Annotated in this window: 55 protein-coding genes, 1 tRNA gene, 1 pseudogene and 1 riboswitch (1 of these 58 cut by a window edge); of the genes and pseudogenes, 32 read left to right on the forward strand and 25 right to left on the reverse strand. The window is 70.2% G+C overall.

The genetic code is table 11. The features are described from left to right. Both E1292_RS00005 and E1292_RS00010 read left to right on the forward strand, forming a co-directional pair. The coding region (locus tag E1292_RS00005; RefSeq protein WP_132590649.1) for a serine/threonine-protein kinase at positions 1 to 1,593 on the forward strand (1,593 nt) is incomplete at its 5' end. 73 nt (positions 1,594 to 1,666) lie between these two features. After that, a complete protein-coding gene (locus tag E1292_RS00010; RefSeq protein WP_132590651.1) occupies positions 1,667 to 2,101 on the forward strand; it encodes a protein-tyrosine phosphatase family protein in 435 nt (144 codons plus the stop codon). Here E1292_RS00010 and E1292_RS00015 read toward each other — a convergent pair. Together E1292_RS00015 and E1292_RS00020 are read right to left on the reverse strand one after the other, a co-directional pair. Beyond that, positions 2,098 to 3,438, reverse strand: coding sequence for a hypothetical protein (locus E1292_RS00015; RefSeq protein WP_132590653.1), 1,341 nt, complete (start codon positions 3,436 to 3,438; stop codon positions 2,098 to 2,100). The two genes, E1292_RS00010 and E1292_RS00015, sit on opposite strands and share 4 nt — an antisense overlap. A gap of 49 nt (positions 3,439 to 3,487) precedes the next feature. After that, positions 3,488 to 4,066, reverse strand: coding sequence for a hypothetical protein (locus tag E1292_RS00020; protein ID WP_132590655.1), 579 nt, complete (start codon positions 4,064 to 4,066; stop codon positions 3,488 to 3,490). A gap of 180 nt (positions 4,067 to 4,246) precedes the next feature. Here E1292_RS00020 and E1292_RS00025 point away from each other — a divergent pair, with 180 nt between their 5' ends. The 4 genes from E1292_RS00025 (at position 4,247) to E1292_RS53300 (ending at position 8,449) form a co-directional block, all read left to right on the forward strand. After that, positions 4,247 to 6,064 carry a flavin-containing monooxygenase gene (locus E1292_RS00025; protein ID WP_132590657.1) on the forward strand — a complete coding sequence of 606 codons (1,818 nt, stop codon included), beginning with the start codon at positions 4,247 to 4,249 and terminating at the stop codon, positions 6,062 to 6,064. Positions 6,065 to 6,078: 14 nt separating this feature from the next. Next, positions 6,079 to 6,510, forward strand: coding sequence for a hypothetical protein (locus E1292_RS00030; protein ID WP_132590659.1), 432 nt, complete (start codon positions 6,079 to 6,081; stop codon positions 6,508 to 6,510). A 149-nt stretch (positions 6,511 to 6,659) separates the two neighbouring features. Then, positions 6,660 to 7,817, forward strand: coding sequence for a sensor histidine kinase (locus E1292_RS53295; RefSeq protein ID WP_132590661.1), 1,158 nt, complete (start codon positions 6,660 to 6,662; stop codon positions 7,815 to 7,817). Next, the gene (locus tag E1292_RS53300; RefSeq protein ID WP_246089802.1) at positions 7,808 to 8,449 is read left to right on the forward strand and encodes a response regulator; all 642 of its coding nucleotides are present in this window, start codon (positions 7,808 to 7,810) and stop codon (positions 8,447 to 8,449) included. Before E1292_RS53295 ends, E1292_RS53300 begins: the two co-directional genes overlap by 10 nt. Positions 8,450 to 8,477: 28 nt before the next feature. Here E1292_RS53300 and E1292_RS00045 read toward each other — a convergent pair whose 3' ends face one another. Beyond that, a complete protein-coding gene (locus tag E1292_RS00045; RefSeq protein ID WP_132590663.1) occupies positions 8,478 to 8,909 on the reverse strand; it encodes a VOC family protein in 432 nt (143 codons plus the stop codon). Positions 8,910 to 8,940: 31 nt separating this feature from the next. Here E1292_RS00045 and E1292_RS00050 point away from each other — a divergent pair, with 31 nt between their 5' ends. The 5 genes from E1292_RS00050 (at position 8,941) to E1292_RS00070 (ending at position 12,177) form a co-directional block, all read left to right on the forward strand. Further along, complete coding sequence (locus E1292_RS00050; RefSeq protein ID WP_165974289.1) at positions 8,941 to 9,738, forward strand: MBL fold metallo-hydrolase; 798 nt, start codon at positions 8,941 to 8,943, stop codon at positions 9,736 to 9,738. A gap of 68 nt (positions 9,739 to 9,806) precedes the next feature. Then, positions 9,807 to 10,379, forward strand: coding sequence for a PadR family transcriptional regulator (locus tag E1292_RS00055; RefSeq protein ID WP_132590667.1), 573 nt, complete (start codon positions 9,807 to 9,809; stop codon positions 10,377 to 10,379). Between the two features lie 110 nt (positions 10,380 to 10,489). Beyond that, positions 10,490 to 10,864, forward strand: a complete 375-nt coding sequence (locus E1292_RS00060) for an SgcJ/EcaC family oxidoreductase (protein ID WP_132590669.1) — start codon at positions 10,490 to 10,492, stop codon at positions 10,862 to 10,864. Further along, entirely contained in the window at positions 10,861 to 11,208 is a 348-nt protein-coding gene (locus E1292_RS00065) for a hypothetical protein (RefSeq protein WP_220446583.1), read from the forward strand. The genes E1292_RS00060 and E1292_RS00065 overlap by 4 nt, the downstream gene beginning before the upstream one ends. Before the next feature lie 9 nt (positions 11,209 to 11,217). Next, positions 11,218 to 12,177, forward strand: a complete 960-nt coding sequence (locus E1292_RS00070) for a GNAT family N-acetyltransferase (RefSeq protein WP_132590672.1) — start codon at positions 11,218 to 11,220, stop codon at positions 12,175 to 12,177. Between the two features lie 16 nt (positions 12,178 to 12,193). Here the strand turns inward: E1292_RS00070 and E1292_RS00075 are convergent, their stop codons facing one another. Next, entirely contained in the window at positions 12,194 to 13,573 is a 1,380-nt protein-coding gene (locus E1292_RS00075; protein WP_132590674.1) for a sensor histidine kinase, read from the reverse strand. After that, positions 13,570 to 14,241: a response regulator transcription factor gene (locus E1292_RS00080; protein ID WP_132590676.1), complete on the reverse strand. Its 672-nt coding sequence runs from the start codon at positions 14,239 to 14,241 to the stop codon at positions 13,570 to 13,572. Before E1292_RS00080 ends, E1292_RS00075 begins: the two co-directional genes overlap by 4 nt. Positions 14,242 to 14,365: 124 nt before the next feature. On the opposite strand from E1292_RS00080, the gene E1292_RS00085 reads away from it, so the two are divergent. Beyond that, positions 14,366 to 14,827 carry a hypothetical protein gene (locus tag E1292_RS00085; RefSeq protein WP_132590678.1) on the forward strand — a complete coding sequence of 154 codons (462 nt, stop codon included), beginning with the start codon at positions 14,366 to 14,368 and terminating at the stop codon, positions 14,825 to 14,827. Between the two features lie 100 nt (positions 14,828 to 14,927). Here E1292_RS00085 and E1292_RS00090 read toward each other — a convergent pair whose 3' ends face one another. Beyond that, the gene (locus E1292_RS00090) at positions 14,928 to 16,679 is read right to left on the reverse strand and encodes an outer membrane protein assembly factor BamB family protein (RefSeq protein WP_132590680.1); all 1,752 of its coding nucleotides are present in this window, start codon (positions 16,677 to 16,679) and stop codon (positions 14,928 to 14,930) included. A gap of 411 nt (positions 16,680 to 17,090) precedes the next feature. Further along, complete coding sequence (locus E1292_RS00095) at positions 17,091 to 17,564, reverse strand: YtxH domain-containing protein (protein WP_132590682.1); 474 nt, start codon at positions 17,562 to 17,564, stop codon at positions 17,091 to 17,093. Between the two features lie 185 nt (positions 17,565 to 17,749). On the opposite strand from E1292_RS00095, the gene E1292_RS00100 reads away from it, so the two are divergent. Together E1292_RS00100 and E1292_RS00105 are read left to right on the forward strand one after the other, a co-directional pair. Beyond that, on the forward strand, positions 17,750 to 18,289 hold the full coding sequence (locus E1292_RS00100) for a peptidylprolyl isomerase (protein ID WP_132590684.1): 540 nt from the start codon (positions 17,750 to 17,752) through the stop codon (positions 18,287 to 18,289). 212 nt (positions 18,290 to 18,501) lie between these two features. Continuing rightward, positions 18,502 to 19,365 (forward strand): rhomboid family intramembrane serine protease, encoded by an 864-nt coding sequence (locus E1292_RS00105; protein ID WP_165974290.1) that lies wholly within the window; start codon positions 18,502 to 18,504, stop codon positions 19,363 to 19,365. 35 nt (positions 19,366 to 19,400) lie between these two features. Here E1292_RS00105 and E1292_RS00110 read toward each other — a convergent pair whose 3' ends face one another. Beyond that, positions 19,401 to 19,646, reverse strand: coding sequence for a cell division protein CrgA (locus tag E1292_RS00110; protein WP_132590961.1), 246 nt, complete (start codon positions 19,644 to 19,646; stop codon positions 19,401 to 19,403). 157 nt (positions 19,647 to 19,803) lie between these two features. Between E1292_RS00110 and E1292_RS00115 the strand changes: the two genes are divergently transcribed. From E1292_RS00115 to E1292_RS00120, 3 genes are read left to right on the forward strand one after another with little or no spacing between them, the layout of a single operon-like run. Continuing rightward, positions 19,804 to 20,421, forward strand: a complete 618-nt coding sequence (locus tag E1292_RS00115) for a class E sortase (protein ID WP_132590686.1) — start codon at positions 19,804 to 19,806, stop codon at positions 20,419 to 20,421. 1 nt (position 20,422) lies between these two features. Then, the gene (locus tag E1292_RS50730; protein ID WP_165974291.1) at positions 20,423 to 20,581 is read left to right on the forward strand and encodes a hypothetical protein; all 159 of its coding nucleotides are present in this window, start codon (positions 20,423 to 20,425) and stop codon (positions 20,579 to 20,581) included. Then, entirely contained in the window at positions 20,578 to 21,150 is a 573-nt protein-coding gene (locus E1292_RS00120; protein ID WP_132590688.1) for an anthranilate synthase component II, read from the forward strand. The genes E1292_RS50730 and E1292_RS00120 overlap by 4 nt, the downstream gene beginning before the upstream one ends. A gap of 141 nt (positions 21,151 to 21,291) precedes the next feature. On the opposite strand, the gene pknB is transcribed toward E1292_RS00120, so the two are convergent. The 7 genes from pknB to E1292_RS00155 form a co-directional block, all read right to left on the reverse strand. Next, positions 21,292 to 23,163: a Stk1 family PASTA domain-containing Ser/Thr kinase gene (gene pknB / locus E1292_RS00125; RefSeq protein ID WP_132590690.1), complete on the reverse strand. Its 1,872-nt coding sequence runs from the start codon at positions 23,161 to 23,163 to the stop codon at positions 21,292 to 21,294. A gap of 83 nt (positions 23,164 to 23,246) precedes the next feature. Beyond that, positions 23,247 to 24,605 carry a serine/threonine-protein kinase gene (locus E1292_RS00130; protein ID WP_132590692.1) on the reverse strand — a complete coding sequence of 453 codons (1,359 nt, stop codon included), beginning with the start codon at positions 24,603 to 24,605 and terminating at the stop codon, positions 23,247 to 23,249. A gap of 21 nt (positions 24,606 to 24,626) precedes the next feature. Continuing rightward, positions 24,627 to 26,087: a peptidoglycan D,D-transpeptidase FtsI family protein gene (locus tag E1292_RS00135; RefSeq protein ID WP_132590694.1), complete on the reverse strand. Its 1,461-nt coding sequence runs from the start codon at positions 26,085 to 26,087 to the stop codon at positions 24,627 to 24,629. Further along, positions 26,084 to 27,478 carry an FtsW/RodA/SpoVE family cell cycle protein gene (locus E1292_RS00140; RefSeq protein WP_132590696.1) on the reverse strand — a complete coding sequence of 465 codons (1,395 nt, stop codon included), beginning with the start codon at positions 27,476 to 27,478 and terminating at the stop codon, positions 26,084 to 26,086. The genes E1292_RS00135 and E1292_RS00140 overlap by 4 nt, the downstream gene beginning before the upstream one ends. Further along, positions 27,479 to 28,777: a Stp1/IreP family PP2C-type Ser/Thr phosphatase gene (locus E1292_RS00145; protein ID WP_132590698.1), complete on the reverse strand. Its 1,299-nt coding sequence runs from the start codon at positions 28,775 to 28,777 to the stop codon at positions 27,479 to 27,481. Beyond that, a complete protein-coding gene (locus tag E1292_RS00150; protein ID WP_132590700.1) occupies positions 28,774 to 29,244 on the reverse strand; it encodes an FHA domain-containing protein FhaB/FipA in 471 nt (156 codons plus the stop codon). Before E1292_RS00150 ends, E1292_RS00145 begins: the two co-directional genes overlap by 4 nt. A 17-nt stretch (positions 29,245 to 29,261) precedes the next feature. Further along, positions 29,262 to 30,002 carry an FHA domain-containing protein gene (locus tag E1292_RS00155; protein ID WP_132328459.1) on the reverse strand — a complete coding sequence of 247 codons (741 nt, stop codon included), beginning with the start codon at positions 30,000 to 30,002 and terminating at the stop codon, positions 29,262 to 29,264. A gap of 199 nt (positions 30,003 to 30,201) precedes the next feature. Between E1292_RS00155 and E1292_RS00160 the strand changes: the two genes are divergently transcribed. Next, a tRNA-Leu gene (locus tag E1292_RS00160) sits at positions 30,202 to 30,284 on the forward strand. A 520-nt stretch (positions 30,285 to 30,804) separates the two neighbouring features. Here the strand turns inward: E1292_RS00160 and E1292_RS00165 are convergent. Then, complete coding sequence (locus tag E1292_RS00165) at positions 30,805 to 31,821, reverse strand: hemolysin family protein (RefSeq protein WP_132590702.1); 1,017 nt, start codon at positions 31,819 to 31,821, stop codon at positions 30,805 to 30,807. After that, entirely contained in the window at positions 31,818 to 33,164 is a 1,347-nt protein-coding gene (locus E1292_RS00170) for a hemolysin family protein (protein ID WP_132590704.1), read from the reverse strand. The genes E1292_RS00165 and E1292_RS00170 overlap by 4 nt, the downstream gene beginning before the upstream one ends. Before the next feature lie 292 nt (positions 33,165 to 33,456). Between E1292_RS00170 and E1292_RS00175 the strand changes: the two genes are divergently transcribed. Beyond that, positions 33,457 to 34,722: an LCP family protein gene (locus E1292_RS00175; protein WP_246089804.1), complete on the forward strand. Its 1,266-nt coding sequence runs from the start codon at positions 33,457 to 33,459 to the stop codon at positions 34,720 to 34,722. 11 nt (positions 34,723 to 34,733) lie between these two features. Here E1292_RS00175 and E1292_RS00180 read toward each other — a convergent pair whose 3' ends face one another. Then, positions 34,734 to 35,393: a GOLPH3/VPS74 family protein gene (locus E1292_RS00180; RefSeq protein ID WP_132590706.1), complete on the reverse strand. Its 660-nt coding sequence runs from the start codon at positions 35,391 to 35,393 to the stop codon at positions 34,734 to 34,736. Between the two features lie 24 nt (positions 35,394 to 35,417). On the opposite strand from E1292_RS00180, the gene E1292_RS00185 reads away from it, so the two are divergent. Both E1292_RS00185 and E1292_RS00190 read left to right on the forward strand, forming a co-directional pair. Next, a complete protein-coding gene (locus tag E1292_RS00185) occupies positions 35,418 to 36,023 on the forward strand; it encodes a TenA family protein (RefSeq protein WP_132590708.1) in 606 nt (201 codons plus the stop codon). Between the two features lie 46 nt (positions 36,024 to 36,069). After that, a complete protein-coding gene (locus tag E1292_RS00190; protein WP_132590710.1) occupies positions 36,070 to 36,948 on the forward strand; it encodes an Fpg/Nei family DNA glycosylase in 879 nt (292 codons plus the stop codon). A 168-nt stretch (positions 36,949 to 37,116) separates the two neighbouring features. On the opposite strand, the gene E1292_RS00195 is transcribed toward E1292_RS00190, so the two are convergent. After that, positions 37,117 to 38,541: an MFS transporter gene (locus E1292_RS00195; RefSeq protein WP_132590712.1), complete on the reverse strand. Its 1,425-nt coding sequence runs from the start codon at positions 38,539 to 38,541 to the stop codon at positions 37,117 to 37,119. Positions 38,542 to 38,617: 76 nt separating this feature from the next. On the opposite strand from E1292_RS00195, the gene E1292_RS00200 reads away from it, so the two are divergent. The 3 genes from E1292_RS00200 (at position 38,618) to E1292_RS00210 (ending at position 41,076) form a co-directional block, all read left to right on the forward strand. Continuing rightward, on the forward strand, positions 38,618 to 39,052 hold the full coding sequence (locus E1292_RS00200; protein WP_132590714.1) for a winged helix-turn-helix transcriptional regulator: 435 nt from the start codon (positions 38,618 to 38,620) through the stop codon (positions 39,050 to 39,052). A gap of 203 nt (positions 39,053 to 39,255) precedes the next feature. Beyond that, positions 39,256 to 39,579 (forward strand): rhodanese-like domain-containing protein, encoded by a 324-nt coding sequence (locus E1292_RS00205; RefSeq protein ID WP_132590716.1) that lies wholly within the window; start codon positions 39,256 to 39,258, stop codon positions 39,577 to 39,579. 58 nt (positions 39,580 to 39,637) lie between these two features. Continuing rightward, positions 39,638 to 39,751: riboswitch (TPP riboswitch) on the forward strand. Continuing rightward, the gene (locus E1292_RS00210; protein WP_132590718.1) at positions 39,742 to 41,076 is read left to right on the forward strand and encodes a purine-cytosine permease family protein; all 1,335 of its coding nucleotides are present in this window, start codon (positions 39,742 to 39,744) and stop codon (positions 41,074 to 41,076) included. Its footprint overlaps the riboswitch before it by 10 nt. Here the strand turns inward: E1292_RS00210 and E1292_RS00215 are convergent. Then, positions 41,039 to 41,614: a methylated-DNA--[protein]-cysteine S-methyltransferase gene (locus E1292_RS00215; RefSeq protein WP_132590720.1), complete on the reverse strand. Its 576-nt coding sequence runs from the start codon at positions 41,612 to 41,614 to the stop codon at positions 41,039 to 41,041. The genes E1292_RS00210 and E1292_RS00215 overlap by 38 nt on opposite strands. Before the next feature lie 97 nt (positions 41,615 to 41,711). Between E1292_RS00215 and E1292_RS00220 the strand changes: the two genes are divergently transcribed. Together E1292_RS00220 and E1292_RS00225 are read left to right on the forward strand one after the other, a co-directional pair. Next, positions 41,712 to 43,592 (forward strand): sensor histidine kinase, encoded by a 1,881-nt coding sequence (locus E1292_RS00220; RefSeq protein ID WP_246089806.1) that lies wholly within the window; start codon positions 41,712 to 41,714, stop codon positions 43,590 to 43,592. A gap of 119 nt (positions 43,593 to 43,711) precedes the next feature. Further along, on the forward strand, positions 43,712 to 44,149 hold the full coding sequence (locus E1292_RS00225) for an ATP-binding protein (protein WP_246089807.1): 438 nt from the start codon (positions 43,712 to 43,714) through the stop codon (positions 44,147 to 44,149). On the opposite strand, the gene E1292_RS00230 is transcribed toward E1292_RS00225, so the two are convergent. The 3 genes from E1292_RS00230 to E1292_RS50735 form a co-directional block, all read right to left on the reverse strand. Then, positions 44,133 to 44,774, reverse strand: a complete 642-nt coding sequence (locus tag E1292_RS00230) for a YidC/Oxa1 family membrane protein insertase (RefSeq protein WP_132590726.1) — start codon at positions 44,772 to 44,774, stop codon at positions 44,133 to 44,135. The genes E1292_RS00225 and E1292_RS00230 overlap by 17 nt on opposite strands. A gap of 81 nt (positions 44,775 to 44,855) precedes the next feature. Next, positions 44,856 to 45,056 carry a DUF6412 domain-containing protein gene (locus tag E1292_RS00235; RefSeq protein WP_132505839.1) on the reverse strand — a complete coding sequence of 67 codons (201 nt, stop codon included), beginning with the start codon at positions 45,054 to 45,056 and terminating at the stop codon, positions 44,856 to 44,858. 18 nt (positions 45,057 to 45,074) lie between these two features. Next, positions 45,075 to 45,248, reverse strand: a complete 174-nt coding sequence (locus E1292_RS50735; protein WP_161714338.1) for a hypothetical protein — start codon at positions 45,246 to 45,248, stop codon at positions 45,075 to 45,077. A gap of 94 nt (positions 45,249 to 45,342) precedes the next feature. Here E1292_RS50735 and E1292_RS00240 point away from each other — a divergent pair, with 94 nt between their 5' ends. Beyond that, the gene (locus E1292_RS00240) at positions 45,343 to 46,041 is read left to right on the forward strand and encodes a response regulator transcription factor (protein ID WP_132590728.1); all 699 of its coding nucleotides are present in this window, start codon (positions 45,343 to 45,345) and stop codon (positions 46,039 to 46,041) included. Next, positions 46,041 to 47,174 carry a sensor histidine kinase gene (locus E1292_RS00245; RefSeq protein ID WP_132590730.1) on the forward strand — a complete coding sequence of 378 codons (1,134 nt, stop codon included), beginning with the start codon at positions 46,041 to 46,043 and terminating at the stop codon, positions 47,172 to 47,174. Before E1292_RS00240 ends, E1292_RS00245 begins: the two co-directional genes overlap by 1 nt. Positions 47,175 to 47,186: 12 nt before the next feature. Here E1292_RS00245 and E1292_RS00250 read toward each other — a convergent pair whose 3' ends face one another. Continuing rightward, positions 47,187 to 47,591 (reverse strand): hypothetical protein, encoded by a 405-nt coding sequence (locus E1292_RS00250; protein ID WP_132505830.1) that lies wholly within the window; start codon positions 47,589 to 47,591, stop codon positions 47,187 to 47,189. 189 nt (positions 47,592 to 47,780) lie between these two features. On the opposite strand from E1292_RS00250, the gene E1292_RS00255 reads away from it, so the two are divergent. The 3 genes and pseudogenes from E1292_RS00255 to mptB all read left to right on the forward strand — a co-directional run. Then, the gene (locus E1292_RS00255) at positions 47,781 to 48,128 is read left to right on the forward strand and encodes an STAS domain-containing protein (RefSeq protein WP_132328427.1); all 348 of its coding nucleotides are present in this window, start codon (positions 47,781 to 47,783) and stop codon (positions 48,126 to 48,128) included. 30 nt (positions 48,129 to 48,158) lie between these two features. After that, positions 48,159 to 48,887 (forward strand): glycosyltransferase family 2 protein, encoded by a 729-nt coding sequence (locus E1292_RS00260; protein ID WP_132590732.1) that lies wholly within the window; start codon positions 48,159 to 48,161, stop codon positions 48,885 to 48,887. 802 nt (positions 48,888 to 49,689) lie between these two features. Beyond that, a pseudogene (gene mptB, locus E1292_RS00265) lies at positions 49,690 to 50,616 on the forward strand (polyprenol phosphomannose-dependent alpha 1,6 mannosyltransferase MptB); the annotation flags it as partial. A gap of 526 nt (positions 50,617 to 51,142) precedes the next feature. Here mptB and E1292_RS53305 read toward each other — a convergent pair. Next, a complete protein-coding gene (locus E1292_RS53305; RefSeq protein WP_246089808.1) occupies positions 51,143 to 53,602 on the reverse strand; it encodes a hypothetical protein in 2,460 nt (819 codons plus the stop codon). Positions 53,603 to 54,366: 764 nt separating this feature from the next. Between E1292_RS53305 and E1292_RS00275 the strand changes: the two genes are divergently transcribed. After that, on the forward strand, positions 54,367 to 55,489 hold the 5' portion of the coding sequence (locus tag E1292_RS00275) for a glycosyltransferase 87 family protein (protein WP_132590734.1). It continues 68 nt past the right edge of the window; only the first 1,123 of its 1,191 coding nucleotides appear in the window; its start codon is at positions 54,367 to 54,369; its stop codon lies off the right edge, out of view.

Genomic DNA, 55,489 nt, shown 5'->3' on the forward strand with positions numbered 1-55,489 from the left:
GGCATCGTGTACCTCGCCCGCGATCGCGAGTCGCAGCTGGTCGCGCTCAAGACACTCCGCCCCGGCCTGGGCGCCGACGCGGACTTCAGGCGCCGGTTCACCAGGGAGATCGAGGCGGCGCGGAGCGTGGCCCGCTTCTGTACGGCGCCCGTGCTGGACGCGGGCATCGACGGCGACGTCCCCTACCTCGTCACCGACTACGTCGACGGCCCCGACCTGGCCGACGAGATCAGGAGGAAGGGGCCGATGGCGGGGGCCGACCTGGAGGCGCTGGCCGTGGGCGTGGCGACCGCGCTCGCCGCCATCCACCAGGCCGGGGTCGTGCACCGCGATCTCAAACCCGCCAACATCCTGCTCAGCTCCGTGGGGCCGCGCGTGATCGACTTCGGCATCGCCCAGCTGGTGGAGCCGGACGCGACCCGGTCCATGTCGATCGTGGGGACTCCCGCGTACATGTCGCCGGAGCAGGCCACCGGCGGGCAGGTCACGGCGGCCGGCGACGTGTTCGCCTGGGGCGGCGTGGTGGCGTACGCGGCCACCGGGCGGGCGCCGTTCGGCACGGACGGTGCGCCGGTGGTGCTGTTCAGGGTGGTCCACTACGCACCCGACCTGCACGGCATGGACGAGCGGCTGCGGCCGCTGGTGGAGCAGGCGCTGGCCAAGGAGCCGGAGCGGCGGCCTACGGCCCAGCAGCTCCTCGACCGCCTGCTCGGCCGCGAGGCGATCACGGCGGCCGCGGCGACACACCGGGTGAGCGACTCATGGTCGGCCCGCCTGCTCGACGCCCCTGACCCCTCATCCGGACAGCCCGGTGGCTCGGACTCGTCGTCCGGGCTGCCCGGAGGCTCGGACGGCTCGCGCGGCGACGGGGACCCGGTGTCGGATCTGAGCCGGTCCGGTGCGGAGTCCTCGCGCCGATTATGGCCGGCAGTCTCGCGCCGGCTCCGGTCTGGCCTTCCCCTCCCGTTCCTGCAGGGCTGGGAGCGGCTGTCGCGCGGGTGGTGGGGCCGGCCGGCGGCGGCGATCGGCGCCGTGCTGCTGGCCTCGGCGGGTACGACAGCCGTACTGTGGCAGGCGTCGCGGAGCGGCCCACCCCCGGAGAACCAGGTGACCGCCGGGGGCTCCCGGCAGGTCGCCGCCACCGTCACACCGTCGGTCACGAGCCCGCCCCGTGATCCGGACGCCCTCGCACAACGCGAGGCGTCGATGACGAACGCGTCAGGGGAGCGGGTGCCGCTTTCCGTCACGATTCAATCGCTCCACCGGATGGGCGACGAGATCCGGTTCGAAGGGACGCTGACGAACCTCAGCCCCACGGGCGCGACCGCTGACTTCTACTCGATGCTGGGCAGGCCGGCGTGGAACCTCCAGGACGTCACCCTGACCCCGGCAGGCGCGACCGAGAGGTTCTTCCCCCGCGTGGAGGACGAGGTCTGCTCGTGCACGTCGTGGTGGAGTCACGCCAACAAGATCGATCCGAACGAGTCCGTCTCCCTCCATGCGATCTTTCCCGGCGTGCCGGAGAAGGCCGGGAAGGCCGACCTCGAGCTGCTGGATCTGGGCACCTTCAAGGACCTCCCCATCGACGAGTGAACCCCGGGACATCCTGATCAGCTGGAAGCTGAACGCCGTCACCGGGCCCGCTCGTACGGCTACGCTCGCCGTGATGACCGGCACCTGGGATCCCGCGGCGACGGGTGTCATGCGACTGCCTTCTGGGCGTCTGGTGCGCGGCCGGGGGCTCAGGCATCCGCTGCCCGAAGGTCCTCAGCCCGCCTTCGCCCTCTATCTCCTGGGCCGCCGCCCGCCGGAGGTCGGCTGGCAGCACCGGTGGCTGCGCTGGCCCGATTTCTGGCTGCCGTCCGACCGGCACGCGACCGCGGAGGCCCTGCGCGAGGCGCTGCGACGTGCCGGGTCGGAGCGGGTCGAGATCGCCTGTGGCGGCGGCCGGGGCCGCACCGGCACGGCTCTGGCCTGCCTGGCCGTGCTCGACGGCGTGCCCGGCGACCAGGCGGTCGCCTACGTACGCGAGCACTATGTCAAGGGCGCCGTCGAGACCCCGTGGCAGCGCCGCTTCGTCCGCGGCTTCCCCCAGGTCTAAGCGTGACCGGCGGCCTCGCGTTCGGCGACGGCCGGCTCCTGACGCGACGGTGAGCGGGCGCCGAGGGTCAGCCCGACGGCCAGGCACACCAGCGGGATCGCCGGGATCACATATCTGACGTCGTATGCGGCCAGGAAGGGCGGGGAGGCGACCAGTGCGAGCGCCGCGACCCCGGGCAGGAGCGCGTCCCACCGCCGCCGCACCAGCGCCGCGACCAGCGCCCCGCCGAGGGCCAGCATGAGCAGCGGGAAGGGCACGTAACCGAACCGCTGGTACGCGCGCAGCCATCCCGCGACCGGCTCCACCACCCGCGTCGCGGCCGGCCCCGCCTCGTACGACTCCGCCACGCCGCGCACCGACTCGTTGATCGGCCGCTCCGACTCGGGGAGCTTGTAGGGGGTCTTCTCGTCCACGGCCGTGCGCTCCCAGCGCAGCAGCTGCGCGAGGTCGGTCGCCGCCGCGGCCAGATAGTCGCCGGGCTGGGCCAGGATCGCCATCCTGGCGAACTCGCCGGCGAGCTGGTTGCGGTTGGCCTTGCCCGGCACCTTGAGCAGCGGCGAGAAGTCCTCCCAGAGCCAGTGCGGCGGGTAGGGTCGCTGCTCCACCGGCATGTCGGGGCAGAGCACGGCCAGCCGTTCCGGAGGCTTGATCACGCCGCAGTCGGCGAAGCTCATGGTCCGCGACCACAGGAAGTTGCCGTCGGCCTCGGTCAGCCCGAACGTGCCCTTCTCCACCTTCGTCCACGTCGCGTACGCGCCCAGCGGGATCGCGCCGGCGACCAGCAGCGCCACCAGCGGGCGCCAGCCGTACCGGCGGATCAGCAGGTAGGCGGCGACCAGGATGAGCAGCGGCAGCCCGACGGTCCTGGTGATGCCGGCCAGGCCGAGCAGCAGCCCGCCGACGGCGGCGGTGGCCGGGCTGACGCGCCAGACGATGAGGACGACCGCGGCGGTGACCAGCACGATGAAGATCGCGTCCGCCATGATCATGTGCTCGAGGAGCAGCATGAACTCGTCGTACAGCAGCGGCGTGACCAGGAGCGCGGCCCCCCAGCCCGGCAGGCCGCGCCGCCGCAGCAGCGCGTAGATCGCCACGGCGAGCCCCAGCACCAGCAGGTGCTGCAGCACCGTCACCAGGGTCAGGCTGTGTGCGGGGCGAAGCAGCGCCAGGAGCAGCGAATATCCGGACGGCCGTGTGGTGCCCGGCGCCAGCTCCTCGCGCAGGAACGCGAACGAGTCACCGTAGAAGAGCAGCGCCGGCGGGAACCCGAGCATGGCGAGCACGCGGAGCCCGATCGCGGGCAGCATGGCGATGACCAGTGCGCGATGAGCCAACATGAATCCGCTTCCTCGTGAGTCGGGGCCCCCACAATAGTGGGTGTTCCGGTCACCGAGCGGGTGCCTGGATCACTCCGATCTGCCGCCACAGGGGCACGAGGGCCAGCAGGTAGCCGAGGGCGGCGAGCGGGATCAGGTCGAGCGTCACGATCGGCAGCAGGCTGCTGACCAGTACGACGGCCGCGCTCCACCAGGGCAGCCGGCGGGCGTACGCCAGGAGCGCGGTGGTCGCGATCATCCCGGCGTACAGCAGCTGCGGTCCCACCTGGTAGAAGGCGAGGTCGACGCCGGGCAGGGAATGGAACTCCTGGCTGAGTTCGCGCATGCCCGCCTTGTCGGCCGCGCGCAGCCCGACCACGATGTCCACCACGAACTGCACGATCGACGTGGCGGCGCCGACGAGCGTGAGGGCGATCACGGTCTCCCTGATCCAGCCGGGGTCGAGGAGACGGCGCAGGCCGGACACCAGGAAGACGAAGAGCACCAGGCCCGCCAGGTTCGCCATGTGGGCGGCCTGCCAGTCGAGGCCGGGCCCGTACACACCGTCCTGCCGGCCGAACCATCGGATGACCCCGTAGGCGAGCATGAGCAGTGGTGCGGCGACGGCCGCGAAACCGGCGGTTCTCATGCGTAGATGGTGATCGTCGCGGGGCCGCGTGGCATCGGGGTTAGCCCTTACTCCGGCCCTGAGCGGGCCCTGGTTCGCGCGCGATCGGGAACTCGGCTTGCCGGAGGGTTTTCCCGAATGTCATTCTGAAATTGGCGCCCGGCGTTCAGCGTCCCGGCCACCCGTCGCCGCGGAGGATGCATGACCAATCACCCGATCATCGACAAAGAGGCGCTTCGCCTGAAATATCGGGAAGAGCGTGACAAGCGGCTGCGTCCGGACGGCAACGACCAGTACCTCCGCCTCACCGGCCGCTTCGCGCACTACCTCGACGACCCCTACACCCCGGTCACCGAGCGCCCGCCGAAGACCGATCACGTGACGGTCGCCGTCATCGGCGGCGGCTTCGCCGGGCTCGTCACCGGCGCGCGGCTGAAGGAAGCCGGCGTCGAGGACGTGCGCGTCGTCGAGAAGGGCGGCGACTTCGGCGGCACGTGGTACTGGAACCGCTACCCGGGCGCGCAGTGCGACACGGCCTCGTACGTGTACATGCCGCTGCTCGAGGAGACCGGGCACATGCCGACGGAGAAGTACGCGCACGCGCCCGAGATCCTCGAACACTGCCGCCGCATCGGCAAACACTTCGGCCTGTACGACAACGCCCTCCTCCACACCGAGGTCCAGAGCCTCGAATGGGACGCGGCCCGCTCCAGCTGGCACATCACCACGAACCGGGGCGACCACTTCACCGCGCAGTTCGTCACCATGGGCATCGGCCCGCTGCACGTGCCCAAACTTCCCGGCATCCCGGGCATCCAGACGTTCCGCGGGCATGCGTTCCACACGAGCCGCTGGGACTACGCCTACACCGGCGGCGACCCGTCGGGCGCGCCCCTGGACCGGCTGGCCGGCAGGCGCGTGGCCGTCATCGGCACGGGCGCGACGGCCGTCCAGTGCGTGCCGCACCTGGCGCGGGCCTCCGAGGAGCTGTACGTCTTCCAGCGCACGCCCTCGTCGGTCGACGTGCGGGACAACCGGCCGACCGACCCGGAGTGGTTCGCCCAGGTCGCGACCCCCGGATGGCAGCAGCGCTGGCTGGAGAACTTCACCGCCAACCAGACCGGCGCGCTGGCCGGCGAGGACCTGGTCATGGACGGTTGGACCGATCTCGCCCGCCGCGTGCGCTCCCGCATCCAGGCGCTCCCGCCAGGAGAGCGTACGACGGAGCACATGCTGGCCGCCTTCGAGGACTCCGACTTCGAGAAGATGGAGGAGATCCGCGCCCGCGTCGACTCCATCGTCACCGACAGCGAGACCGCGCAGAAGCTCAAGGCGTGGTACCGCCAGCTCTGCAAGCGCCCCTGCTTCCACGACGAGTACCTGCAGGCCTTCAACGTCCCCGGCACCCACCTCGTCGACACCGACGGCAAGGGCGTGGAACGCATCACCGAGAAGGGGGTCGTGGCCGCGGGCAGGGAGTACGAGGTCGACTGCGTCATCTACGCCTCCGGTTTCGAGGTGGGCACCGACTACACCCGGCGCGCGGGCTACGAGGTGACGGGACGCGACGGGGTCAGGCTGTCGGACCACTGGGCGGAGGGCATGCGCACGCTGCACGGCATCCACGCGCACGGCTTCCCCAACGTCTTCCTCGTCCAGCCGACGCAGGGCGCGAACCTCATCTCCAACATCCCGCACAACCTCACGGAGGCGGGCAGGACCATCGCGCTCACCGTCCGGCACGCCCTCGACCACGGCTACGGCGAGATCGAGGTCACCAAGGAGGCCGAGGACGCCTGGATCGAGCTGCTGCTGTCGGGCGGCGGCGGGATCCTGGGCTCCCCCGACTGCACGCCGGGCTACTACAACAACGAGGGCCAGGACCTCGGCCTGCGCAGCTGGCTCAACGCCGGCTATCCGCACGGGGCCATGGCCTACTTCGGCTACATCGACCGGTGGCGTACGTCGGGCGCGTTCGAAGGGCTGGAATTCCGGTACGGGACTGCCCTCCGGGGCTAGTACCTTCGTCCGGCATGAGCTACGACCTCTATTTCGCCCGTCGCGCGCCCGGCCAGTCCTGGGAGGAGGCGCTGGAGGAGCCGCGGTCGCCCGACCTGGCGGCCTGGGAGCGCATCGTCGGGCGGGCCCGCGAGATCCTCGGCGAGGTGCGGATCGTCGAATATCCGCCCAACTGGGAGATGGATCACGAGGGCACCGGCATCTCCGTGAACCACTGGGAGGGCGGCTGGGAGATGAGCGCCCCCTACTGGACGCGCGGCGAGGACGCGCGGCGGACCGTCGACGTGCTCTACGAGGTGGCGCGGGTCGTCGAACGCGAGTCCGGTCTGGAGTGCTACGACCCGCAGGTCGGCCTGCCGCTCGCGGACATCACCGACACGGCGCGCGCGGTGGAGGCGTTCGACACGGTGGCCGACCGGTTCGGCCGTCGGACCGAGGCGACCTGACCGACCGGTTCGGCCGGCGGGGCCGAGGCGACCTGACCAACCCGGTTCGGTCGGCGGAGGAAGCGAGGCCGCCTGACCGTGGGTTACCGGCGCGAAAAGGTACACCCTGGACTACTGCCTGACCCTCCGGCCCTGGTTACCGTCATAAGGTGCTGAACAGGACCGCGCTGGAGGCGTTGACCCGTCGCCCGCTGCCCTTCCTGAAGTCGGCCTGGCCGTGGCGGAGTGTGGCGTACCTGCTGGCCAGCGCCGTCCCCGGCGCGGCCTTCCTGCTCGCCGCCATCCCCGCGACGCTCATCGGGCCGCCCCAGGGCTTCGTCGTGGGGGCGGCCGTCGTCGTGGGAGCCGTGCTGCCCGTCGCCTGGTTCGAGCCGCGGCGGCTGCGGCTCGTCGACGACGTTCCCGTACCCGAGACGCCGGACCGGCGCAGGCGTGAGCTGGGGCTCGCGGTCATGACGCTGCTCGCGATGTGGTGGATCGACCTGATCATGGTGCTCTTCACCGTCGTGGGCCCCGCGCTGCTCATCCTCACCCCGGCCGTCCAGCCGGACGTGGCGCCGTCTGTCGGGGTCGCGGCCGCCGTGATGGGCGTGCTGCTGCTGCCCGTCGCCGCGTACACGGCCACCGCATGGGGCGGCGCGCGCGGGGCCATGGCACGGGCGGTGCTCGCGCCGCAGGGGTCCGAGCTGAACGAGGTGCTGAGGTCGCGGGCGCGGCTGGTGGACGCGTTCGAGATGGAGCGCCGCAGGATCGAGCGGGACCTGCACGACGGCGCGCAGCAGCGGCTGGTGTCCCTGTCGATGACGCTCGGCCTCGCCAAGCTGGACCTGCCGGAGGACTCGCCCACCGGACGGCTGATCGGGCTGGCCCACGACGAGGCCAAGCAGGCGCTGGCCGAGCTGCGCGAGCTGATCAGGGGCGTGCACTCGCAGGTGCTCACCGACCGCGGGCTGGGCGCGGCCGTGCAGGACGTCGCGGGACGCTCGCCGGTGCCGGTGGACGTCGACGTCCGGCTGCCGGGACGGCTGCCCACCGCCGTGGAGGTCACCGCCTACTACGTGGTCAGCGAGGCCCTGGCGAACCTCGCCAAGCACGCCCGGGCGGCCAGGGGCGCCGTCACCGGCCGGCTGGAGCGCGGCACGCTGGTCGTGGAGGTGCGCGACGACGGCGTGGGCGGCGCCGACCCGGCCAGGGGAACGGGGCTGACCGGCCTGGCCGACCGGCTGGCCGTCGTGGGCGGGAGACTGTCCGTGTCCAGCCCGGCAGGGGGGCCGACCCTGGTACGAGTGGAGATTCCGTGCGCATAGTGATCGCCGAGGACGCCGTCCTGCTCAGGGAGGGCCTGGCCGGGCTGCTCGAACGGTTCGGCCACACCGTGGTCGCCTCGGTCGGCGACGCGCCCGCCCTGCTGTCCGCCGTCGCCGAGCACCGCCCCGAGGCCGTGGTGACCGACGTACGCATGCCGCCCGGCCTCTCCGACGAGGGCCTGCGGGCCGCCCTGCACCTGCGCCGCCTCCATCCCGACCTGGCCGTGCTGGTGCTCAGCCAGTACGTCGAGCAGACGTACGCCGCCGAGCTGCTCGAGTCCGGCGGCGGTGCGAGCGTCGGCTACCTGCTGAAGGACCGCATCGGCGACGTACGCGAGTTCGTCGACGCGCTGGACCGGGTGGCCGCGGGCGGCACGGTCGTCGACCCCGAGGTGGTGCGTCAGCTGCTGAGACGGCGGCGCGACCCGCTGGGCAGGCTCACCCCGCGCGAGCAGGAGGTGCTCGGCCTGATCGCCGAAGGGCGCTCCAACGCCTCGATCGCGAAGGAGCTGGTCGTCACCGACGCGGCCGTGGCCAAGCACATCGCCAACATCTTCGCCAAGCTCGACCTGCCGCCCGCCGCCGACGGGCACCGGAGGGTGCTGGCGGTGCTGGCGTACCTGCGGGGCTGATCAGGTGCTGGCGTGCCTGCGGAGCTGATCAGGTGATGCAGAGCTCGTTGCCCTCGGGGTCGGCGATGGTGATCCACCAGTTGGGCCCCTGGCGGCCGCGGTGCAGCACCTTCGCCCCCTTCGCGGTCAGCCGCTCGACCACCGGCTCGATGTTGTCGGCTCCCACGCGTACGTCGAGGTGCAGGCGGTTCTTGACCGTCTTGGGCTCGGCCACGAGCTGGAACAGCACGCGCGGTGCACGTTCGAGCCCGTCGGGGTGCCTGATGGCCGCGCCCGCCTTCCACACCAGCGCGCCGTTGTGCGTGGTGGTGTCGTCTTCGGTGGCGTGACCCTTCTCGATCATGCTGCGGATGAACGCCTCGTTCGAGGGCTCCACCTGCCAGCCGAGCGCGTCGGCCCACCAGTCGGCGAGTGGATGCGGGTCACCCGTGTCGATGACGACTTGGAAGTCATATGCCATGAGTCCAATGCTAAAAGTAGGGTTCGTGGGCATGAGTGAGCAGTGGCAGGAGGTCGGTGACCGGGTCTACGTCCGGCGCCACCGGTCGTTCGACATGAACGTGGGTCTGGTCGTGGGCGACGGGCACTGCCTGGTGCTCGACACGCGTACGTCGTACCGGGAGGCGGCGGACCTGATCGCGGCGATCAGGACGATCACCTCCGCTCCGTGGACGGTCGTCAACAGCCACTCCCACTTCGACCACTGCTTCGGCAACGCCCTCTTCCGCCCCGCCGAGATCTGGGGCCACGCCAGGTGCGCGGAGGAGCTCGAGCTGTACGGCGAGCGGCAGCGCGCCAGTGTCATCGACGGTTCGCCGGAACTGCGCGAGGACCTGGAGGAGCTCACCATCGTGCCCCCGGACCAGACGTTCAGCACCGCGGCCGGCCTCGACATCGGCGGCCGCATGGTGCACCTGCGGCATTTCGGGCTCGGGCACAGCAGCAACGACGTCGTCGTGCAGGTTCCCGACGCGGGGGTGGTGTTCGCCGGTGACCTGGTGGAGGAGGGCGCGCCGCCGGCGTTCAGCGACTCCTATCCGCTCGACTGGCCGGCGACCCTGGGGAAGATGCTGGAGGAGATGCCCGAGCCGGTGATCGTGCCGGGGCACGGCGCGGTGGTGGACCGGCCGTACGCGCTGGCGCAGCGCGAGGAGCTGGCCCTGGTGGCCGAGCTGGCCGAGCGGGCGCATGTGGCGGGCCTGCGCGACCTGATCAGGCTCTTCCCCTATCCGGAGGACGTGTCGAGGCAGGCGATCGACCGCGCCTTCATGCAGCTCGACGCGGCCTGAGTGGCCGGCGGTCGACACGACCGGTGTCGTCACGCTATATTGCATTTTGCACTATAGAAGGGGGCGGCATGGCGCGACGGCATGATCTGGTCGGCCTCACCGTGCTGGCCATGCTCACGGTGCGCGCCGCTCATCCGTACGAGCTGCACCGGTTCATCGTCGACACGCACAAGGACTTCATCACCGGCCTGCCGCGCAGCCTCTACCACGCCGTCGAGCGGCTGGCGAAGGACGAGCTGATCGTGCCCGCGGGCACCGACCGCGAGGGCCGCAGGCCGGAGCGCACGGTCTACGAGATCACCGACGAGGGCCGCGAGGAGCTGGCCACCCGGCTGCGCCGGCTGCTAGAGACGCCCGACCCCGACCGGCTCACGTTCGTCGCGGCCGTCTCCCTCATGGGCTGCCTCCCGCTGGCGGACGCGCAGCGCGCGCTGCGCACCCGCGGGGCCGCGATCGAGGGCATCCTGGCCGGCCTGGACGCCCACATGCGCGCGCTCGACGCCGGCGGCCTGCCGCGCATCCTCATGCTCGAGATCGAGTACGAGCAGGCGCTCTACACGGCCGAGCTCGACTGGATCACCGGGCTGCTCGACCGCCTCGACAAGGGGGAGCTCGACTGGGCCCCCACGATCGAGATGTGAAAGGCCGCCGGAGTGCGCCAACACCCCGGCGGCCGTAAATCCGAACAAGGCGCCTGCCCTGCCCGAACTCGCCATCACAGGATAGGCGCCGCGACCGAAGGAGCAGTGCCATGTCCGCAGAAGTCACCCACCTGCTCGCCCGCATGACGGAGACCTGGAACGCCGGGGACGCCAGCGCGTACGCCGGGTTGTTCACACCGGACGCCGAGTACATCACGTTCTTCGGCCTGCACCTGCGCGGCAGGCAGGCCATCGAGGACACCCACAGGGAGCTGTTCAAGACCTCGATCAAGCTCGAGTCCGACGGCGAGAAGCCGTTGATCAAGGCGCTGTCCGACGACGTCGCCCTGGTGATCTCGGGCGGCAGCTCCACGGTGGACGGCGAGCCCGACCCGAGCCGCACCTCCATCATCACCCTCACCGCCCTGCGCACCCCCGAGGGCTGGCGCTTCGCCTCGTTCCAGAACACCCGGGTGGGGCCGTGAAGAAGCTGATCACCGAGGTCGCCGGCGTGGTCGCGGCCCCCGTCGAGCAGGTGTGGCAGGTCCTGCTCGGCCAGGGGCCCGGTGGCGCGGTGAAGACGGAGCTGGGCGAGCACACCGTCGCCTACCAGGGCGGCTGGTGGTACCGCGGCGAATGGTCGGTCACCGACCACCCCGAGGGCACCCGCGTCGTCCACCGCGTCTACAACGTGGCCGAATGGCTGCGGTGGGGCGTGCCGCTGGCCAACCGGCTCTTCATCGGGTTCGACCGGCAGACGCGCCAGGCGTTCGCCGACGGCCTTGTCCGCATCGGAGAGAAGTTGGGGTGCCCGACCCGGCTCACCTAGGCTTCCCGCATGGAATGGGGACCGCTGACACGGGAGGACGCCCGGCCCTTGGCCGAACTCCTGGCCGCCATCGAGGCCGAAGACATGATCGGCGACGTCTACGGCGTCGACGACGTGGCGGAGCGGCTCGCCGCCCGCCTGCTGGACATGACCGAGGGCACGCTGGCGGCCAGGGACGGCGACCGGATCGTCGCCTTCGGCTGCCTCCCGGCCAGGCAGTCCGCCGGCGACGTGCACCTGATGCACCTGTGGGGCGGCGTGCACCCGGCCCACCGCAGGCGAGGGCTCGGCCGGCGGATCATCGACTGGAGCCTGCGCGCGGCGCCCGAGGTGAGCGCGAAGGCCTATCCCGGTCTGCCGGTGGAGGTCTCGTTCGACGTCTTCGACGACCGGCCCGGCACGCGGGTGCTCGCGGAGGGCGCCGGGTTCACCGCCGCGCGCTTCTTCGCCCGCATGGAGCGGTCCCTGTCCGGTGACCTGCCCTCGGCGCGCCCGCCCGAGGGCGTGTCGATCGCCGCCTGGTCGCCCGAGCTCGACGACGGCGCCCGCCACGTGCGCAACGAGTCGTTCCGCGACCACTGGGGCAGCGTGCCGCACACCCCCGAGAGCTGGCGCCACACCATCACCGGCTCCCGCAACTTCGCCCCCGAGGCCACGTTCGTCGCCCTGGCCGGCGACCAGCCGGTGGGCGTGCTGGTCACCCACTTCTTCGACCACAAGTTCGCCCTGACCGGTGAGCGCCAGGCCTGGATCCAGATCGTCGGCACGCTGAAGGAGTGGCGCGGCAAGGGCGTGGCGAGCGCGCTGATCGCCCACGCCCTGCGCGCCTTCATCGACCAGGGCTACACCAGCACCGGGCTCGGCGTCGACGCCCACAACCCCACGGGAGCGGTCCGCGTCTACACCGGGTCGGGCTTCGCCGTCACGCGCCGCTGCACCAGCTACACCCGTTCCCTCCCCGCGTCCTGACCCCCGGCTCGCGGCCCTACCCGGGGTTCAGGGGGAATCTGGCGACGAATCCGGCATCTTCGTACACCAGGGTCCCCTCGTGCAGGGCGGCGATGTCGCGCGCGATCGGGAGCCCGAGCCCGGCGCCGCCCGCGTCACGGGCGCGGGCCTCGTCCAGCCGGGTGAAACGGTCGAAGACCGCCTCCCTGTGCTCCGGCGGAATCCCGGGCCCGTCGTCGGCCACTTCGAGCACCGCCTGATCGCCTTCGGCGCGCACCGCCACCCGCACGGCGGAGGCGGCGTGCCGGACGGCGTTGTCGACCAGGTTGGTCACCAGGCGGTCGAGATGCGCCCGCGAGCCCTTCATCACCACGTCGGGCTCGACGTCGAGCTCCACCCGCACGTCGGGCCGCCGCCTGACCCGCAGCGACTCCTCGGCCGCCACCTGCCCCAGGTCCAGTTCCGTCGTGCGCGGCGGCTCGCCCGCGTCCAGCTTGGCCAGCATGAGCAGATCGGCTGCCAGCGACTGCAGGCGTTCGACGTCGGCCAGTGCCTCCTTGGTGAGCTCGCTCCGCTCGGCCAGCTCCAGCCGGGCGCGCAGGGTGGCGATCGGGCTGCGCAGCTCGTGGGCCGCGTCGGCGACGAACCTCTTGTGGGTGCCGACCGCCGTCTCCAGACGGTCGAGCGTCGCGTTGACGGTGGTGGCCAGCGCGGCGATCTCGTCCCCGGAATCGGGTACGGGCACCCGCTGGTGCAGGTCGCGGGCCGTGATGTCGGCCACCTTCGCCCTGATCGCGGCCACGGGTGCCAGCGCGCGGCCCACCGAGAACCAGGTCATCCCGGCCACCACGGCCAGCACGGCGGGCACGCCGGGCAGCAGCGCGCCGTACAGCGTGTTCAGGGCGTCCTCGGCGCTCGCCAGGGAGACCCGGGACCATACCATCGCGGGGCCGGCCTCCGTGCTCACCTTGACACCGGCGATGGCGTACTCGCCCGGCTCGGCCCACTCGACGGTCGCGGCGGGGGCGGCTTTCGCCTTGGTCAGCATGACGTCGGGGTCGGCGACCCTGGCCACCGTGCCGTCGTTCGCGTAGATCAGCTCTCTTGTGCCCTCCGCGCCTGCCGGTCGTTCGCCACGCGGCTCCGCCTTCCGCGCGGGGCGGAAACCGGTGAGTGGCTCGGTGACCTTTTGCGCGGGTACGACCGACAAGGTCTGCGCGTACGGCACCGCCTCCACGGCCTTCCTGACCGCCGCGGCGTCGGCGCTGCGTTCCAGGCTGCCCCGCAGCACCGCCACCAGCCCCAGGGCGACGGCGCCGAGCGCGAGCGCCACCACGAGCGTCGCCGCGGCGGTCGCCCGCAGCCGCACGGACGACAGCCCCGAGGACGTGGGCGACGACGTTCTCAGCCGTTTCACGCCGCCTCCAACCGGTAGCCGGCCCCGCGTACCGTCATGAGCGTGGTCCGGCCGAACGGCACGTCGATCTTGCGGCGCAGGGCGCTGATGTAGACCTCGACGATGTTCGGGTCGCCGTCGTAGGAGAAGTCCCACGCCTGTGCCAGCAGCTCGCTCTTGGACACCACCTCCCCGGCCCGCCGCGCCAGCGCGTGCAGCACCGCGAACTCCTTCGGCGTCAGCGCGATGTCCGCCTCGCCCCGGTGGCAGCGCAGCCCGGCCGGGTCGATCACCAGGTCGCCCACGCTGATCGACACGGGCCGCTCCCGTCCGCCCCGCCGTACCAGCGCGCGCAGCCTGGCCAGCAGCACCACGTAGGAGAACGGCTTGGCCAGGTAGTCGTCGGCGCCGTTGTCGAGCGCCTCGGCCTCGTCGTAGATGCCGTCCTTGGCGGTGAGCATCATGATCGGCGTCCAGTCGCCCGCCTCGCGCAGCTTGGAGCAGACGGCGTAGCCGTTCATCCTGGGCAACATCACGTCAAGGACGATCACGTCGTACGTGTTCTCGGTGGCCATCCAGAGCCCGTCGCGCCCGTCGTGCGCCACGTCCACCGCGAAGCCCTCACCGGCCAGGCCCCCCTTCACCAGGTCGGCCAGCCGCTCCTCGTCCTCCACCAGTAGCACTCGCACACGCACAAGAGTGCCGCAGCGCACCTAAAGCCAACCTGAAGATCGTTTCGGGCCTCTTAAGGATCGCTTCAGGTACGCGCGAGCACGCTCGGAGGCGTTCGATCGACTTCGAGTGAGGAGAACCATGTTCAAGCGACGTCTCGCGGTGCTCGCCGCGGTGGCCACCCTGGCCGTGACCGGGCTGGCCGGCTCGGCACTGGCCGACGAGCCCCTCGGACCCACCGCCGGCGCGAAGGTGATCTGCAAGACGAGCGACGGCAAGACCATCGAGCTGACCAAGGCCCTGCCCGCCGAGGGCGCCAAGCCGGCCGGTCCTGACGGCGCGACGGCCAGGGTCGAGCCGGCCAAGCCCGCCAAGCCTGCCGACGCGGCGGCCCCGGTCAAGCCCGAGTACGGGGAGACGGTGGAGATTCAGCGGGCGCCCGCGAAGGGCGGGAAGCGTTCCGAGGGCGAGGTGCGCCGCGGCGTGCGGGCCGACGGCGGCACGTGGAAGGCGGTGCCCGCCGTACCGGCCGAAGGGATCATGGTCAGGGCGAGCGAGGGGCCGGACAAGACCGTGACGATCACATGCAAGAAGGCCGAGTGACCAGGTAACACCGCTGACGACGGCTACGGACCCGCACCGGGTCCTGCCGCGGGCCGGGAGCCGGCCCGCGGCAGGCACGGCGTGCGAAGCCTTCGGCCCTTCACTCCAGGCCGACGACGTCCGAACTCGCCGATTGCGTGACGACAACCGCGCCGGGCGCGGGCAGCAGGCGCACGGGCTCACGCGGCAGTCGGCGCTCGGGGAGGCCGACCGTGATCCGCTTCGTCTCGGACGTGTCCCACGGGGTGACCAGCACCGTCGCCTTCATCTTCTCGCGACTGTCCCAGGACAGGTACGCCACGGCCAGCGAGTCGTCCAGCGGCAGTTGCGCGCTTTCGATGTCCGAGGTACGGGATCGCCGCAGTCCCGCAAGGGAGAACGACGCCCGCTTGACCGCACCCATGCCGAACGGCTTCCAGCGGGAGGTCCACTCGTCGTCGTCGTTCATCCCGTTCACGACGTCGAGGAAGCCCTTCGTACTGAACGAGCCGGTCACCCGCTGCCGGGCGAGGACCTTTCCCGACGCCTGCTCCAGCACCATGCCCTCGCGCTCGCCCCAGACCACCGACAGGGCCTCGGCGTCTTCCGATCGGTGGATCTCGACGCTCTCCGGACTTGCCGACACCTTCTGCTCACGCCGCCACACCTCGGCGCCGGTAGCGGGATCCAACCCGAGCACGGCGATGGTGAACGCGCTCGACCCGTACCAGTAGTCAATGTCACGTGACTTCTGCTCGATCCGCGGAGCGCAGATGATGATCTGGGCGAACACGTCCCGGGCCATCGTCAGGAAACGGTGCTCGTCCGAGTTCATGCCGGTCAGACAACCTTGCGGCGGGGAGTAGTGCCAGGCAGGCTCGGAGGCGGTCGGTTGCCAGCCGGTGAGCGTTCCAGGCCACAGCTTGGCGCGAGGATGTCCAGGGCTGGAGGTGACCACACCCGTGGAGTTCAGCCAGGGGTTCTCATCTACCCACCCTTTCCAGTGCTCGGCGAGGACCACACCCGTGTACGCGTCAAGAAGCACCGTCCGCTGGGCGGAGCGGATCGTAACGGTGCTCCCGTCAGGTGACGCCCGGAAACCTGTCGCGAAGCTTCCCGGCCTGCGGTAGTGCCAGCGTTCCCGGCCGGTGACGCTGTCCAGCGCCACGACGCCGTCCGTGACCCTCACCACCAGGCCCGCGCCCGCGACGGCCACGTCATATGCGGGCGCGCCGTCCGGGGTCTGCCACCGCCATGCGATCTTGCCCGCCGAAGCCGGCACCGCCGCCTGAGGGGCAGCTTTCGTCGTGGTGCCGTCTGCAACGGGTTTCGTCGTGGTGCTGTCTGCAACGGGCAGCACCACGACGGCGATCAGGACGATCGCACTTGTCACCACCGCGACGGCCGATCCTCCCAGCGCCCCGGTCAGCCCTCTTCTTCCCGCTCTGAACGCGAGCGCTGTCACGGCGAAACCTGCCGCCGTCGCCGTCAGGCCCGCGGTGAAGACGGCCTCGGACGCCCCCGGCTCACCCAGCGAGAAGGCGCCCTTCAACTCGAACCACTGGTATACGGCGGCCGCTACAAGCCCTACGGCGCAGGTCAGCGTTGATACGCGCCATTCGTCGGCGTGCTGCCCGCCGTACGGGTCGCGCCAGTCCGTGCCGCGGACCGTCTTGACGATGGTGACCAGCCACCAGATCAGCAGAATTCCCAGCACGAGCGCCGCCATACCGAAGCCGGGCGGCTCCGAAGATGAGACGGGTAACGACGGCCAGTCAGGCGGCGACCACCAGGCGACGTACGCCGCGACCGCTGTAACTGCTCCGGTGAGCGCCAGACCGACGCCGAACCACCCCCACCACGGACGACTCATGATGTGCGCTCCCATGCGCGTCAGCCGCAACGGACACCCCGCAGCCAGCCACCCGCACCGTAGACGTCGTGCACTTGCTCGGTGCCTTGGCGTACACCGGACCGGCGGATTAGGTGTCCCATGCGCGGTCGTTGTCGGTAGAACCGCCGGAAGACCCCCAGTAGCCCCTCCGCATGGGCGAAGATCCTATACCCGTACGTCAGGGCGCGGCTCCCGCCGTTGCCGGCGTTGTAGGCCCTGCCTCTCGACCTTCCCGTTGATGGCATGGACGCCGGCTCCGGCGTGGCCGACGCCGGACGGGCGCCATCCCGGGTGGGTGTGCCGGCCTGGGCCCGGCTGAGACCCGGGACGAGGACCCTGGCACAACGGAAGCGCGCCCCCTGTCAACAGGGGGCGCGCTTCCCAGCGGAATCAGGACATCTTACGAGACGCCTCATCCACCTTGTCGGAGGCCTTCGAGGCCATCCGGTCCGCCGACTCCGCGGTCGTGCTCGCATTCTCGTTGACCCAGCGTGACGCATCGGAAGCGGAGTCCTTCATGTGCTCGGTCCACTGCTGGGCGTTTCTGCGGTAGAACATGTAGCCGATCGACCCCACCGTGAGGCCGGTCAGCAGCATGAGCATCGGCCATCGCCGCGACCGCTCAGGCTTGGGGTCGATCTTCCTGGCCGCCGTGGTCAGCATGTGGCTGACCTTGGGGGCGAGTTGCTCCTCGACTCCGTGTGCCGCGGACTCCAGCCGCGGCGCCGCCCAGTAACGGGCGTCCTCGATGCGCCGGGCGGTGACCACTTTGGCCTGGTCCGCCATCGGCGCCATACGGTGGCCGGTGCGTACGGCCTGGGCCTTCATCCGGCCCACCCATGTGGCGGGAATCTCCACTACCACGCGGCGTTTTCTCATTGTCAGGGACACGACAACCTCCCCTGTCGTTGGGTGCCCGAGCCTGACCTTCCCTGGACAAGGCGGCTCAATCATGGCCGTCCGTGGGAGGATGGCCCGGGAAGGCCGTAGGGCCATAGTCCTCAGAACATGACGAATCGACCCTGTACATAGAGGGGGGCAGCTGTCTCGTGGCTGAGAAGCTGATCGCTAACCTGCAGACCAATCGCGGCACCATCAAAATAGAACTCTTCCCCAACAAGGCCCCGAAAACGGTGCGAAACTTCGTCGAGCTCGCGGAGGGCACGCGCGAGTGGACGCACCCGGGCACCGGCGAGAAGGGCGTCGGCCGCTACTACGACGGCACGATCTTCCACCGGGTGATCTCCGGCTTCATGATCCAGGGCGGTGACCCGCTGGGCCAGGGCGTCGGCGGCCCCGGCTACGACTTCGACGACGAGATCCACCCCGAGCTCCTCTTCGACCGCCCCTACCTGCTGGCCATGGCCAACGCGGGCATCCGCTTCGGCAAGGGCACCAACGGCTCGCAGTTCTTCGTCACGGTCCACGCGCCGTTGCGGCACCTCAACGGCAAGCACACGATCTTCGGCGAGGTCGTCGAGGGCCGGGATGTCGTCGACGCCATCTCGAAGACCCGCACCGACGCCGACGACCGTCCCGTGGAGGCCGTCGTCCTCGAGTCGGTCACCATCGACCGCGTCCCGGCCTGACCCGGCACCACGCTCCGGCTCCGAGGCCGTCCGATCGGCGGCGGCCTCGCCGGGGTGCGGGGGCCCACGGTCACGCGCCATGCCCGCACAAGCCCTAGCCGGCGGTCAGGCGCCATGCCCCTACAAGCCTCACGCTGCGGTCACGCGGCATGCCCGTACAAGCCTCAGGCTGCGGTCACGCGGCATGCCCCGACAAGCCATAGGCTTCGGTCATGACCAGCCAGCCGCCGAGCCCGCCCCCGCAGCCCGAGCAGCCCGCTGAGGCGGTGCCCACCTGCTACCGGCACCCCGACAAGGAGACCTGGGTACGCTGCCAGCGGTGCGAGCGTCCCATCTGCCCCGACTGCATGCGTGACGCGGCGGTCGGCTTCCAGTGCCCCGAGTGCGTGGCCGAGGGCAACAAGGGCATCCGCCAGGCCAGGTCCACCTTCGGCGGCGGCATCGTGCGCACGCCGATCGTGACGTACGCGATCCTGGTCATCAACGTCCTGGTCTTCGGCGCCCAATATCTCACCGAGGCGATCACCGGTCAGCTGGCCATGTGGCCCGCCGGCGTGGCCCTGCTCGACCAGTATCACCGCCTGCTCACCGCGGCGTTCGTGCACAGCGGCGTCTTCCACATCCTGTTCAACTGCTGGGCGCTCTATGTCATCGGCCCCTATCTGGAGCGTGCCTTCGGCCACGCGCGCTTCGTCGCCCTCTATTTGATCAGCGCGCTCGGCGGCTCGGTGCTCGGCCTCTGGATCGACCCGGTCACCCAGCCCACGGTCGGCGCGTCCGGGGCGATCTTCGGCCTGTTCGGGGCGGTGTTCGTGGCGGGCCGCAAGCTCAACATGGACGTGCGGGGCATCGCCGTGCTCATCGTGATCAACCTGGTGATCACCTTCGTCTTCCCCAACATCAGCTGGACAGGACACATCGGCGGGCTGATCACGGGCTCGCTGCTGGCGGGGGCGCTGGCCTACGCCCCCAAGAACAACAGGACCCTGTGGCAGGTGCTGGCGATCGGAGGAGTGCTGATCCTGCTGGCCGTGCTCGTGCTGGTCAGGGTGTCGGCCATCCTGGCCATGCGCTGAGCTTCCCCAGGCTGTGGAAAAGACTGTGGAAAGAACTAACGCCAGCGGGTGGAAAGCACCACACCGAAGATGATGAAAACAAACCCGATCAGCAGATTCCAGTTCTGGAGGTCGCCGATGAAGGGCGTGGTCGGCGCGACGTAATAGACGGCGATCCACAGGATGCCGATGATCCACGCCGTGACCATGGTGGGCGCCAGCCAGCGAGGGCTGACCTTGACCTGCTGGGACCTCTGCGGCGGGGTGTAAACCGCCTTCTTGCGAGCCTTCGACTTGGGCACTGGGTAACTCCTGCTGAGGGCCTGGGCTTCCGGATCGTCCACAGGCCTTTCGGTAAGCGTAGTTCAAGCACAGTAGTGCGAGCGTGCCAAGGATAGTCGCCACGCGCATGACATGGCGATCCCTGGAGCCCGCATCGTCCAGGAATACCCTGATCGCATGCGGGCCATGCTCCGGGCCGTGGGGGAGACGAGCATCACCGCGGGCCTGATCCTCATGCTGTTCTGCGCCTACCTTCTCTGGGGCACCGGCGCCTACACCCAGAGGCAGCAGCTGCTGCTCCAGCGCGAGCTGGCCGCCGACCGGGCGGCACAAGAGCGCCTGCGCACGGTCAGGCCGGGTCAGGCCCTCGCCGTGCTGCGCATCCCCAGGCTGGGCCACGACTACGAGTACGCCATCGTCGAAGGCGTCGGCTCCACCCACCTGAAACGCGGCCCTGGACACTACCCCGACAGCGCCATGCCCGGCCAGACCGGCAACTTCGTGTTGTCGGGACACCGCACCACGTACGCGGCCCCGTTCAACGAGATCGACGAGCTCGAACGCGACGACGAGATCGTCGTGGAGGCGCGCGAGGCCCGCTACACCTACCGCGTCACCTCCCAGGACATCGTGCGCCCCGACGAGGTCGACGTGCTCGCCCCCGTGCCGGGCAAGCCCGGCATCCGCCCCGTGCGCGCCTTCATCACGCTGACCACCTGCCACCCCGAATACTCGGCCGCCGAGCGCCTCATCGTGTACGGCGTGCTGAAGGAGACGGAACCGAGGAGCGAATGACATGTACGCCTGGCTCTGGCGCAAGTTGCCCGGCAGCCCGCGCACCAGGGTGTTGACGGCCCTGGTGCTGGTCGCGGCGGCGGTGGCCGTACTGTGGTGCGTGGTGTTCCCGCTCTTCGAGCCCGTGGTGACGCTGGACGAGGTGACCGTGCAGAAATGACCCGTGTGCTGGTGGTGGACAACCACGACAGCTTCGTCCACACCATCGTGCAGTATCTGCGCGAGCTGGGCGCCGAATGTGACGTGCGGCCGCGCGACGACGTGGCCGTGAGCGACGCCGACGCCTTCGACGGCGTCCTCGTCAGCCCCGGCCCCGGCACGCCCGAGGCGGCCGGTGTGAGCGTGCCTCTGGTGCGCCACGCGGTCGCGCGCGGCCTGCCGCTGCTCGGCGTCTGCCTCGGCCACCAGGCCATCGCCATCGCCCACGGCGCCACCGTGGCCCGCGCGCCCGAGCTCTTCCACGGGCAGACCAGCGCCGTCCTCCACGACGGGCGGGGCGTGTTCGAGACGCTGCCCTCCCCCGTGCGGATGACCCGCTACCACTCGCTCGCCGTGCTGCCCGGCACGGTGCCCGACGTGCTCGACGTGACCGCCCGCACCGGCGACGGCGTCATCATGGGCCTGCGCCACCGCCGGGCGCCCGTCGAAGGCATCCAGTTCCACCCCGAGTCCGTGCTGTCAGAGCACGGTCACCGGCTGCTCGGCAATTGGCTGCGCCGGATCGTGTAACAAACCTCCCGCGCCGAGCGACAGACAAGTGAGCGTCCCCGCCGTTGCCCCCGAGCGGCGGGGGCGTTCTTGTGCGTGCGAGCAGCAGCGCGAAGGGCCGCCCACCCCCTCGGGGATGGACGGCCCTGTCACGTGCGACTCTCAGCCTCCGATGCCGCCGTCGCCGATCGGGTTGTCGTCGGCCGGCGGCTCGTCCTCCGTCGGGAAGTCGTCCGTCGGCACGTCGTCCGTCGGGAAGTCGTCCGTCGGGAAGTCGTCCGCGGGCGGCGACTCGGTGTCGGTGACCGCCGGACCGGTGGACACCACGATCGTGATCGTCGTGCCCTGCGGCAGCTTGGTGCCCTCGCCCGGGTTCTGCTGGATGACCGTGCCCTCGGGCTGCTCGTTGGGCTGCTCGGAGACCTTGACCTTGAACCCGGCACCCTTGATCTGCGCGGTCGCGTCATCCTCGGTGAGCCCGATCACGCTGGGCACCTCGCCCAGGTCCTTCGGAACGTAGAGGGTGACGGTGCCGCCCTTCTCCAGCGACTCGCCGGCCTTCGGCCTGGTGTCGATGACCGTGCCCTGCTCCTTGGTGGAGTTTCTGGTCTTGACCGTGCCGCGCAGCCCCGCCTGCTCCAGGGCCGCCATGGCATCGGCCTGCGGCATGCCGACGAGGCCGTCGGGCACCTTCACCCGCTCGGTGCCCTTGGACACGAACAGCTGGACGCTGGAGCCCTTCTCGACCTTGGAGCTGGCGGCGGGCTCCGTCTTGATCACGGTGCCCTTCTCGACGTCGGAGCTGAACTCCTGCACCACCTGGACGTTGAGCCCCAGGCCCTTGAGCTGTTGCTCGGCGAACGTGCCCTTCTGCGTCGTGAGCTCGGGGATCGTGACCTGTGTGTCGGCCGGTGTGTCCTTGGAGCCGAACACCAGGTAGCCGGCCGTGATGAAGCCGCCGATGATCAGCAGCGGAATGATGATCCACATCGCGGTCTTGACCGCGTTGCCGCCACCGCCGCCGCCGGCCCTGCGCCGGCCGCCCCGGCCGCCGCCGTCGCCCTCGTCATATTCGTAGGGCGGGATCGCTCCGCTGCGCTGCGTGGCCGGCCCGCCGGCCGTCTGGGGCGCGGCCATCATGCGCGTGCCCTGGCCGTAGTCGCCGGTCATCGCCATCGTCTGGGCGTCGACCGGCATGCCGGACATCGCCCGCTGGATGTCGGCCCGCATCTCGCCCGCGCTCTGGTAGCGGTGCGCCGGATCCTTCGCCATGGCCTTCAGCACGATCGCGTCGGCCCACTGCGGGATCTCGCGGTCGATCTGGGAGGGCGGGATCGGCTCCTCGCGCACGTGCTGGTAGGCGATCGCGACAGGCGAGTCACCGGTGAACGGCGGCTGGCCCGTCAGCAGCTCGTAGAGCACGCAGCCGGTGGAGTAGATGTCGCTGCGGGCGTCGACCCGCTCGCCCCGCGCCTGCTCGGGCGACAGGTATTGGGCGGTGCCGATCACCTGCGCCGTCTGCGTCATGGTGGCCGCGGAGTCGGCCATGGCCCGCGCGATGCCGAAGTCCATCACCTTGACGTCGCCCGCCCGCGTGATCATCACGTTGGCCGGCTTAATGTCGCGGTGCACGATGCCGCCGCGATGGCTGTAGTCGAGGGCCCGGAGGATGCCGTCGACCAGCTCGACCGCGCGCTCGGGGAGCAACCGCCGATCCTGGCGCAGCAGGTCGCGCAGCGTCCGGCCGTCGACGTACTCCATCACGATGTACGGCACGGGGGTGCCGTCGGTGACGTCTTCGCCGGTGTCGTAGACGGCGACCACCGCAGGATGGTTGAGCGAGGCCGCCGACTGCGCCTCACGGCGGAACCGGGCCTGGAACGTGTGATCGCGAGCCAGGTCGGACCGGAGCGTTTTGATCGCGACTATGCGGTCCAGCCGGATGTCTCGGGCGCGATACACCTCGGCCATGCCGCCGCGCCCGACGACACCGTCGAGCTCGTAACGACCTCCGAGTAGCCGAGGCTGAGTCATTTCCTGCACTGTCCCTTACCGTTCATCTTGGGTACCGGCCTGCTCGGGGGGCCGCCGGTGTCCATCATCGACCCCATTGCGCGTCACGTCTGCTCCTTGGGTGGGTTTGTCTCACCCGGGTCCGGCGAGGCGGTGGGTGTCGGGGTAGTGGGTGTAGTGGTGGGCGTAGGGGTTGGTGTGGGCGTAGGGGTCCGCGTCGTCCGTGTCGGTGTCGGTTTCGGCGTCGGCTTCTTGCTGGGAGTTGCCGACTTGCTTACCGTAGCCGACCGAGAGGGTATAGGCCGTTGCGACTTCACCGGAAGCGCCGGTGACCGCTTGGTGCGCTTCTTCTTCGTGGGCTCGGCCCGCTCCGGCGTCGGCGGCGCCGACTCGCGCGGCTCGGCCACGTCAGGCGTCGGTGCGGGGGGCTGGCGGTTGGCGAAGGTGACGGCGCTGAGCCCGACCGCCGCCACGCAACCCGCCGCGGCGACCACGGCCAGCGTCCTCGCGCCCTTACGGCGCCTGCGGGCCGTCGGGGCGTGCGGCTCGGTGGCCGGGGCGATGCGGTCGGTCACCTGCTGGTCCTCGGGCGAGGGCTCGCGTACGCGGAAGCCGCCCGGGTCGGTCAGCATGCTGAGATCGGCGCCGGACTGGGCGCCCGCCAGCGACTCGCGCAGCGCGTGGGCCCGGTCGGCCAGCTCGAGAGCCGTTGCCGGGCGCTGCCCGGGCTCCTTCGCCAGCAGCGCCATGACCAGCGCGCGCACCTGCGAAGGAACATCCACGCCGAGCGGCTGCGGCTGCTCGTTGAGGTGCTGCAGGGCGATCGCCACCTGGGTGTCGCCGCGGAACGGCGTACGCCCCGCCAGGCACTCGTAGGCCACCACGCCGAGCGAGTAGAGGTCGGTGGAGGGCGTGAGCGGGAAACCCTGCGCCTGCTCGGGGCTGACGTACTGGGCGGTGCCCACCACCGTGCCCGTCTGCGTCACCGGCGCCGCCTCCAGCGCCCGCGCGATGCCGAAGTCGGTCACCTTGATGGTGCCCTCGGGCGTGACCAGCAGGTTGCCGGGCTTGATGTCGCGGTGGATGATCCCGGAGGAGTGGGCGGCGTGCAGCGCCTTGGCGGTCTGGTGCACGACGTCGAGCGCCACCTCGGCCCCGAGCGCGCCGTTGCGCGCCAGGATGGCCGACAGCGGCTCGCCCTGCACCAGCTCCATCACCAGATAGGCGAGGTCGCTCTCCTCGCCGTAGTCGAAGATCTGCGCCACTCCGGGGTCGGCCAGCGCCGCGGTGAGCCTCGCCTCGTTGCGAAACCGCTCGCGGAAGGTGGGGTCGGCGTGGATGTGGCTGCGCAGGATCTTCACCGCGACCTCGCGCCCGAGCAGCTCGTCGCGGGCGCGCCAAACCTCTCCCATACCGCCGGTGGCGATGCGGGAGATCAGGAGGTAGCGGTTACGGAGCCGCATGGTCCAGCAGGTTACCGTCTCTCACTTGTTCAGCACCGCCTCCATCACGGCCTTCCCGATCGGCGCGGCGGTGCCGCCGCCCGTCGCCTCCGCGCCGACGTTGGCCGCACCGGACTCGACGATGACCGCCAGGGCCACCTTGGGGTCCTCGGCCGGCGCGAAGGAGATGAACCAGGCGTGCGGAGGCTGGTTGTCGGACGTCTCCGCGGTGCCCGTCTTGCCCGCTACTTGGACGCCCGGCACCTGCGCCCGGTTGGCGGTGCCGTTGCTGACGACGCTCACCATCATGTCGCGCAGCTTGGCCGCCGTCTCGGTGCTGACCGCCTCGGTCAGCTCGTCCTGCTCGGCCTCTTCGATCGTGTCGCCCTTGGCGTCGGTGACCTTCTTGACGAGGTACGGCTTCATCACCGTGCCCTCGTTGGCGATGCCCGCGGAAATCATGGCCATCTGCAGCGGCGTCATCTGGTTGCTGCGCTGCCCGATGGAGGCCATCGCGACGGCCGCTTCGTCCTCACGGGGGCCGAAGTCGCTCTGGGCGACGGGCATCGGGATCGCGAGCGGCTCGCCCATGCCGAACTTGGCCGACTGCTCCTGCACCTTGTCGTAGCCCAGGTCCATGCCCATCTTGCCGAACGGCGTGTTGCACGACCTCTCCAGCGCGAAGACCAGCGTGACCTGGCCGCTGCCGCAGGCGGCCCCGCCGTAGTTGGGCAGAGTGGCGGTGGTGTTGGGCAGCGTGAGCCGCTGCGGCGCCTCCACGGTGGTCTGCGGGCCCCGCGAGGAGTCGTCCTCGAGGTAGGCCGCCATCGTCACGACCTTGAACGTCGAGCCGGGCGGGTAGGTGCGGTCGATGGTGCGGTTGAGGAGCGGCTGGCCCTTCTCCTTGGCCAGCTCGTCGTAGCGCGGGAACACCTTGCTCTTGTCGGTCAGCGACAGCTCGGCGGGGTCGTAGGTCGGCAGCGAGACCATCGCGAGGATCGCGCCCGTCTTCGGCTCGAGCGCGACGACGGCGCCGCGCTTGCCGCTCTGGCGCAGCGCGTCGTAGGCGGCCTTCTGCACCCTGGGATTGATCGTGACCTCGACGTTGGCGCCCTTGGTCGGCTCGCCGGTGAACAGGTCGATGCTCCGCCTCAGCAGCAGGTCGGCGCTGGAGCCGTCGAGCAGTTTGTTCTGGGTGCCCTCGATGGCGCTCGCGCTCTCCGGCGAGAAGAAGCCGGTGACGTGCGCGTAGAGCTCGCCCTCAGGGTATTTCCTGACGAACTTGAACTGCTTGCTGTCGGTCTCGACGGACTGCGCGATCACCTTGCCGCCGGCGATGATGCGGCCACGCTCGACGGCGTAACGGTCGTAGAAGTTACGGGTGTTACGGGCGTCGGTGCTGAGGCCTTCGGCCCTCACGGCCTGCAGGTAGTTCACGTTGATCATCAGAAGCGCGAACATGGCCAGGCAGGCCACGGCCGTGCGCTTGAGCGTGCTGTTCATCGCTGGAACACCTGCGTCATTCCTTCGTTCTGGATCGCCTGGGGCGGAGGCTTACGCGCCGCATCCGACATGCGTACCAATAGCGCGATAAGGATCCAGTTAGCCAGCAGCGCCGAGCCACCCTGTGACATGAAGGGGGTCACCAGGCCGGTCAGGGGAATCAGGTTCGTCACGCCGCCCACGATGATGAACACCTGCCAGGCCAGGATGAAGGACAGGCCGCCCGCCAGGAGCTTGGAGAACGGGTCACGGGCCGCCAGCGACGTGCGCAGGCCGCGCTGCACCACCAGCGCGTAGAGCATGAGCAGCGCCATCAGGCCGGTCAGGCCCAGCTCCTCGCCCGTAGCGGCGAAGATGAAGTCGGAGAAGGCCAGCGGGATCAACTCGGGGTGACCCTGGCCGAGCCCCGTGCCGAGGATGCCGCCCGAGCCCATGGCGAACAGGCCCTGCATGAGCTGCGCGCTGCCGCCGACCCGGTCGAAGAGCTCGGGATCGCTCGGATTGAGGAAGACCTCGAAACGCTGCTGGACGTGGTCGAAGACCAGGCCGGCCAGAACGGCGCCGCCCGCGAAGAGCAGGATGCCTATGATCACCCAGGAGACGCGCTGCGTGGCGATGTAGAGCAGCGCGATGAACGTGCCGAACAGCAGCAGCGACGACCCCAGGTCCTTCTGCATGACCAGGACGCCGAGGCTGACGCCCCACGTGATGAGGACCGGACCCAGGTCACGCGCGCGCGGCAGGTCGATGAAGAGCAACCGCCGCCCGGCGAGGGCGAGCACGTCGCGCTTGGCGACCAGATAGCCGGCGAAGAAGATGACCAGCGCCAGCTTGGCGAACTCGGCAGGCTGCAACTGGCCCAGGCCGGGGATGCCGATCCAGATCCTGGCGCCGTTGATCTCCTGGCCGAGGAACGGGATCAACGGCGAGACCAGCAGGATCAGGCCCAGGGCGCCCGCCGTGTAGGTCAGGCGCTGCAGTGCGCGGTGGTCACGCAAGAAAATCAGCGTGACGCTGAACAACACGATGCCGACGAGTGTCCACATCAGCTGCGAGTTGGGCGAGGCCAGCCTGGCGGAGGGCAGATTCGAGTCGGACTCGGAGAGCCGGAAGATCATCACCAGGCCGAGCCCGTTGATCAGCGTCACCAGCGGCAGGATCAGCGGGTCGGCCCACGGCGCGAACTTCGCCAGCACCAGATAGGCGGCCAGCATCAGCCCGCCAAGGCTCAGGCCGTACGTCAGCATCCCCGACGGGATCGCGCCGTCCATCGCCAGGCCCACGTTGGCGTACGCGCCCATGACGACCAGCACCGCGAGAGCGAGCATGACCAGCTGGGCCCCGCGGCGCTTGGCCGGCATCGGGACCGGTTCGGCGGCGACTTCGCTCATCTATTGCTGCTGTTTCGTCTTGGTCGCGCTCGCGGTCGGCGTGGGCGACGTGCTGGCGGACGGGGACGTTTCGCTCTGCTGGTCCTCGGAGAACTTCAACGCGTTGATCCTCGTGATGCCTTCGTCGACGGTGGTGACGGGGAAGGTGCTCTTGATGAGCTCCTGATCCGCCTCCGACAGCTGGGAGAGCTGCCGGCCAGTGGGCCGCGAGACCTCGAAGAGCTGGAAGGGGCCCACCTCGACCTTGATCCCCTGGAACACGACCACCTCGTCGCCCCTCGCACCGACGAAGAACTGGTCTTGAGTCCACTGGTATCCAAAGTAACCGCCGGCGCCGACGGCGAGCGTGCCGATGCCGAGCACGGTGACCAGCACGGGCCACAGACGACGACGGCCCGACCGCCGGGACGCCTGCGCGACCGGCTCGTCGAAGTCGCCATCGTCCGCGATCACCGGCTGGGGTGCGGTCACCGCGCCGGGTCGCCCCGGCGGCTCCGCCTCCTGCGCGGCGCCCCGCAGGCGGTTCATGCCCGCGGCGCCCACGACGGCGGCGTCGGCCGGCACCTGCTGCCCGTCGGTGATCTCGAGCACGTCGGCCAGCACACACGTGATGTTGTCGGGCCCGCCGCCCCTGTTCGCCAGGTCGATGAGCTGGCGGACGACCTCTTCAGGATCGTCGATGTTGGTGAGCGTGGCGTGCAGCGTCTCCGCGCTCACCACGCCCGACAGGCCGTCGGAACACAGGAGGTAGCGGTCGCCCACCTGCGCCTCGCGGAGCGTGAGGTCGGGATCGACCTCACCGCTGCCGTCGAGCGCGCGCAGCAGGATCGACCGCTGCGGGTGCGTGGCCGCCTCCTCCGGCGTGATGCGCCCGTCGTCGACGAGCTGCTGGACCAGTGTGTGGTCATGGGTGATCTGGTAGAGCTCCCCGCGTCTGAGCAGGTAGGCGCGCGAGTCGCCGACGTGCACCAAGGCGACCTGGGTGCCGTGCCAGAGCATGGCCGTGAGAGTCGTGCCCATGCCTTTGAGGCTGGGATCCCGCCCCACCATCTCGTGCAGCTTGCGGTTGGCGTCGCGTACGGCTGCCTCGATGGCGTTGAGCAGGTCACCCCCCTGTTGAGCCTCTTCCAGAGAGGCCATGGCGTCGATGGCGACTGAGCTCGCCACCTCGCCGTGTGCGTGCCCGCCCATGCCGTCGGCGACGGCGAGCAGGCGGCCGCTAGCGTACGCCGAGTCCTCGTTCCCTTCGCGGAGGAGGCCGACGTCCGAGCGGGCGGCGTAGCGGAGTGCGATGGTCATTTGCGCAATTCAATGACTGTCTTGCCGACGCGGATCGGAACACCGAGCGGCACCGGGGTCGGGCGGGTGACTTTCGAGCGGTCGAGATACGTGCCGTTCGTCGAACCGAGATCTTCCACGATCCACTGACCGTCCTGAGGGAAGAGCCGGGCATGCCGGCTGGATGCGTAGTCGTCGCTGACTACCAGCGTGGCGTCGTTCGCCCGGCCAATGGTGATGGGCGTCTCCGTGAGGTTAATGGTGGTGCCTTGCAGGGGGCCACCGGTAACGACGAGCTGGCGTGGCTCACCCTTCTTGCTCTTGGGCTTGGCCACGGGTTTGGCGGGTTTCACGCCTTTGCGTGGGCCCGCGGGAGCCGTGCGTGAACCGAACAAGTCAGTCCGGATCACGCCGACTGCGGCAATGACGAAAAACCACAGCACCGCCAGGAAGGCGAGCCGGATCAGCAGCAGCGTGAGCTCGGACATGGACCGTCTGTCTACCCCTAATCGCGCCGGAACACCAGAGTCGTGCGCCCCAACGTCACTCGCGTGCCGTTCTGAAGCTCGATCCTGCGTACCGGCTGGCCATTGACAAAAGTGCCGTTCGTCGACCCGAGATCGACGAGGGCCACGAGCTGGCCCTCGACACGCAACTCCGCGTGATGACGCGAAACGCCCGGGTCGACCAGACGAAGATCGCAGTCGGTGCCCCTGCCCAGCAAGGTCACCGGAGTGGTGAGCTCGTAGGAACGGTCGCCCTGCGGGTCGTCCTGAGTGGAGACGAGCAGCCTGGGCCGCCCTTGGAACGCGTGCGGCCTCGACGGAGGCAGGTCGCTCGCCGGCTGGCGAATCTCGTCCTGCTCCACCGTGGCGCCGCGGATGACGCCCGACCTGATGCGGAACAGGCCGACAGCCAGATCGCCGGCGGTCTCGAAACGCACCCGGACCGGTCCCACGAAGGAGTAGCCCTGCTCCTTGGCGTACTCCCTGGCGAGGTTGGCCAGCTCGTGGCTGATGCTGTCGGCGTAGACCTCAAGCCGCTCGCTGTCGGTCGTGGACAGCTCAACCACGAAGTCGTTGGGCACGAGTGTGCGGCCTTGGGCGACGATCGCCGCACGCTCATCCATCTCCCGCTGAACCGCGCTGGCGACCTCGACCGGCTGAAGGTCAGATTTGAACGCCCGCGCAAAGGCTCCCTCAACCAAGCCTTCGAGCCTTCGCTCGAAGCGCTGAAGGACTCCCACCGGGTACCTCCCTTCCTCCGTGCATATGATCGCGGCCCCCAGACGCTCGCGGCGCCCGGCTTCCGCTCGTTCCACTTCACGGCGTCCCTGGCGCTCGTCAGCTGTCGCGCCCAGCTCCTCCGCTCCCGTGTCTTATGCGATCGTATCCGGGTTCAGTACCAGTGGCTGTTCCGTGCTACTGTTCTTTCCGCACCCACAAGGGCGGGTGGCGGAACGGCAGACGCGCACGGTTCAGGTCCGTGTGTCCGAAAGGACGTGAGGGTTCAAATCCCTCCTCGCCCACTCGTTGACTGGGGATCCTTGGTCGCAAGCCTTTCAGGCGTTGCTCCCGCGGGTCCCCTCGTCGTGTCTCCCGGGGGATAACCCCCGGACCCCCAGGCAGGACGCTGGCGCTCCCGGGGGATTTCCCCCGGGCCCCCGTCACAACCTCGTCGTGGCTGGTGTCCGGTCCGGCCTTTCGTGGCTGTGTCCGGTTCTGCCTTGTCTTAGCTGGTGTGCTGTGTCCGGTTCTGCCTTGTCTTGGCTGGTGTACGGTCCGGCCTTTCGTGGCTGGTGTCCCGTTCTGCCTCGTCGTGGCTGGAACCGGTGCCGCCTTGTCCTGGCTGGTGTTCGGGCCCGTCGTAGCGGTTCTCCTGGGTTCTTTTGTGCAGACCCACATTGGCGAAGCTTGTTGCGGATCGCAAGGGTCGGGGTCTTCCTTTTCAAGAATCTGTCGGTGATGGGGCCTCTCGGGACCGTACGCCCGTGTGGTTGCAAGATGCTTTCTGGTCGCTTGACCGTTGCTGTGTGTTTTAGTTCACACTCACGCTGCTTTGGTTCTGGTGTCCAGGAGTTCGCCCACCAGGTCCGTGAGGCTCACCATGCCGATGATCGCATCGTGCTGGTCCGTGACCAGCGCGAGGTGGGCTCTGGCCTCCTGGAGGGCCGTCACCGCTTCGGGGATCTGGGTGGTGCTGCGCAGCCTGGGCACCTCCCTGGCCAGCTCGCGTGCCGTCTTGCCGGGGTTGAGCAGGGCGTCCCTGGCGTGCAGGGCGCCTTCTATGACCGACTCGTTCTTCACCAGGAGGCGTAGGTGGTTGGTTGTCACCGCCGTCTGCTTGATCTCCGAGGCGTCGGCCGTGGGGGCGACCTTCGCCGCCTGGGCGATGGGGGTCATCAGGCGTTCGATGCCCTCGTCGTCGAGGCGCAGGGCGCGGGTCAGGAGGTCGTGTTCCTCCCGGTCCAGCAGGCCCATGCGGCCCGACTCGCCTACCAGCATGGCGAGCTGGCGCGGGGTTCTGGTCGTCGCCAGCTCGTCTCTCGGCTTGACGCCGAAGAGGCGGAGTATGACGTTCGTCAGGCCGTTGAGCGCCGAGAGCAGAGGGCGCATCAGCCACGTGAAGCCGCGGAACGGCAGGGTCAGCAGGAGCGCCGCGCGCTCAGGGTGGGTCAGCGCCCAGGACTTGGGGGCCATCTCGCCGATGACCATGTGCAGGAACGTCACCAGGGCCAGGGAGATGGTCAGGGAGATCGGGAGGCGCAGGCCCTCAGGGACGCCCACCATCGCGAAGACGGGCTCCAGATAGTGCTCGATCGCCGGCTCGGTCACCTGGCCCAGGCCCAGCGTGCACAGGGTGATGCCCAGCTGGGCGCCGGCCAGCATGAGGGAGAGCTGGCGGCCGCCGCGCACCGCCGACTTGGCGGTGAGCCTGACCAGGCGGTTGCCGCCCGAGGCCATCTCCTCCAGGCGGTGGCGGCGCGAGGAGACGAAGGCGAACTCGGCGGCCACGAACAGCGCGTTGAAGGCCAGCAGCGCCAGGCTCAGAAGGATCATGCTCATCGGGCGGCCTCCGCGTGTCGCACCGGAGCCAGGCGCACCCACTCGGGCACCCTGCGGTTGAGCGACATGACCGTGAGCTCCGCCAGGTGCTCCTCGACGTCCTCGGCGAACGGGTCGGTGTCGGGTTTGACCGGGACGGTCACCGTGTCGCCTTGGTTGGGCATCCTGCCCAGCCTGGCGAGCACGAGCCCGGCGAGCGTGTCGTAGTCGTCGCTCACCGGCAGCGCCACGCCGGTGGCCCGCTCGACCTCGTCGAGCCTGAGGCTGCCCGGCACCTCCCAGACGCCGCCCGGGTGTTCGAGGGCGCCGACCGGCTCCGGGTCGTTCTCGTCGACGAGCTCGCCGACCAGCTCTTCCGCCAGGTCCTCGACGGTGATCACGCCGGCCAGGCCGCCGTACTCGTCGATGACGCAGGCGACGTCGTCCTTGGCCACCCTCATTCTCTCCAGTACGGCGGGCAGCGGCACCGAGGCCGGCACCAGCAGCGCGGGGCGGGTGATCGTGGAGATCGGGCCCTCCTCCAGGCCGGAGGTGAGCAGCTCGCGCACGCCCGTCACGCCGACGACGTCGCCGTCCTCGGCGAGGACCGGGTAGCGGGAGTGCCCGCACTCGCGCATGGCGTCGAGCAGGTCGGAGATGGGCTGCGAGTCGCGCATCGCGACCACGCGGGGCCGCGGGACCATGATCTCCTCCGCGTTGCGGTCGCCGAACTCCAGCGCCCGTTCGAGCAGCTCCGACAGCTTGGGAGGCAGCTCGCCCGCCTGGGTCGACTCGGCGATGATGCGCGAGAGCTCCTCGGGCGTCACGCCGTGCTCGACCTCCTCCACGGGCTCGATGCCGACGCGCCTGAGCAGCCCGGTGGCGGCCGAGTCGAACAACCGGACCACCGGCCCCACCACCGCCAGGTAGGCCAGCGTCGAGCGGGCCAGGAACTTGGCCACCACCTCCGGCCTGGCGATGCCGAGGTTCTTCGGCGCCAGCTCGCCGAGCACCATCTGCACCACGGTCGCCACGAACACGCCCGTGGCCACGGAGACGCCGGTGATCATGCCGTCGGGAAGCCCCCAGCCGGCCAGCCACGGGCGTACGATCACGGCGATCGCGGGCTCGGCCAGGAATCCGACCAGCAGCGCGGTGACCGTGATGCCGAGCTGCGCGCCTGAGAGCATGAAGGACAGGCGGGACGTCACCTGGAGGGCCTTCTCGGCGGCGGTGTCACCGGCGGAGGCCTGCTCGCGGAGGATGCCGCGGTCGGCGGCGACGAAGGCGAACTCCTGGGCGACGAAATAGCCGGTCGCCGCCGTGAGGAGGACGAGGGACAGCAGCCCGAGATAAGCGCTCACCGCAGTGAGCCTTCAGGGGAACCCGTGCCTGAGCACGGGCAAAGACTCCACGAGTCCGGAGCGGACACGATCATCCCTTCGATAGAGGTCGTCCATAACCGTAACGATGCCGATGGCCTCTATGTTTCCTGAGCCCGCGCGTGGAAGCGTCGCCGGTTTGGCGGCGGCCTGGCTCCACCGTTACGGTCAGCTGGTTCTGTGTACTTTTCCGTGGGAAATCCTTGACCGAACGCCTTCACTGCCAGGGGGTTGGACGTAGCGTCTATGTACGAAGCGAAGGGGAGAAGGCGAAGTGTCTGAGGACGACCGTACGCGGGCCATGCGCTCGCCGGGCGACGGCCGCCCGCTGCCACCGCGGCCCAACGACGTCCCGCGCTCAGGGGGCGCCCCCGCGCACCGGTTCCCGTCGGGCGGGCCGGGCGCGCCCACCCACAAGCTTCCCGCCGCCTCCCAGATCCCCGAGCCGCCGCCGGGCCCGCCCGGGTCCGAGCCGCGCCGGTCGAGCGGGCGCGTGTACGGCAGGCAGCGCTCCGGCGGCGGGGGCGGTCCCGTCAGGCCGTTGAGGTCGAGGGGCGGGCAGGAGCCGAGGGAACCCCGCAAGAGGCCCTCGGGCAGGACGATCGCGAAGATCGTCGCGGGGCTCCTCGTCGCGCTGCTGGTCGCGGCCGTGGGCATGTTCTTCTGGATCGACTCGAGGCTGGCCGGCATCGACGACGTGCTCACCGACTACGAGGACCGTCCCGCTGACGGTCCCGGCACCAACTGGCTGCTCGTCGGCTCCGACAGCCGCAAGGGGTTGTCGAAGTCCCAGCGCAGGAAGCTGGCCACCGGGCGCGCCGTCGGGCAGCGAACGGACTCGATGATGTTGTTGCACATCCCCGACACCGACGACCGGCCGACGCTGGTCAGCCTGCCGCGCGACCTGGCCGTCACCATCTACGGCAAGCAGCGCGACAAGCTCAACGCCGCCTACAACGGCGGGCCGCAGCTGCTGGTCCGCACCATCGAGACGGTCACGGACCTGCGGATCGACAACTACATGGAGATCGGGTTCGCCGGGTTCGTCGACATCGTGGACGCGGTGGGCGGGGTCGAGATGAACGTGACGGCCGCCGTGAACGACCCCAAGGCGGGGCTCAAGCTGAAGAAGGGCAGGCAGGTGCTCAACGGCGCCCAGGCTTTGGGCTACGTGCGCACCCGCAAGGGCGGCGCGCTGCCCGACTACGAGCGCACCAAGCGGCAGCGTCAGTTCCTCGCGGCGGTGGTGAAGAAGGCGGCCAGCCCGGGGGTGCTCATCAATCCGTTCACGTCGATCCCGCTGGCGATGAGCGCCACGGACGCGGTCACGGTCGACTCCGGCACCGGCGCCTTCGACCTGCTCTCGCTGGGGCTCGCCATGGGCGACAGCCCGGTGACGACGGTGGTGCCGTTCGGCGGCAACGAGACCCTCCCCAACGGCGGCGTGGCCGTCAAGTCGGACAGGCAGAAGGCGCTGGCGCTGTTCAACGCGCTGAAGGAGGACAAGCCCGTTCCCAAGAGCGTGATCGACGCCCGCTGATCCCGTGGCCGTCAGCTGCCGCTGCCGCTGCTGGCGGCGGCAGCGGTCGCGGCACTGATGGCGGCCATCGTGGCCGCGTTGATGGCGGCGATGGCCTTGGCGACGGCGTCGGCCGTCCACGCGCCCTCGGAGATCTCCTTGATCCGCTGCTTGCTCGCTCCGGGGAAGGCCTTGCGGTCGAGGCCGGCCGCGTGCGCGATCGCGATCAGCACCGCCGTGCGGGCGTCGGGGGCGGCGCCCGCGAGCACGGCCGACACCCGCTCGCGCACGTCCGCCTCGACGCCGGGGTGCGCCTCCGGCCAGCGGGTGACGGGGAAGATGCCGAGGGCCCTGCCGCGCTCCTCGGCCAGCACGCCCGACTCCGCCAGCCTGGTCAGCAGGCGCTTGCGCAGCTTGCCCGACTGGATCCGCTGCACCCACCAGGCGGGCTTCCTGGCCTTGCCCTCGGTGGCGATGCGGGTCAGCGTGGCGTCCAGTTCCGCGTCGCCGAGCGGGCTCGGGTCGGTGACCGTCACCTTCTTGTCCGACAGGTCGAGGCGTCCGCCCACGGCCAGCTCGGCGAGGAGCGCGCCGGCGAGCGCGGAGTCGAGCTGCGTGGAGTTGATGAGCGGGGTGCCCTTGTCGTCCCGGTAGGCCAGCAGGAGGAATTCTTCGGCGATCGTCACAGTCATGTTTTCGACACTAACCTCCCTGCCATGAGCATTTCGGATAGGTTGCACGCCATCGGCCGCCCCTTGCTCCAGGCGCAGCTCGACCATCCCACGGTGACCGGGATCGGCCGCGGCGACCTGGCGGAACCGGTGTTCAGGTCGTGGCTGGAGCAGGACTACCTGTTCCTGCTGGACTATGTGCGGGTGTTCGCGCGGCTGGCCTGGCAGGCGCCCGACCCGCATCTGGGCGACCTGGTGGACCTGGCGCACGCGACTTACCACGACGAGCTGGACCTGCACAGGTCGTTGTCGGCGGAGTTCGGGGCCGACTTGGAGGGCGCGGTGAAGGGGCCGGCGTGTGCGGCGTACACGGGGTTCCTGTTGGAGTCGGCGGCGTCGTACGGGGAGGGGCTGGCGGCGCTTTATCCGTGTATGTGGGGATATTCGACCCTCGGGCAGATATTGGCGAAGAATCCGCCTACTGAGCCGAGATATCGGGCCTGGGTGGACACGTACGCCGACCCCGGATTCGCCGCGCTTGCCGTACGCATCGCCCAGATGATCGACGAGGCCGGCCCGGACCCGGTGCGGGCGGAGGCCATGTTCACCGAGGGCATGGCGCACGAGCTGGCCTTCTGGAGCGTGCCGTAGCGTCCACAGGCTGTGGACGGCGTGGCGCGGACCGTACTCTGGTGACATGCCGGAACTTCCCGAAGTGGAGTCTCTCACCCACTTCCTGCGCGAGCGGGCGGTGGGCCGCACGATTCTGGCGGTCGACGTGATCGGCTTCCAGGCGCTCAAGACGTTCGACCCGCCGGCCACGGCGCTCGGCGGGCTGAGCATCACCGGCGTGGCGAGGCACGGCAAGTTCCTCGACCTCGACTGCGACGGCCTGCACCTGATCATCCACCTGGCCAGGGCGGGATGGCTGCGCTGGCGCGACGACCTGTCGGGCGCCAAGCCCGTCCGTCCCGGCAAGGGGCCGCTCGCGGTGCGGGTCCGGCTCGCGCCCGACGACGAGGGCGCGGCGCCCGGCTTCGAGCTGACGGAGGCGGGCACCCAGAAGCGGCTCGCCGTCTATGTCACGAGAGATCCGGGCGAGGTCCCCGGCATCGCCGCGCTCGGCCCCGACCCCCTCGACCCGTCCTTCACGGTCGCCGCGCTCAAGCGCATCGTGGGCGGCAACCGCATGCAGATCAAAGGGCTGCTGCGCGACCAGAAGGTCATCGCGGGCATCGGCAACGCCTATTCCGACGAGGTGCTGCACGCGGCCAGGATGTCGCCGTTCAAGATCGCCGCGACGCTCACGGACACGCAGATCGCCGACCTGCACGAGGCCATCGTCACCACGCTCGGCGAAGCGGTCGAGCGGGCGCACGGGCTGGCCGCGAAGGACCTCAAGGCGGAGAAGAAGTCGGGGCTGCGGGTGCACAACCGCGCGGGACAGCCGTGCGACGTCTGCGGCGACACGATCCGCGAGGTGTCGTTCGCCGACTCGGCCCTGCAGTACTGCCCCACGTGCCAGACCGGCGGCAAGCCCCTCGCCGACCGCCGGCTGTCTCGTCTGTTGAAATAGCCCATCTGTTACGGCTGAAATAGCCCATCTGTCACGGCACAGCCGGCGTCACCGCACGCGCCGACGCCGCCCGCCGTCTGTCATGGCCGGTCGTGAAGGCTCACGGGCTGGGCGCCGTGACGAGCGTGTTCTTGACCGGGTTCCGGGGTCGCGGGGACCCCGCGGCGTTCAGCTGCCCGGCGACCCGGCGCACACAGGAACGCCGGGTTCCCGGTGGGGCCGCCTGGCGAGCAGGGCCGTCGCCGCGACGGCGCTCGCCAGGAGCGCGGCAACCAGCGGGACCGCCAGTGCCGTGCGCAGCGCGGTCATCCCGGCCTCCTGCGCGGTCGCGGTGCCGAGCGCGGCCACGTTGACCGCCGTGACCATCGACACGCCCAGTGCGGCGCCGAACTGGAACGACGAGTTGATCAGCCCGCCGGCCAGTCCCTGCTCGCGGGCCGAGATCCCGTCCGTGGCCGTGATCATGAGCGGGCCGTAGGCGAAGGCGAACATCAGGGCGATCAGCACCATCGACGGCAACATCGCGGCGTAGGTCCAGTCCAGCCCGGCGCCCAGGAAGAGCACGTAGGCCAGCAGGCCCGACAGCAGGCCGCCGAGGATGACCTTGGCGTTGCCGTACCGGTTGACCAGCCACGGTGTGAGCGTCGGGGCGATCACCACGTCGGCGGCGGCCGCCAGCAGGGCGAGCCCGGTCTGCATGGGTGACCAGCCGCGCAGCTCCTGCAGGTAGAGCGTGACCAGGAACTGGAAGCCGAAGAACGAGGCCGTGAGCAGGACGGCCATCACGTTGGCCCGGACCAGCGCTGCCGACCTGAAGATGCCGAGGCGGACCAGGGGGTGCGGGGAGCGGCGCTCGATGGCCACGAACGCCGCCAGCAACCCCAGGGCCGCGGCGAAGACCGCGAGCGTCAGCGGCAGGCCCTCGGACGGGCGCTCAAGGCGTACCACTCCATAGACCAGCAGCATCATCGCGCCCGTCACGCTCGCCGCGCCCGCCACGTCGAAACCGCCGGCCGGGCGCTCGTCCGCGGGCGCCTCCTTGATCAGCAGGATCGCGGCGAGCAGGACCACCAGAGACATCAGGACCGGCGCGAAGAAGACCCAGCGCCAGCCGAACGTGGTGAGCACCCCGCCGAACACCAGGCCGAGCGCGAAGCCGGCAGCGCCGGTGCTCCCGTAGATGATCAGGGCGCGGTTGCGGTCCCGGCCCTCGGGAAAGCCGGTGGTGATCAGCGACAGCCCCGCGGGCGTCATGAAGCCGGCGGCCACGCCGGTGACGAACCTCGCCAGCAGCAGCACCCAGCCGTCGTTCGCCACCCCGCCGAGCCCGGAGAAGACCAGGAACACGCCCAGCCAGAGCAGGAACATGCGCCGCCGGCCCAGCAGGTCGGCCGCCCGGCCGCCGAGCAGCATGAAGCCGCCGTAGCCCAGCACGTAGGCGCTCACCACGCCGCTGAGCATGCTCGTGGACACCCCGAGATCGGCCCGGATGGCGGGCAGGGCGACGTTCAACATGGCGACGTCGATGCCCTCGAGAAAGATGGCCCCGCAAAGAACGATCAGTACGCCCCACGTACGAGCAGGGACAGGCATGACAACCCCCCGGTTACGGAAAAGCATGTTGGTTCCTTGTTGTAACCGTCCACATCATTGGCCATCATGAGTTCTCATGGAAGAAGGCACTTTCGAGTCACTCGGTTACTCCGCAGGCACCGTGGACGACGACTACGACGTGCGCCAGTGGGACACCCGTCAGGACTGCGAGGTGCGCCAGATCCTCGATCGCATCGCCGACAAGTGGTCGCTCCTCGTCATCGCCCTGCTCGACTGCAAAAGCCTGCGGTTCACCCAGCTCCGCCGGGAGATCGACGGCGTCAGCCAGCGCATGTTGAGCGTCACCCTGCGCCAGCTCGAACGCGACGGCCTGGTCAGCCGCACGGTCCACCCCGTCGTCCCGCCTCGGGTCGACTACGCGCTCACGCCGCTCGGCCGCACGCTGCACCAAACCATCAAGTCCCTGGTCACCTGGACCGAAGCGCACCAGGAGGAGATCGCCCGCGCACGCGCCGCGTACGACGCGCGTACCGATGGCCTCACTTCGTGAGGCGGGCTCGGTCGCCTGGTGCCGTCGCCTTCCCCCGTCGCTCCTACGTCGCTCCTCCTCCAGGCGACGGCACTCCCTCGCTGTGTTGATGGCCTCACTTCGTGAGGCGGGCTCGGTCGCCTGGTGCCGTCGCCTTCCCCCGTCGCTCCTACGTCGCTCCTCCTCCAGGCGACGGCACTCCCTCGCCGGGAGATGATGGAGTCATGACCGTTCCTGAGATCGAGCCGGGCGCCATCCCGGCAGACGCCTACCTCCTCGACGTCCGTGAGCAGGACGAATGGCGGGCGGGGCACGCCCGTGAGGCTGTGCACATCCCGATGACCCAGATCCAGGGCCGGGTCGACGAGGTGCCCGGCGACCGGACGATCTACGTCGTCTGCCGGGTGGGCGGCCGGTCGCTGCAGGTGGCGGCCTGGCTCAACCAACTCGGGCGCGACGCGGTCAATGTCGGGGGCGGCATGCAGTCGTGGGAGTCCGCCGGGCGTCCGCTGGTCAGCGAGACCGGGGAACGGCCCTTCGTGGCCTGAGTTGATCGCCCCACTATGGCGGTTTTGCCGCCTTTGGGGCATCATGGGGGCGCCAACTATAGATCGTCGCGGGAGCTCGGGGTGCCGGGCTGAGAGGGCAGTTACAGAGCCGCTGCCGACCGCCTGAACCTGTCCGGGTAATGCCGGCGTAGGGAGTGTGCGATGTCGCACGTCGCCGACGAAGTTCCGCTGACCCTCGACGGGCAGCCCCCCAAGACCCTGGGCGTGCTCGATCAGGGCGCGCTCTGGGCCAACCTCGGTGTCAGCCTCCTCGGCTTCTCGGGGGCGCTGCTGCTGCTCAACCCGACCGGCGACGCGCCGCTGAGCCTGGCCGCCGCACTGGTGGCGACGGTGGTCGGCAGCCTGATCGGCACGGCCATGGTGGGCCTGTCCGCCGTCCCCGGCACCCGCACGGGCCAGCCCGCGATGGTGCTGCTGCGCGGCCTGTTCGGGGCCAGAATCTCCTACGCGCCCACGGTGCTGAACATCGTGCAGATGCTCGGGTGGGGCGCTTTCGAGCTGTGGGTGATCGCCAAGGCCGCCACCGCGATCTTCGACGGGGTGGCGTACCCCGTGTGGGTGGTCCTGGCGGGCGTGCTGACCACCGCGCTCGCGATCTGGCCGCTCGGCGCGATCCGGCTGCTGCGGCGGTACGTCACCGTCGGCGTGATCGTGTCGATGATCTGGTTCACCTGGTTCTTCCTGTCCGAGACGCCCGCGCCCGCCGGCGGGTCGTGGACCGGGTTCGCCCCGGCCGTCGACTACGTGATCGCGTTGTCGGTGTCCTGGGTGCCGCTGGCCGCCGACTTCGCCCGGCACTCCCGCTCCGGGCGTGCGGCGTTCACCGGGATCGTCGGCGGCTACACGGTGGCCCAGGTGGCCTGCCTCGGGCTCGGCGTCTACGCCGTGGCCATCGTCGGCGCCGCCGCCGTGAACGCCGACAACACGGCCGTGTTCACCCCGTTCGTGGCCGCGCCGCTCGGAGCGCTGTTCTTCGGCATCCTGGTGCTGCGCGAGACCGACCAGTCGTTCGCGAACGTCTACTCCACCACCATGTCGCTGCAGAACCTGATGCCGCGCGTCGACCGGCGGGTCATCTCCACCGCCATCGGCGTGTTCACGGTGGTCATCGCCCTGGTCGTCGACGTCACCTCGTACGGCGCGTTCCTGGGCGTGATCGGGGCGGTGTTCGTGCCGATGTTCGCGGTGCTGGCCGTCGACTATTTCGGGTTCGGCCGCTCCGACCGCTGGAACACCGGCGAGGACGCACCCTCGCGCTGGTCGATGCTGGTGCCGTGGGCGCTCGGCTTCGCCGCCTACTGGCTGACCACCTCGACGCCCACCATCGCCGCGTGGGACGGGTTCTGGGCGTCGGCCCGCGACGCCATCGGCTTCACCAGGCAACCGTGGATGAACGGCGCGCTCGGCGCGGCGGTGGTGGCGGCCCTCGTGACCGCGCTCATCGGCGTGCTGCGGAGGCGCGCTGTTCGACGTTGAGCAGGTGCTGCTTGGCGCTCGCGCCACCCGCGTAGTCGCCGAGCGCGCCGTCCTCGCGCACCACCCGGTGGCAGGGCACGATCACGCAGACGGGGTTGGAGGCCAGCGCGTTGCCGATCGCGCGCAGCGCGCGCGGCCTGCCGATGCTCTGGCCGATCTCCTCCAGCGTCGTGGTCGTGCCGTAGGGGACCGCCATGGTCTTCTGCAGCACCGACCGGGCGAACGTGGTCGCCAGCGCCCAGTCGACCGGCGTGGCGAACGCGCGGAGCCGGCCGGAGAAATAGGCGTCCAGCTCCCTGCGCACCGGGTCGAGCCGGCGCGCGTCGGGCCCGATGAACGTGCCCACATGCCTGGTGACCAGCTCGAAGACGTCGTTTTCCGCCTCGAAGCTGCAGGCCGCGATGCCCTTGCCCGTCACGGCCAGCACCAGCCTGCCCACGGCGCCGTCGTAGGTGCCGAACGCGATGTCGGGCGGGGTCTCGCCGCGGTAGGTGCTGGAGGTCACCCGCAACAGGGCATCGAGATCACCGCTCGCCATTCGCCCTCACCCTCCACACCCACCGAGAATCGCCGTGACCGCAGCGTATCGGACGGATCGCCCGACGCACCTACCAAGCCACGTGCACTATGGAGGTGTGGGGGACGAATGGGCCGGTAGTGACGACGAGATCGCCCGCGCGGTGCTCGCCGGTTCGCCCAATGCCGTCGTGGCGCTCGACCGTGACCAGAGCGTGCTGGTCTGGAACGAGGCCGCCGAGCGGCTGTTCGGGTGGACGGCCGAGGACATGCTCGGGCGGCGGGCGCCGATCGTGCCCGGCGAGCTGACCGCCGAGCTCAACGCCGTGCTGGAGCGCGTACGCACGGGCGAGTCGGTGTCGCTGCGCACCAAACGCCTGCGCAAGGACGGCGTCCTCCTCGACCTCCGGGTCGACATCAGCGCCCTGCGCCTGGGCAACGCCGTGGCCGGATACGTCTGCGTGCACCATCCGGCGCGGGCCGACGAGCTGGCCAGGCACCGCATGGCGCGCAGGGAACGCCTTGTGCGCAGGCTGACGGACGTCGTCGGCGACATCAACTCCGAGCTGGAGCTGTCGGCCGTGCTCGACCGGATCTCGGCCAGCCTCACGGAGCTCACCGGTGCGGACGCGGGCGGGTTCGTGCTGATCGAGGGCGACCGGCTGCGGCTGGTCAGCACGTACCAGCTGCCCGAGGCGATCAGGGGAACCACCACCGACCTGCGTACGAGCCTCGTGGACAAGCTGTTACGCACCGGCAAGACCGTCATGCTGGAGACGAACGGGCTCGAAGAGCTGGTGTGGGCGCGGCTGGACGGCCTGCACACGATCACCCTGGGCCTGGCCGCCGTCGGCGGGCGCCCGTACGGAGCCCTCTACGCGCTTTTCGCCCGGCGCGTCCCCGGCCATCTCGAACTGGAACTGCTGGAGCTGCTCGCCGGCCATGCGGGCATCGCCGTGGGCAACGCGGTCGCCTACCAGGAGGCGGTGCGGCAGCGGGCCCATGAGCGGGCCGTCTTCGACGCCAGCGCCGACGGCATCGCCGTGCTCGACGGGGCGGGCCGCGTGGTCCGCTGGAACCCGGCCGCCGCCGCCCTGACCGCGTTCTCGGCTGACGACGTCATCGGCGGGCCTCCGCCGTTCCCGCTGCCCAAGCCGGGGGAGAAGGTCACGTTCCAGTTGGAGACGGGCCGCTGGCTGGACGTGGTGAGCGCGCAGATCGAGGAGACCGGCGAGGTGGTCATCGACTTCCGCGACGTGACCGCGGCCAAGGAGCTCGAGGAGGCCAAGGACCTGTTCCTGGCCACGACCAGCCATGAGCTGCGCACGCCGATCACGATCGTGCGGGGTTTCGCCAGCACGCTGGACTCGCGCTGGGACAAGCTGAGCGATCCCGAGCGCCGCTCGGCCGTGCACACGATCGCCGAGCGGTCCAGGTCGCTCGGGCAGCTCATGGACCACCTGCTGCTGGGCTCCAGGGCGGGGGCGGACGAGCTCAAGGTCCGGATCGAGGAGTTCGACCTGGCCGAGCGGATCCAGGCGGCCACGCTCGGGCTGCCCGTGCTGTCGGACAAGCACCGGGTCGAGGTGACGCTCCCCGACGAGCTTCCCAACGTGCTGGGCGACGCGCTGGCCACGGACATCGTTCTGGGACAGCTGCTGGAGAACGCCTTCAAGTACTCGCCCAAGGGCGGTTTGATCGCCGTGGAGGCCTGGCCCGAGGCCGGCAACGTCGTCGTGGTCGTCGACGATGAGGGCGTCGGAATCGCCCCGCCTGACCGGGAGCGGATCTTTGAGCGCTTCGTCCAGGTGGACAGCGGCGACCGGAGAAGGTTTGGTGGAGTAGGGCTCGGGCTCTACATCGTCCGCAGCCTCGCGAGGGCACAAGGGGGTGACGTGAGCGCCCATCCGAGACCGGGAGGTGGCACGCGCATGAGGCTCGTTCTGCCCTATCGGATCCGACACACCGATGCGGTAACGAGGCGGTCACAGTTGCGCTGATCTATCGTCCAATGTGTACAAGCTGTGATCGAGATGCGGTTTCTGGGGTCGGCTAACGGGGCATTTCGGTCGTACCGGGGAGTGTTCCCGTGGGGGGCACAGGGAACGGGGAGGTGGGTGTGTCAAGCGTGGTGCTGCTGCCGTACGCGCCGTCCAGCGTCGCCGTCGCCCGCCAGCGTCTGAGCACTGACCTGCAGGACAGTGGGGTTTTCTCCGCGGCGATCGACGACGCCGTGCTCGTGGTGAGCGAACTGCTGAGCAACGCGTTGCGGCACGCGCATCCGCTTCCTTCGGGCATGGTGCGGGTCGCCTGGCTGCGCAACGAGGACCACATCGAGGTGGCGGTGAGCGACGGAGGAGCGGCGACGGAGCCACGCGCCGGCCGCCCTACCCTGTCCTCGCTCGGGGGCCGGGGGCTCGGCATCGTCGAATATGTGGCGGAAAGCTGGGGCGTCCGGCACGAGGGCGAGACCACGACCGTGTGGGCCATCCTGCCCGCTCCCCACAGCAACGGCTCGGTGAACGGGCAGGTGGCGACGCTCAGAGAGGCCGGCTAGCGAGCACGGCCCGCTCGCTCACGGCCCACGCCGTGGAGACGAGCAGATAGATCCCGGCCGCCAGCGGCAACACGAGCACGGCGAGCACGGAACCGTACGGCAGCAGCGGCATGATCTTCTTCATCAGCTCCGGCTGCTCTTCGGTGATCTTGATCTGCCTGGCGGAGAGCCATGCGACCGCTGCGACCAGTGCGATGACCAAGAAGAAGACCAAAACCGGGGTGCTGACCAGACCGTAATTAGCGATCACGCCCGCCACCTGCTGCCCCAGCGGAGCCCCGAACAGGTCATGCCCGACCAGCGCGGTCGGATGTGTGGCCACCCGGTACATCAGCCACATGAACGGAAGTTGCGCCAGCATCGGCATGATCCCGGCGAACGGCGAGCTGCCCTCCTTGGCGTAGAGGGCGGAGACCTCCTTGGCCAGCCGCTCGGGATTGCGCTGGTAGCGCTTCTGCAGCGCGCGCAGTCTGGGCGCCAGCCTCTCCTTGATCTTGGTGGTGCGGGCCTGGCGCACGTTGAGCGGCAGCAGCAGAAGCCGTACGGCCAGCGTGAAGAGCACGATGCCGAGCGCGGCATGCCCCCCGGACACGGTGATGACGAACGTGACAAGAGAATCGATCATGAGCCCTGTTTCTTCGCGAGGGAGGAAGGGCTCATCCGGCCTACGCCTGAGGAGCCCCGCTTGGCAGGAAGCGGGGCATGCCTAGGGCGCGCGTGGACGCGGGCGTCCGGCCGCGTCGGGGTCGCGCAGGCGCTGGAACGCCGTGCGCCGCGCGTAGGTCAGCGGGAAGCGCCGCGGCTCGCCGCCGAAGGCGGGCAGCAACGTGGCCGCCCAGGTGACCAGCAGCAGGACCGCCACCAGGGTGATCCCCGCCAGCCACGGGTCGAACAGGAGTTGCGTCACCGGCTCAGTGCCACCGGCTCAGTGCGACCGCGAGGACTTGCCCATCACCGTGACCACGACGAAGACGAGCAGAGCGACCACGCCGATGATCAAGGCGACCTTGAGCAGCCCCAGCACCATCGGCAGGAGGAAGTTGAACAACACGAAGAGACCCAGCAAGGTCCCGAGAACGAGCATCACGACTCTACCCATGAGGCCACCGTACGTCCTCATGGCATGATCCGCGACGCTTACGAAGTAATGACGTCCTTGCCGCCTTCGTGAAGCCGGGCCGTACCGTGAAGTGGTGAACACCCGCATCCTGGTCGTGGACGACGATCCGACCGTCTCCGAGGTCGTTGCCCGCTACCTGGAGCGCGACGGGCACGAGGTCGAATGCGTGGGCGACGGTGTCGAGGCGCTGCGCAGGGCGCTGGCCCACCCGCCGGATCTGATGGTGCTCGACCTGATGCTGCCGAAGCTCGACGGGCTGCAGGTGTGCAGGAAGCTCAGGGAACGCTGGCCCGTACCAGTGATCATGCTGACCGCCCTCGGCGAGGAGATCGACCGGGTGGTCGGGCTCGAGACCGGGGCCGACGACTACGTGACCAAGCCCTTCAGCCCGCGCGAGCTGGCGCTGCGCGTCCAGTCGGTGCTGCGCCGCGCCCGCGGCGCCTCCGTCACGGGCGGCACCGGCGTGCTCCGTGACGGGAACCTGGTGGTGGACGTGGGCGCCCACGAGGTGCACCTGGGGGGCGCGGAGGTGATGCTGACGGCGCGGGAGTTCGACCTGCTGGCCCACCTCATGCGCAACCCCCGCCAGGCGTTCAGCCGGTCCGCGCTGCTCAACCAGGTGTGGGGATGGTCGTTCGGCGACTCGTCCACCGTGACCGTGCACGTCCGGCGGTTGCGCGAGAAGATCGAGCCCGACCCCACCAGGCCGCGCAGGATCGTGACGGTGTGGGGGGTCGGCTACCGGTACGAACCCGTGGAAGACGGCTCCTGATGCCTCTGACGACCGCCCTGACCCAGCCGGCGGTGGCCGTCGGCGACCTGGCCATGGTCGTCGCCGTGACCGCCGGGCTCGGGCTGCTGATCGCGTTCGCGGGCGTCGCGGTGATGTGGCGGCTGCGCACCCGTTCGATCGGCGTGATGCTGGCCGTGGTCGTGGTCGTCGCCGTGGCGGCCACGCTGGCGGGCGTCGTGGCGATCATCATGAAGATGATCATCGCGGGGGCGGTCAAGGACTTCGTGCTGAGCGTGGTGACCGTGGGCGGGCTCGTGGGGCTCGGGGTCGCGTTCGTGCTGGCCAAGCGGGTGGTCGGGGAGAGCAGGCGGCTGGTGGCCGCCGTACTCCACCCGCCGTTCGTGGCGCCCAAGGGGCTGCCGGCCGAGCTCCAGACGATCGCCAACACCCTGGAGGAGGCGTACGCGCGCGAGCGGGCACTCGAAGGGGCGCGCCGGGAGCTGGTGGCCTGGGTGAGCCACGACCTCCGTACGCCGCTGGCCGGGATGCGGGCCATGGCCGAGGCGCTGGAGGACGGCGTGGTCTCCGACCCCGGGACGGTCGCGCGCTACCACGGGCAGATCAAGCAGGAGGTGGAGCGGCTCTCCGCGATGGTGGACGACCTGTTCGAGCTGTCACGCATCCACGCAGGCGCCCTGCGGCTGTCGCGGGCCAGGATCGGGCTGGCCGACCTCGTCGCCGACACCCTGGCAGGGGTCGAGCCGCTGGCCCGCGCCAAGGGCGTGGTGCTCACGGCCGAGGCGGCGGCCGCCGTGCCCGTGGAGGCCGACGCGGGGGCGCTGGGGCGGGCCCTGGGCAACCTGGTGGTCAACGCCATCCGGCACACGCCGTCTGACCAGGCCGTGGTGCTGCGGGCCCGCGTGGACGACACGGGCATGGCATGTCTGTCGGTGACCGACTGCTGCGGGGGGATCCCCGAGGAGGATCTGCCCCGGGTGTTCGAGGTGGCTTTTAGAGGGGAGGCCGCACGCACTCCTACGGCCGACGGTGGGGCAGGGCTCGGGCTGGCCATCGCGCAGGGGATCGTGGAGGCGCACGACGGGAAGATCGAGGTGGTCAACGACGGGCCGGGGTGCCGGTTCGAGATCCGGCTTCCCCTGGTCGCCGGCTGATGCCTCGGGTGCTCAGGCGCTTTCCGGAAGGTCGACGTCGGATCGGGGCAGGCCGAACGACTCCGACATTGCCCGAAATGTCGGGCAGGGCCAGCGCCACATGCAGCTCCTGCACCGCAGGATCGGATGGGCCGTGTCACTCGTGATGCCGCCCGCGTCCCTCGGCTGGTGGAGGTCGAGCAGCCTGAGCCCGAGCTCGGAGAACCTGAGCAGGTCGGCACGCGCGCCGGCGAGGAAGTCGAGGTCCTCGACCGCGAGCCGGGTGCGGATGGGGACATAGCCTTCGTGGTTCACCAGACCGCGGAGGCGTCCTGCTTCGTCATCCCATGAGGTGGCCTTCTCTGTGCGGATGAGGATGGTCTCCAGCCGTTCGCGGAGCCCCTGACGCTGAGGATCTTCAGGATTGTCTGCGTTCATCGATCCGAGGGCCCGCCAGACGTGCCCCAGCCCCTCCTTCGCCATGACGCGGTTGCCAGTTCCGATGTCACGCTGTCAAGCTTCGCGTACTCTCCGTTTCCATGGAGCCCAAACGGAGGACAAAAACCTGTGGTTGCCCTATCGGCGTGACAACGTGACCGGAAGCCTCCGCGCCGCTAGCCTGCCCATGTGGAGCTCAAGGTCTCGACTCGATCACAGGCCGGGTGCGCGCTCGTCGCCATCACCGGAGAAATCGACCTGTACACGGCGCCCCACCTGCAGTCCGAGTTCACTCGGCTCCTGCAGGAAGGGCCAAGCCGGGTGGTCATCGACATGTCCGCCGTGGATTTCTGCGACTCCACGGGGATGAACGTGCTGCTCTCGGCACTCAAGCGCATGAAAGAGCAGGGCGGGGCGCTCGACGTGGCCGCGCCGCGTCCCGCCGTACGCAAGATCCTGCAGGTCACGGGGCTCGACTCGGTGTTCACCGTGTACGACGAGGTGCCGCAGGAGTTTCTCATAGCCGAGGGATCATGACGGAAGCCGCGCGTGCGGAGGTGACGCCCGATGGGCGGTGACACGGCGGCCGTCATCCCGGCCGCCAACGAGGCGGACCGCATCGCGGCCACCGTCAGGGCTGCGGCCGCGCTGCCCGGCGTCGACCTCGTCGTGGTCGTCGACGACGGCTCGTCCGACCAGACCGGCCGGGTCGCCCGCGCTGCCGGCGCCCGGGTGGTGCGCCACAGCCGCAACAAGGGCAAGGCCGCCGCGATGGAGACGGGCGCGGAGTCCGTACGCCTCCTCGACGAGGACGCCGCTCCCCGCCATCTCCTCTTCCTCGACGCCGACCTGGGCGACACGGCCCAGGCCGCCGCCCCGCTCATCGAGCCCGTACGCGCGGGCGAGGCCGACATGACCATCGCCGTGTTCACCACCCGGGTGCGGCTCGGCGGCCACGGCTTAGTCGTCCGCCTCTCGAAAGAGGGCATCCGCCGGGCCACCGGCTTCGAGCCCGCCCAGCCGCTCAACGGCCAGCGCTGCCTCACCAGGGCCGCTTTCGAGGCGGCCAGGCCGCTGGCGCACGGGTTCGGCGTGGAGACGGCGCTGACGATCGACCTGTTGCGCAAGGGGTTCCGGGTCACCGAGGTCGAGGTCGACATGGCACACCGCGCCACCGGCACCGACTGGCGGGCGCAGCTCCACCGGGCCGTGCAGCTGCGCGATGTGGCGCGCGCGCTGGCCACGCGGGAGCCGCTTGTCACGCAAAATCTGGACAAACTTCGCTTCAAACGCTGACCATCTTCCGTGCGCCAAACGTTCCAGGCTTGCGCGCGTGAGGACGTCCGGCTGTGGGGCGTGAGGACGTCCGGCTGTGGGGCGTGAGGACGTCCGGCTGTGGGGCGTGAGGACGTCTGGTTCTGGGGCGCGAGAGCGCCTGGTTCTGGGACGTGACAGCGTCGGCTCTGGGACGTGAAAGCGCCTGGTTCTGGCGTGAGGACGTCCGGCTATGGGCGTGAGACGTCCGTTCTTGCGGCGAGGACGGTTGGCTCCCGCGCGCGAGGAGTCCAGGCACCCTGAGCGGTGTCCCGGCCCTCGCCGCTCTGTTCCATCACCGGGGCCCTGCCTCCCCGGCCTGACCGTTCACAAGAACCGCCTTCGACGGACCATTGAGGCACTGCAGTCGCCCGTGCGGTCGTCCACAGGGGACTGCCTTCGCTCGTGCGGTGGTTCACTGAGGGACCGCCTCTGGCCGTCCGAGCCGTCCGGGCCGTCCGGGACCGCCTCTGGCCGTCCGGGGCCGTCCGGGCCGTCCACAGGGGATCTCGTTCCCGGGACTGGTTGTCCACAGGCGAGCGCCCGTCCGTCCGGAGCCCCCTTGCGAGTGTGCTGGAATCTTCCGGTGACTTCGCAATCGTGGCGCGACAAGGCACGAGGTCGGCTCGGGTGGGCGGCCACGGCGGCGATCGGCGCCTCGATCCTGCTGACGCTCACCATCGGCCTGCTCGGTCCTTCGCCGATGGTCCCCGCGTTGACCGGCCCTGCCTGGCAACCGCCCTACTCCTTCGATGTCCGGCCCGATCCCCATCTCACGATCGCCATGGCCGCCGCCGCGCTCGTCCTCGGCGGCCTCGGTCTCCTGCTCGCCCTGTCCCTCACCCGCAGTCCCAGGGTCCACCCTGGTCTCGCGCGTTCGGCGGTCATGATCGGCTGCCTGGCGGCGGGCGCGCTCGCGTTCCTGCCTCCCTCGGGTTCCGGTGACCACCTCAACTACGCCGTCTACGGCCGCATGGTGACGCTGGGCGTCGACCCCTATGCTCACGGCGCGGTGGATCTTCCCGGCGACCCCATCGCTGGTGCGGTCGAGGAGCCGTGGCGGGAGGAGCCGAGCGTTTACGGCCCGGTCGCGACGGCTCTGCAGGCGGCGGCGAGCTGGGTGGGCGGCGACTCGCTCCGGCTGACGATCTTCGTGCTGGCCCTGTTCAACGCCGCCGCGTTCATCGTGACGGGCCTGCTCGTCGACCGATTCGCCAGTGACGACCCGGCAAGACGCCTGCGCGCCGCGTTGTTGTGGACGGCCAACCCGCTCCTGCTCTACCAGCTGGTGGCGGGCATGCACGTCGACACCCTCGCCATCGCCTGCATGGTCGCCGCCCTGCTGTCCAGGGCTCGCCCCGCAGGTTCTGGTGTCCTGCTCGGCCTCGGCGTGGCGATCAAAATCAACGCCGGTCTCGTCGCCCTGGGCCCGGCCTGGGAGTTGCGACGGCGCCCTGCCCGTCTGGCGCTCATGGCCGGGTGCGCCCTCGCGGTGGTGGTCGCCGGTTACGCGATCGTTGGCACGGCGGCGATCGAGCCGATGACCCGCACCAGCAAGGCGATCTCGCACGTCTCGGTCTGGAAACTCGTCCAGGGCTGGCTGCAGTCCGTCGTGGGCACCGGCAGCGCCTACCGAGGAGAGATCCAGGTGGGCTCCCTCCTGGTGCTCGCACTCGTCGCCTGGTTCCTGTTCCGCCTCGCATCCGGCGCGGCGCCCGATTCCGGCGCGACACGGGCAGCGGGTTCCGGCGCGGCCGGTTCTGGTGTGGTGTCGAAATCTGGTTCTGGTGCGGTCCCGGGTTCTGGTGTGGTGTCGGGATCTGGGGAGTCGTCTGGAGCTGGTTCCGGCGCGGACGTTGGTCGGGCTGGGGTGTCTCCTGCTGGTTCGACTCGGGCTGGGGCGTTCCCTGCTGGTTCGACCCGGGTCGGGGCATTGCCTGCCGGTTCGGCGGCCCGGTCCGGCCTGGGTTTCCGCATTGGCCGGGCCCGGGGTGGTGTGCCGGATGGGGGAGGCCTGGAGGCTCCGGTCGTGGCGACGGTGCTCGTGGTGGCGTACGTGTTCGCGACCCCCTACATCCTGCCGTGGTACGACGGGTTGGCGCTTGGGCTGCTGGCGCTCGTGGGGGCGTCGGCACTCGACGGGTTCGTGGTCGCGCACCTGCTGGTCCTGTCGCTGGCCTACCTGCCGGCCAGGGTGGAGAGCCAGCCACAGGACCTCGAGTGGCTCAGGACGGTGCTCAGGCCTCAGCTCGCGTGGGCGCTGCTGGCCCTGACCGTGGCGTTGCTCGTGTGGGCGTGGCGAGCTGCAGGGCGCGTACGCACGCCGCCAGCGTCAGCGGCACGGCGACCGTCAACGCCATAGAGGGGATGGCGATGCCCGAGTCGTTCATGAGGAAGGCGACGAACGCGCACGTGAGCGTACCGAAAAGGCCCGCCCTGAGCACCGGGGCCAGCGCGTAGACCTGGCCCAGCGCGGAGGCGCCCCAGCGTGACGGCCGGGCGAGCACCAGGAAGAGAAAGGCCAGCGCGACCACGGAGAGGAGGGTCAGCGACCAGTTGCCGATGGTCACGCCGACCATGGCGCTGAGCTTGCGCCAGACTACCGTCCACGCCTGGCCGTCGATGATCTGCTGCACGAAGGTGCCCAGATGGGTGCGTTGAGTCTCGGGCCGCAGCCAGTCGAACACGGACAGCGTCCCCACGAGCAGCGCTCCCGCCAGGCCGACAAGCGCCAGTTTCAGCAGTGATACGCGCTTGCCCGACAGGAGAATGAGGAAGACGGCCAGACCGATCACGAAGGCCGGCACGCCGCCGAAGTCGGCCCCCCACGACGGCCATCCGTCCGCGAAGACCGCCAGCCCTCCATAGACCCCGCACACCGCGACGATCACGACCCTGGACACCCCCTTGCCGTGCAGCCACTGGGCCACCCCGGCCAGGCCGAGCACGGTGCCGGTGGCGTAGACGGCGAAGGCGATGTTGCTGAAGCCGTAGAACCGTCCTCCCGTGACGGGCTCGTAACCGGTCACGGCGTTCACCTGGAGCTTGGAGCCGGTCATGACGTCGAGGAGGAGGGCGAGCGAGGTGATGGCGGAGACCACGGTGAGAGGGCCGAGCACGTGCGAGCGCCACGGCCCCGCGAAGGCCGCGGCGGTGATGAGGGCGGCGATGGCGACGATCGTCACGATCACCGACACCATCGGAACCGGCAGCGTCCACCAGGGCACCAGCTGGGCCAGGAAGGTCGACACGGGAATGGCGCCGCTGACGACCGCGACGGCCTGGACGGCGACGAGCAGCCTGGACGCGCTCGCCAGGCCCACGGCTGGGACGTCCGGCGGCGGCACGGCTGCGGAGGTGTTCGACGAGGTGGCGGCGGCCGGTGTTTCCGTGGAGGTGGGGCTTGGCGGGGTTCCTGGTCTGCCCGTGCCCGTGCCCGTGCCCGTGCCCGTGCCCGTGCTGGTGCTGGTGCTGGTGCCTATGTGGTGCTGGTCGTTCTTGGAGCGGCGGCGGAGAGCCAGGGCGGCGAGGGCGTAGAAGAGGAGTTGTACCGTCACCAGGACGGTGAAGAAGGGGCCGCGTACGTCGCGGAGCACCTGGCTGGCCAGGTCGGCGTCGGCCAGGTCCGCCACCGCGCCGGCCGGGTCGGGTGGGGCGGCGTCGCCGGACCGCCACGGGCGGCCGACGACCTCGCGGGACGCCGGCAGGCCGAGGAGCTGGACGGCGGTGGCGGTGAGGTCGGTGATCGTGACCAGGGAGTCCTGGCGGGTGGAGGTGGCCGTGAGGCGGCCGTGGGGGAACGGCGGGCCGCCCGGAGCCGACGGGCCGGCGGCGATGGCCACGTGGAGGTGGGCGTTGGGCGTCACGTCGGAGATGCCGGCCAGCAGGACGGAGGTGCCGGCGGGCAGCTTGCCGAGCAGGGCGCCGATCTGCCGGTCGGCCTGGGCCACCGCCGCTTTCCTGGCGTCGGCGGGCATCGGGGCGGGGACCCCGTACTCGTCCAGGGGGCGGGCGGCCCAGGCGGTCGCCAGGTCGGCGGCTTCGAAGACGACGAGGTCGTAGGGGGTCAGGTCGGCGACGGAGCCCAGGCCGGGGGCGTAGGAGGCGACGTTTCCCGAGGTGTCGGCTGCGGCGAGCGCGGCTCCGGGGCCGACCGCGGCCACTTTCCCCCCACCGTCCGTCACGACCCGGCCCAGGGTGCCCAGCCGGGCGTCGAAGCCGGTCTCGCCCTGGTGGGCGCTCAGCGCCTCCCATCCGGGGATCGTGGCGCGTTGACCTGTTCGCCGGGGTGCGGGGGCCGGGAGGCAGCCCTTGCCCGGCGTACCCGCTCGTTGGCCTGCTGAGACGGTCAGCCAGCCAGCTGTGGGGCAGGTGATGCCCCGGTCAGGGGGCGGCACCGTGCGGGTGGAGAGCGAGGCGGAGGAGCCCCGGCTGACGAGGTCCCACAGGTGCGGGGTCCGTGACCTGTCGAGGTCGCTCCACTCCAGGCCGGGCACGCCGACAAGGGCCACGCGCCCCCTGACCGCCTGCTCCTGCGCCGTCTCCGCGCGGGCCGCCGCGGGGACGACGGCCGCGGCCAGGGCGATGCCCAGCAGCAACGTCACCACGCGGTGGAGGGGACGGACTGCTCGCACACGCCGTCGGCCGCGCGACTCGTGCCCGCCGTCGTACGGGTCCGGCCTGGCGTCGTTGGGCATGTGCGGAAACTCCTGCGTCTTCGGGGAAGGATGTGCGTTCGATCGTAGATGCTGAGCGCAGGCTGGCTTCGGCCGTCGGCACGGCACGCGGGGGCGCGCCGGTGTCCGAGCGTGCCGTACGGATGCCGACGTCCCGTAGCGAGGGCCGTACGGATGCCGGCGTCCGTAGCGAGGGCCGTACGGACGAGCGACGATCGCGTGTGCCGATTCGTCCGTTCGGTGGAAATCCTCTGGATTCATCCGTAGAAGGCGCTTCGACGACAACAGTCACGGTAACGTCTCTCGCTCCCGCACAGTGACCACCCGCGAGGAGGTGACGGCCACGTTGGACGGATGTCAGCAGATCCACCCCACCGTGCCTCCTCAGCGGGGAACCCCGGAGCCCCCGTCCGGAACGGGTACCGAGCGGGGCGGCCGGCGGCGGGGCCGCTCGACGCCCGCGCGCTGGGCCAGGACCGCCGGCAAGCCGGGGGCAGGCATGGCGTGCCGGCACGGTACGCTGCTCGGTCATGAGGTCCGTGAGTACGTGCCGCCCCGAGAGGGCAGGACCTGTGCCAGTCGTGCGGCGAGCAACACTCCGTTGACCCTTGGCCACATCCAGCCCCGATCCAGAAGCGCCTCCGACCGGCCCGGCACCCTCCTGCGAGCCGGCGGCCGCGCCCGCCCGATCACCGGGGAAGACCACCGGTGCGCGCCCTGACGCCGGCACGCCCGCTGGCGACCCGCCTGCTCCGCGGCGCGGAAGAAGCGACGGAGCAGGTCCGGTGACCGGGGGCGCGGGACGGCGGCAGTGGTGGGCGTGGGCGGTCGCGGTGCTCGTCGTCGCGGCGGCCGTGACCCCGCTGGTGCACGCGTGGCTCACCAATGCGGACGATCAACGCCTGGTCGACCTGGACGTCTACCGCACCGGGGGGCAGATGCTCCTCGACGGGCGGCCGGTGTACGACTACTTCACCCCCGCGCCGCAGTTGCTGCCGTTCACCTACCCGCCCGTCGCGGCGATGCTGGCCGTCGGGCTGGCCGGGATGTCCTGGGGCGTCGCGCAGTGGGTGTGGACGGCCGGGATCTTCGTGGCGCTGGCCGTGACCGTGGGCTTCGCGTTCAGGGAGGCCCTGGGCACGTGGCGGAAGTACGCGCCGTGGGCGTTCGCCCTGTTCATGGTGGCCTGCGCGTACCTGATGCCCATCAGAGACCAGGTGCGGTTCGGCCAGGTCGACATCCTGCTGGTCGCCCTCTGCCTGGCGGACTGCGTGGCCAGGAGGCCGTGGTGGCCGCGCGGGTTCCTGATCGGGCTGGCCACGGCGGTGAAGCTGACGCCCGGCGTCTTCCTGATCTACCTGCTGGTCACCAGGCAGTGGCGGACGTTCTTCATGGCGGCGTTCGCGGCGGCGGTGCTCACGCTGCTGCCGTTCGCGGTGATCCCGCAGGACGCGGCCGACTTCTGGTTCTCGGCGCTGCTCGATCCCGAACGCCTCGGCGCGAACGCGGCCACCACCAACCAGTCGATCCGCGGCATGCTGATCCGGCTCTACCTGCCCGACCTGCTGACGTCCGCGATCTGGGTGGTGATCGTGGCCGCGGTCGGCTGGTACGGGTTCCGCGGCGCGCGGGACGCGTACCAGGCCGGAGATTCCATCACCGCGGTCGCGCTCGTCGGGCTGATGGCCGTGCTGCTCTCGCCGGTCGCCTGGATCCACCACCTGGCCTACGTGGTCGTGGTGCTCGGCGCGATCGTCGGCGACGGCCGCGACCCGGTAAGGCTGCGGGTCGCGGCCGGCGTGTGGCTGTACTACGTGGTGCCCGTCCCGTGGTGGGGCGTCTCGCTGAAGGCGGCCGACATCCCGGGCGTCAGCCTGGTGCTGGGGAAGATCGTCCAGAACGGGTTCG

This window comes from Nonomuraea deserti (genome assembly GCF_004348685.1).
GTDB classification, from domain to species: Bacteria; Actinomycetota; Actinomycetes; order Streptosporangiales; family Streptosporangiaceae; genus Nonomuraea; species Nonomuraea deserti.

Bases quoted from the DNA above. Each gene is read 5' to 3' on its own strand.
- E1292_RS00010 (WP_132590651.1), top strand. From the start codon at position 1,667: ATGACCGGCACCTGGGATCCCGCGGCGACGGGTGTCATGCGACTGCCT.
- E1292_RS00015 (WP_132590653.1), bottom strand. From the start codon at position 3,438: ATGTTGGCTCATCGCGCACTGGTCATCGCCATGCTGCCCGCGATCGGG.
- E1292_RS00020 (WP_132590655.1), bottom strand. From the start codon at position 4,066: ATGAGAACCGCCGGTTTCGCGGCCGTCGCCGCACCACTGCTCATGCTC.
- E1292_RS00025 (WP_132590657.1), top strand. From the start codon at position 4,247: ATGACCAATCACCCGATCATCGACAAAGAGGCGCTTCGCCTGAAATAT.
- E1292_RS00030 (WP_132590659.1), top strand. From the start codon at position 6,079: ATGAGCTACGACCTCTATTTCGCCCGTCGCGCGCCCGGCCAGTCCTGG.
- E1292_RS00045 (WP_132590663.1), bottom strand. From the start codon at position 8,909: ATGGCATATGACTTCCAAGTCGTCATCGACACGGGTGACCCGCATCCA.
- E1292_RS00050 (WP_165974289.1), top strand. From the start codon at position 8,941: ATGAGTGAGCAGTGGCAGGAGGTCGGTGACCGGGTCTACGTCCGGCGC.
- E1292_RS00055 (WP_132590667.1), top strand. From the start codon at position 9,807: ATGGCGCGACGGCATGATCTGGTCGGCCTCACCGTGCTGGCCATGCTC.
- E1292_RS00060 (WP_132590669.1), top strand. From the start codon at position 10,490: ATGTCCGCAGAAGTCACCCACCTGCTCGCCCGCATGACGGAGACCTGG.
- E1292_RS00070 (WP_132590672.1), top strand. From the start codon at position 11,218: ATGGAATGGGGACCGCTGACACGGGAGGACGCCCGGCCCTTGGCCGAA.
- E1292_RS00085 (WP_132590678.1), top strand. From the start codon at position 14,366: ATGTTCAAGCGACGTCTCGCGGTGCTCGCCGCGGTGGCCACCCTGGCC.
- E1292_RS00090 (WP_132590680.1), bottom strand. From the start codon at position 16,679: ATGAGTCGTCCGTGGTGGGGGTGGTTCGGCGTCGGTCTGGCGCTCACC.
- E1292_RS00105 (WP_165974290.1), top strand. From the start codon at position 18,502: ATGACCAGCCAGCCGCCGAGCCCGCCCCCGCAGCCCGAGCAGCCCGCT.
- E1292_RS00115 (WP_132590686.1), top strand. From the start codon at position 19,804: ATGCGGGCCATGCTCCGGGCCGTGGGGGAGACGAGCATCACCGCGGGC.
- E1292_RS50730 (WP_165974291.1), top strand. From the start codon at position 20,423: ATGTACGCCTGGCTCTGGCGCAAGTTGCCCGGCAGCCCGCGCACCAGG.
- E1292_RS00120 (WP_132590688.1), top strand. From the start codon at position 20,578: ATGACCCGTGTGCTGGTGGTGGACAACCACGACAGCTTCGTCCACACC.
- pknB (WP_132590690.1), bottom strand. From the start codon at position 23,163: ATGACTCAGCCTCGGCTACTCGGAGGTCGTTACGAGCTCGACGGTGTC.
- E1292_RS00130 (WP_132590692.1), bottom strand. From the start codon at position 24,605: ATGCGGCTCCGTAACCGCTACCTCCTGATCTCCCGCATCGCCACCGGC.
- E1292_RS00135 (WP_132590694.1), bottom strand. From the start codon at position 26,087: ATGAACAGCACGCTCAAGCGCACGGCCGTGGCCTGCCTGGCCATGTTC.
- E1292_RS00140 (WP_132590696.1), bottom strand. From the start codon at position 27,478: ATGAGCGAAGTCGCCGCCGAACCGGTCCCGATGCCGGCCAAGCGCCGC.
- E1292_RS00145 (WP_132590698.1), bottom strand. From the start codon at position 28,777: ATGACCATCGCACTCCGCTACGCCGCCCGCTCGGACGTCGGCCTCCTC.
- E1292_RS00150 (WP_132590700.1), bottom strand. From the start codon at position 29,244: ATGTCCGAGCTCACGCTGCTGCTGATCCGGCTCGCCTTCCTGGCGGTG.
- E1292_RS00165 (WP_132590702.1), bottom strand. From the start codon at position 31,821: ATGAGCATGATCCTTCTGAGCCTGGCGCTGCTGGCCTTCAACGCGCTG.
- E1292_RS00180 (WP_132590706.1), bottom strand. From the start codon at position 35,393: ATGACTGTGACGATCGCCGAAGAATTCCTCCTGCTGGCCTACCGGGAC.
- E1292_RS00185 (WP_132590708.1), top strand. From the start codon at position 35,418: ATGAGCATTTCGGATAGGTTGCACGCCATCGGCCGCCCCTTGCTCCAG.
- E1292_RS00190 (WP_132590710.1), top strand. From the start codon at position 36,070: ATGCCGGAACTTCCCGAAGTGGAGTCTCTCACCCACTTCCTGCGCGAG.
- E1292_RS00195 (WP_132590712.1), bottom strand. From the start codon at position 38,541: ATGCCTGTCCCTGCTCGTACGTGGGGCGTACTGATCGTTCTTTGCGGG.
- E1292_RS00200 (WP_132590714.1), top strand. From the start codon at position 38,618: ATGGAAGAAGGCACTTTCGAGTCACTCGGTTACTCCGCAGGCACCGTG.
- E1292_RS00205 (WP_132590716.1), top strand. From the start codon at position 39,256: ATGACCGTTCCTGAGATCGAGCCGGGCGCCATCCCGGCAGACGCCTAC.
- E1292_RS00210 (WP_132590718.1), top strand. From the start codon at position 39,742: ATGTCGCACGTCGCCGACGAAGTTCCGCTGACCCTCGACGGGCAGCCC.
- E1292_RS00215 (WP_132590720.1), bottom strand. From the start codon at position 41,614: ATGGCGAGCGGTGATCTCGATGCCCTGTTGCGGGTGACCTCCAGCACC.
- E1292_RS00230 (WP_132590726.1), bottom strand. From the start codon at position 44,774: ATGATCGATTCTCTTGTCACGTTCGTCATCACCGTGTCCGGGGGGCAT.
- E1292_RS50735 (WP_161714338.1), bottom strand. From the start codon at position 45,248: ATGGGTAGAGTCGTGATGCTCGTTCTCGGGACCTTGCTGGGTCTCTTC.
- E1292_RS00245 (WP_132590730.1), top strand. From the start codon at position 46,041: ATGCCTCTGACGACCGCCCTGACCCAGCCGGCGGTGGCCGTCGGCGAC.
- E1292_RS00250 (WP_132505830.1), bottom strand. From the start codon at position 47,591: ATGAACGCAGACAATCCTGAAGATCCTCAGCGTCAGGGGCTCCGCGAA.
- E1292_RS00260 (WP_132590732.1), top strand. From the start codon at position 48,159: ATGGGCGGTGACACGGCGGCCGTCATCCCGGCCGCCAACGAGGCGGAC.
- E1292_RS53305 (WP_246089808.1), bottom strand. From the start codon at position 53,602: ATGCCCAACGACGCCAGGCCGGACCCGTACGACGGCGGGCACGAGTCG.